This window comes from Pseudomonas germanica, assembly GCF_019614655.1.
Classification (GTDB): domain Bacteria; phylum Pseudomonadota; class Gammaproteobacteria; order Pseudomonadales; family Pseudomonadaceae; genus Aquipseudomonas; species Aquipseudomonas neuropathica.
Genome location: NZ_CP071586.1, coordinates 2502489 through 2557056, shown reverse-complemented (window position 1 = coordinate 2557056; position 54568 = coordinate 2502489). Strand labels below are relative to the sequence as shown.

The 54568-nt window shown below is 58.4% G+C and carries 63 protein-coding genes and 5 tRNA genes (2 of these 68 only partly in view); 26 read left to right on the top strand and 42 right to left on the bottom strand.

The window, feature by feature from the left end:
* From J0G10_RS11300 to J0G10_RS11255, 11 genes are all read left to right on the top strand, one after another.
* On the top strand, window positions 1–119 hold the 3' portion of the coding sequence (locus J0G10_RS11300; protein ID WP_220558443.1) for a hypothetical protein. Its footprint begins 307 nt before the window's first position; the window shows 119 of its 426 coding nt (coding positions 308–426); its start codon lies beyond the left edge, outside the window; it ends in the stop codon at window positions 117–119.
* Window positions 116–331, top strand: a complete 216-nt coding sequence (locus J0G10_RS11295; protein ID WP_220558442.1) for a hypothetical protein — start codon at window positions 116–118, stop codon at window positions 329–331. The genes J0G10_RS11300 and J0G10_RS11295 overlap by 4 nt, the downstream gene beginning before the upstream one ends.
* A complete protein-coding gene (locus J0G10_RS11290; RefSeq protein ID WP_220558441.1) occupies window positions 328–522 on the top strand; it encodes a hypothetical protein in 195 nt (64 codons plus the stop codon). Before J0G10_RS11295 ends, J0G10_RS11290 begins: the two co-directional genes overlap by 4 nt.
* Entirely contained in the window at window positions 519–644 is a 126-nt protein-coding gene (locus J0G10_RS30135) for a hypothetical protein (RefSeq protein WP_281062954.1), read from the top strand. The genes J0G10_RS11290 and J0G10_RS30135 overlap by 4 nt, the downstream gene beginning before the upstream one ends.
* A gap of 168 nt (window positions 645–812) precedes the next feature.
* Complete coding sequence (gene bet / locus J0G10_RS11285) at window positions 813–1616, top strand: phage recombination protein Bet (RefSeq protein WP_220558846.1); 804 nt, start codon at window positions 813–815, stop codon at window positions 1614–1616.
* Window positions 1613–3235 (top strand): YqaJ viral recombinase family protein, encoded by a 1623-nt coding sequence (locus J0G10_RS11280; protein WP_220558440.1) that lies wholly within the window; start codon window positions 1613–1615, stop codon window positions 3233–3235. Before bet ends, J0G10_RS11280 begins: the two co-directional genes overlap by 4 nt.
* Window positions 3232–3474 (top strand): hypothetical protein, encoded by a 243-nt coding sequence (locus tag J0G10_RS11275; protein WP_158829450.1) that lies wholly within the window; start codon window positions 3232–3234, stop codon window positions 3472–3474. Before J0G10_RS11280 ends, J0G10_RS11275 begins: the two co-directional genes overlap by 4 nt.
* Window positions 3471–3935, top strand: coding sequence for a hypothetical protein (locus J0G10_RS11270; protein ID WP_220558439.1), 465 nt, complete (start codon window positions 3471–3473; stop codon window positions 3933–3935). The genes J0G10_RS11275 and J0G10_RS11270 overlap by 4 nt, the downstream gene beginning before the upstream one ends.
* Before the next feature lie 75 nt (window positions 3936–4010).
* On the top strand, window positions 4011–4373 hold the full coding sequence (locus tag J0G10_RS11265) for a hypothetical protein (RefSeq protein ID WP_220558438.1): 363 nt from the start codon (window positions 4011–4013) through the stop codon (window positions 4371–4373).
* 57 nt (window positions 4374–4430) lie between these two features.
* The gene (locus J0G10_RS11260) at window positions 4431–5039 is read left to right on the top strand and encodes a hypothetical protein (RefSeq protein WP_220558437.1); all 609 of its coding nucleotides are present in this window, start codon (window positions 4431–4433) and stop codon (window positions 5037–5039) included.
* Between the two features lie 70 nt (window positions 5040–5109).
* Entirely contained in the window at window positions 5110–6060 is a 951-nt protein-coding gene (locus J0G10_RS11255; RefSeq protein WP_220558436.1) for a phosphoadenosine phosphosulfate reductase domain-containing protein, read from the top strand.
* 1 nt (window position 6061) lies between these two features.
* On the opposite strand, the gene J0G10_RS11250 is transcribed toward J0G10_RS11255, so the two are convergent.
* Window positions 6062–6718: a hypothetical protein gene (locus tag J0G10_RS11250; protein ID WP_220558435.1), complete on the bottom strand. Its 657-nt coding sequence runs from the start codon at window positions 6716–6718 to the stop codon at window positions 6062–6064.
* 46 nt (window positions 6719–6764) lie between these two features.
* Between J0G10_RS11250 and J0G10_RS11245 the strand changes: the two genes are divergently transcribed.
* Window positions 6765–8822, top strand: a complete 2058-nt coding sequence (locus J0G10_RS11245; RefSeq protein WP_220558434.1) for a DNA cytosine methyltransferase — start codon at window positions 6765–6767, stop codon at window positions 8820–8822.
* A gap of 6 nt (window positions 8823–8828) precedes the next feature.
* Here J0G10_RS11245 and J0G10_RS11240 read toward each other — a convergent pair whose 3' ends face one another.
* Entirely contained in the window at window positions 8829–9494 is a 666-nt protein-coding gene (locus tag J0G10_RS11240) for a hypothetical protein (protein ID WP_220558433.1), read from the bottom strand.
* Between the two features lie 141 nt (window positions 9495–9635).
* Here J0G10_RS11240 and J0G10_RS11235 point away from each other — a divergent pair, with 141 nt between their 5' ends.
* From J0G10_RS11235 to J0G10_RS11215, 5 genes are all read left to right on the top strand, one after another.
* A complete protein-coding gene (locus J0G10_RS11235) occupies window positions 9636–10130 on the top strand; it encodes a hypothetical protein (protein ID WP_220558432.1) in 495 nt (164 codons plus the stop codon).
* 49 nt (window positions 10131–10179) lie between these two features.
* Entirely contained in the window at window positions 10180–10425 is a 246-nt protein-coding gene (locus J0G10_RS11230) for a hypothetical protein (protein ID WP_220558431.1), read from the top strand.
* The gene (locus tag J0G10_RS11225) at window positions 10422–11147 is read left to right on the top strand and encodes a hypothetical protein (protein WP_220558430.1); all 726 of its coding nucleotides are present in this window, start codon (window positions 10422–10424) and stop codon (window positions 11145–11147) included. Before J0G10_RS11230 ends, J0G10_RS11225 begins: the two co-directional genes overlap by 4 nt.
* 413 nt (window positions 11148–11560) lie before the next feature.
* Window positions 11561–11773, top strand: a complete 213-nt coding sequence (locus tag J0G10_RS11220; protein WP_072392567.1) for a hypothetical protein — start codon at window positions 11561–11563, stop codon at window positions 11771–11773.
* On the top strand, window positions 11773–12885 hold the full coding sequence (locus J0G10_RS11215; protein WP_095047631.1) for a tyrosine-type recombinase/integrase: 1113 nt from the start codon (window positions 11773–11775) through the stop codon (window positions 12883–12885). Before J0G10_RS11220 ends, J0G10_RS11215 begins: the two co-directional genes overlap by 1 nt.
* A gap of 89 nt (window positions 12886–12974) precedes the next feature.
* Here the strand turns inward: J0G10_RS11215 and J0G10_RS11210 are convergent.
* The 9 genes from J0G10_RS11210 to thrS all read right to left on the bottom strand — a co-directional run bounded on the left by J0G10_RS11210 (window position 12975) and on the right by thrS (window position 20427).
* A tRNA-Pro gene (locus J0G10_RS11210) sits at window positions 12975–13051 on the bottom strand.
* An 88-nt stretch (window positions 13052–13139) separates the two neighbouring features.
* Complete coding sequence (locus J0G10_RS11205) at window positions 13140–13496, bottom strand: MerR family transcriptional regulator (RefSeq protein ID WP_003179985.1); 357 nt, start codon at window positions 13494–13496, stop codon at window positions 13140–13142.
* Window positions 13477–13779, bottom strand: coding sequence for an integration host factor subunit alpha (ihfA, locus tag J0G10_RS11200; RefSeq protein ID WP_002553164.1), 303 nt, complete (start codon window positions 13777–13779; stop codon window positions 13477–13479). The genes J0G10_RS11205 and ihfA overlap by 20 nt, the downstream gene beginning before the upstream one ends.
* 3 nt (window positions 13780–13782) lie before the next feature.
* A complete protein-coding gene (pheT, locus tag J0G10_RS11195; protein ID WP_220558429.1) occupies window positions 13783–16161 on the bottom strand; it encodes a phenylalanine--tRNA ligase subunit beta in 2379 nt (792 codons plus the stop codon).
* A gap of 26 nt (window positions 16162–16187) precedes the next feature.
* Window positions 16188–17204 carry a phenylalanine--tRNA ligase subunit alpha gene (pheS, locus tag J0G10_RS11190; protein WP_003226365.1) on the bottom strand — a complete coding sequence of 339 codons (1017 nt, stop codon included), beginning with the start codon at window positions 17202–17204 and terminating at the stop codon, window positions 16188–16190.
* 109 nt (window positions 17205–17313) lie between these two features.
* Window positions 17314–17670: a 50S ribosomal protein L20 gene (rplT, locus tag J0G10_RS11185; RefSeq protein WP_007913489.1), complete on the bottom strand. Its 357-nt coding sequence runs from the start codon at window positions 17668–17670 to the stop codon at window positions 17314–17316.
* A gap of 28 nt (window positions 17671–17698) precedes the next feature.
* Window positions 17699–17893, bottom strand: a complete 195-nt coding sequence (rpmI, locus tag J0G10_RS11180; protein ID WP_002553160.1) for a 50S ribosomal protein L35 — start codon at window positions 17891–17893, stop codon at window positions 17699–17701.
* Between the two features lie 60 nt (window positions 17894–17953).
* Window positions 17954–18505, bottom strand: a complete 552-nt coding sequence (gene infC / locus J0G10_RS11175; protein WP_170947229.1) for a translation initiation factor IF-3 — start codon at window positions 18503–18505, stop codon at window positions 17954–17956.
* Entirely contained in the window at window positions 18505–20427 is a 1923-nt protein-coding gene (thrS, locus tag J0G10_RS11170; RefSeq protein ID WP_007913488.1) for a threonine--tRNA ligase, read from the bottom strand. Before thrS ends, infC begins: the two co-directional genes overlap by 1 nt.
* 372 nt (window positions 20428–20799) lie before the next feature.
* Between thrS and J0G10_RS11165 the strand changes: the two genes are divergently transcribed.
* The gene (locus J0G10_RS11165) at window positions 20800–21102 is read left to right on the top strand and encodes a hypothetical protein (protein WP_095047633.1); all 303 of its coding nucleotides are present in this window, start codon (window positions 20800–20802) and stop codon (window positions 21100–21102) included.
* Between the two features lie 288 nt (window positions 21103–21390).
* Window positions 21391–21603, top strand: a complete 213-nt coding sequence (locus J0G10_RS11160; protein ID WP_003179963.1) for a cold-shock protein — start codon at window positions 21391–21393, stop codon at window positions 21601–21603.
* A 72-nt stretch (window positions 21604–21675) separates the two neighbouring features.
* Here the strand turns inward: J0G10_RS11160 and J0G10_RS11155 are convergent, their stop codons facing one another.
* Window positions 21676–21993: an I78 family peptidase inhibitor gene (locus J0G10_RS11155; protein WP_034152742.1), complete on the bottom strand. Its 318-nt coding sequence runs from the start codon at window positions 21991–21993 to the stop codon at window positions 21676–21678.
* Window positions 21994–22162: 169 nt separating this feature from the next.
* Entirely contained in the window at window positions 22163–22468 is a 306-nt protein-coding gene (locus J0G10_RS11150; protein WP_095047634.1) for a hypothetical protein, read from the bottom strand.
* A 130-nt stretch (window positions 22469–22598) separates the two neighbouring features.
* On the opposite strand from J0G10_RS11150, the gene J0G10_RS11145 reads away from it, so the two are divergent.
* Window positions 22599–22805, top strand: a complete 207-nt coding sequence (locus J0G10_RS11145) for a hypothetical protein (RefSeq protein ID WP_077571950.1) — start codon at window positions 22599–22601, stop codon at window positions 22803–22805.
* Between the two features lie 33 nt (window positions 22806–22838).
* Here J0G10_RS11145 and J0G10_RS11140 read toward each other — a convergent pair whose 3' ends face one another.
* From J0G10_RS11140 to J0G10_RS11105, 8 genes are all read right to left on the bottom strand, one after another.
* Entirely contained in the window at window positions 22839–23867 is a 1029-nt protein-coding gene (locus tag J0G10_RS11140) for a nucleoside hydrolase (RefSeq protein WP_099758547.1), read from the bottom strand.
* A 31-nt stretch (window positions 23868–23898) separates the two neighbouring features.
* Window positions 23899–24303 carry a D-ribose pyranase gene (gene rbsD, locus J0G10_RS11135; protein WP_095047636.1) on the bottom strand — a complete coding sequence of 135 codons (405 nt, stop codon included), beginning with the start codon at window positions 24301–24303 and terminating at the stop codon, window positions 23899–23901.
* The gene (gene rbsK / locus J0G10_RS11130; protein ID WP_095047637.1) at window positions 24300–25217 is read right to left on the bottom strand and encodes a ribokinase; all 918 of its coding nucleotides are present in this window, start codon (window positions 25215–25217) and stop codon (window positions 24300–24302) included. Before rbsK ends, rbsD begins: the two co-directional genes overlap by 4 nt.
* A 24-nt stretch (window positions 25218–25241) precedes the next feature.
* The gene (locus J0G10_RS11125; protein ID WP_095047638.1) at window positions 25242–26261 is read right to left on the bottom strand and encodes a LacI family DNA-binding transcriptional regulator; all 1020 of its coding nucleotides are present in this window, start codon (window positions 26259–26261) and stop codon (window positions 25242–25244) included.
* Between the two features lie 3 nt (window positions 26262–26264).
* The gene (locus J0G10_RS11120; protein WP_007913478.1) at window positions 26265–27242 is read right to left on the bottom strand and encodes an ABC transporter permease; all 978 of its coding nucleotides are present in this window, start codon (window positions 27240–27242) and stop codon (window positions 26265–26267) included.
* On the bottom strand, window positions 27239–28792 hold the full coding sequence (locus tag J0G10_RS11115) for a sugar ABC transporter ATP-binding protein (protein WP_186624929.1): 1554 nt from the start codon (window positions 28790–28792) through the stop codon (window positions 27239–27241). Before J0G10_RS11115 ends, J0G10_RS11120 begins: the two co-directional genes overlap by 4 nt.
* Window positions 28793–28848: 56 nt before the next feature.
* Window positions 28849–29805 carry a sugar ABC transporter substrate-binding protein gene (locus J0G10_RS11110; protein WP_016984936.1) on the bottom strand — a complete coding sequence of 319 codons (957 nt, stop codon included), beginning with the start codon at window positions 29803–29805 and terminating at the stop codon, window positions 28849–28851.
* A gap of 200 nt (window positions 29806–30005) precedes the next feature.
* Window positions 30006–30461, bottom strand: coding sequence for a hypothetical protein (locus J0G10_RS11105; RefSeq protein WP_095047639.1), 456 nt, complete (start codon window positions 30459–30461; stop codon window positions 30006–30008).
* Window positions 30462–30810: 349 nt separating this feature from the next.
* On the opposite strand from J0G10_RS11105, the gene J0G10_RS11100 reads away from it, so the two are divergent.
* From J0G10_RS11100 to J0G10_RS11090, 3 genes are all read left to right on the top strand, one after another.
* Window positions 30811–31899, top strand: a complete 1089-nt coding sequence (locus J0G10_RS11100; protein ID WP_095047640.1) for an asparaginase — start codon at window positions 30811–30813, stop codon at window positions 31897–31899.
* A gap of 196 nt (window positions 31900–32095) precedes the next feature.
* Window positions 32096–32365, top strand: coding sequence for a DUF1654 domain-containing protein (locus tag J0G10_RS11095; RefSeq protein ID WP_371748305.1), 270 nt, complete (start codon window positions 32096–32098; stop codon window positions 32363–32365).
* Between the two features lie 4 nt (window positions 32366–32369).
* Window positions 32370–33059 carry an endonuclease gene (locus J0G10_RS11090; RefSeq protein ID WP_034152754.1) on the top strand — a complete coding sequence of 230 codons (690 nt, stop codon included), beginning with the start codon at window positions 32370–32372 and terminating at the stop codon, window positions 33057–33059.
* Window positions 33060–33165: 106 nt separating this feature from the next.
* Here J0G10_RS11090 and J0G10_RS11085 read toward each other — a convergent pair whose 3' ends face one another.
* The gene (locus tag J0G10_RS11085) at window positions 33166–33357 is read right to left on the bottom strand and encodes a hypothetical protein (protein ID WP_371857726.1); all 192 of its coding nucleotides are present in this window, start codon (window positions 33355–33357) and stop codon (window positions 33166–33168) included.
* Between the two features lie 11 nt (window positions 33358–33368).
* A complete protein-coding gene (locus J0G10_RS11080; RefSeq protein ID WP_095047641.1) occupies window positions 33369–33737 on the bottom strand; it encodes an SPOR domain-containing protein in 369 nt (122 codons plus the stop codon).
* A gap of 249 nt (window positions 33738–33986) precedes the next feature.
* Here J0G10_RS11080 and csrA point away from each other — a divergent pair, with 249 nt between their 5' ends.
* Complete coding sequence (gene csrA, locus J0G10_RS11075) at window positions 33987–34181, top strand: carbon storage regulator CsrA (RefSeq protein ID WP_003179932.1); 195 nt, start codon at window positions 33987–33989, stop codon at window positions 34179–34181.
* A gap of 225 nt (window positions 34182–34406) precedes the next feature.
* On the opposite strand, the gene J0G10_RS11070 is transcribed toward csrA, so the two are convergent.
* A complete protein-coding gene (locus J0G10_RS11070) occupies window positions 34407–34862 on the bottom strand; it encodes a DUF2214 family protein (protein ID WP_095047642.1) in 456 nt (151 codons plus the stop codon).
* Here J0G10_RS11070 and J0G10_RS11065 point away from each other — a divergent pair.
* The gene (locus tag J0G10_RS11065; RefSeq protein WP_220558428.1) at window positions 34851–35066 is read left to right on the top strand and encodes a hypothetical protein; all 216 of its coding nucleotides are present in this window, start codon (window positions 34851–34853) and stop codon (window positions 35064–35066) included. The genes J0G10_RS11070 and J0G10_RS11065 overlap by 12 nt on opposite strands.
* A gap of 404 nt (window positions 35067–35470) precedes the next feature.
* On the opposite strand, the gene J0G10_RS11060 is transcribed toward J0G10_RS11065, so the two are convergent.
* Window positions 35471–35547: transfer RNA gene (locus tag J0G10_RS11060), tRNA-Val, on the bottom strand.
* A 183-nt stretch (window positions 35548–35730) separates the two neighbouring features.
* Here J0G10_RS11060 and J0G10_RS11055 point away from each other — a divergent pair.
* Window positions 35731–37014, top strand: coding sequence for an NAD(P)/FAD-dependent oxidoreductase (locus J0G10_RS11055; protein ID WP_220558427.1), 1284 nt, complete (start codon window positions 35731–35733; stop codon window positions 37012–37014).
* 42 nt (window positions 37015–37056) lie between these two features.
* On the opposite strand, the gene J0G10_RS11050 is transcribed toward J0G10_RS11055, so the two are convergent.
* From J0G10_RS11050 to J0G10_RS10970, 17 genes are all read right to left on the bottom strand, one after another.
* Complete coding sequence (locus tag J0G10_RS11050) at window positions 37057–38028, bottom strand: XdhC family protein (protein ID WP_220558426.1); 972 nt, start codon at window positions 38026–38028, stop codon at window positions 37057–37059.
* Between the two features lies 1 nt (window position 38029).
* Window positions 38030–39265: a c-type cytochrome gene (locus J0G10_RS11045; protein ID WP_095124813.1), complete on the bottom strand. Its 1236-nt coding sequence runs from the start codon at window positions 39263–39265 to the stop codon at window positions 38030–38032.
* Window positions 39266–39267: 2 nt separating this feature from the next.
* Window positions 39268–39807, bottom strand: coding sequence for a (2Fe-2S)-binding protein (locus tag J0G10_RS11040; RefSeq protein WP_220558425.1), 540 nt, complete (start codon window positions 39805–39807; stop codon window positions 39268–39270).
* Window positions 39800–42631, bottom strand: coding sequence for a xanthine dehydrogenase family protein molybdopterin-binding subunit (locus J0G10_RS11035; protein ID WP_220558424.1), 2832 nt, complete (start codon window positions 42629–42631; stop codon window positions 39800–39802). Before J0G10_RS11035 ends, J0G10_RS11040 begins: the two co-directional genes overlap by 8 nt.
* A gap of 497 nt (window positions 42632–43128) precedes the next feature.
* A tRNA-Asp gene (locus J0G10_RS11030) sits at window positions 43129–43205 on the bottom strand.
* A 93-nt stretch (window positions 43206–43298) separates the two neighbouring features.
* Window positions 43299–43375: transfer RNA gene (locus tag J0G10_RS11025), tRNA-Asp, on the bottom strand.
* Between the two features lie 56 nt (window positions 43376–43431).
* Window positions 43432–43507, bottom strand: a tRNA-Val gene (locus J0G10_RS11020).
* A gap of 216 nt (window positions 43508–43723) precedes the next feature.
* A complete protein-coding gene (locus J0G10_RS11015; protein WP_220558423.1) occupies window positions 43724–44500 on the bottom strand; it encodes an SDR family oxidoreductase in 777 nt (258 codons plus the stop codon).
* Window positions 44497–45708 (bottom strand): O-succinylhomoserine sulfhydrylase, encoded by a 1212-nt coding sequence (locus tag J0G10_RS11010; RefSeq protein ID WP_095124814.1) that lies wholly within the window; start codon window positions 45706–45708, stop codon window positions 44497–44499. The genes J0G10_RS11015 and J0G10_RS11010 overlap by 4 nt, the downstream gene beginning before the upstream one ends.
* Before the next feature lie 73 nt (window positions 45709–45781).
* Window positions 45782–47287, bottom strand: a complete 1506-nt coding sequence (gene purF / locus J0G10_RS11005) for an amidophosphoribosyltransferase (RefSeq protein ID WP_016984539.1) — start codon at window positions 47285–47287, stop codon at window positions 45782–45784.
* Window positions 47288–47328: 41 nt separating this feature from the next.
* Window positions 47329–47889: a CvpA family protein gene (locus J0G10_RS11000; RefSeq protein ID WP_007913461.1), complete on the bottom strand. Its 561-nt coding sequence runs from the start codon at window positions 47887–47889 to the stop codon at window positions 47329–47331.
* Between the two features lie 98 nt (window positions 47890–47987).
* Window positions 47988–48638, bottom strand: coding sequence for an SPOR domain-containing protein (locus J0G10_RS10995; protein ID WP_220558422.1), 651 nt, complete (start codon window positions 48636–48638; stop codon window positions 47988–47990).
* The gene (gene folC, locus J0G10_RS10990; protein ID WP_220558421.1) at window positions 48622–49929 is read right to left on the bottom strand and encodes a bifunctional tetrahydrofolate synthase/dihydrofolate synthase; all 1308 of its coding nucleotides are present in this window, start codon (window positions 49927–49929) and stop codon (window positions 48622–48624) included. Before folC ends, J0G10_RS10995 begins: the two co-directional genes overlap by 17 nt.
* Complete coding sequence (accD, locus tag J0G10_RS10985; protein ID WP_007913458.1) at window positions 49926–50846, bottom strand: acetyl-CoA carboxylase, carboxyltransferase subunit beta; 921 nt, start codon at window positions 50844–50846, stop codon at window positions 49926–49928. Before accD ends, folC begins: the two co-directional genes overlap by 4 nt.
* A gap of 204 nt (window positions 50847–51050) precedes the next feature.
* Window positions 51051–51677 (bottom strand): phosphoribosylanthranilate isomerase, encoded by a 627-nt coding sequence (locus J0G10_RS10980; RefSeq protein ID WP_095047650.1) that lies wholly within the window; start codon window positions 51675–51677, stop codon window positions 51051–51053.
* Between the two features lie 65 nt (window positions 51678–51742).
* On the bottom strand, window positions 51743–52567 hold the full coding sequence (truA, locus tag J0G10_RS10975; protein WP_034152768.1) for a tRNA pseudouridine(38-40) synthase TruA: 825 nt from the start codon (window positions 52565–52567) through the stop codon (window positions 51743–51745).
* A 269-nt stretch (window positions 52568–52836) separates the two neighbouring features.
* Window positions 52837–54568, bottom strand: partial view of a FimV/HubP family polar landmark protein gene (locus J0G10_RS10970; protein WP_220558420.1) — the 3' portion only. It continues 917 nt past the right edge of the window; 1732 of the gene's 2649 nt are visible here — the last part of the coding sequence; its start codon lies beyond the right edge, outside the window — the gene reads right to left on this strand; its stop codon occupies window positions 52837–52839.

The following is a 54568-nucleotide window of genomic DNA, read 5'->3' as shown; positions in this document are numbered from 1 at the left end:
CCGAACTTCTGGGGCGAAGTGACCACCCACTGGGCAAGCTCGGCGAAATCGCGGAGGGCCTACTTCGCCCCCTTGTCGAGGATGCGCTGATCGCCCAGGCCGAGGACAACGAGCTATGAGCAATCAGGTAGCACTGGCCCGGCTGGGCCTTGAGATCGCGAAGATGCGCAAGTCCTGCACCCCGGTGCCGGATCGCACCTTCGTCATGGGCATGATCGAAATGGCGGAGTTCGCCGAGATCATCGACACCCGCACTGCCAATCGTTATCGGGATGCGCTGGACGCCAAGTTCGTCGAGCGCAACGCGCATCTGAAAGGAGTTTCGGCATGACAACCCCTCCCATGAAAACGCTGGTCGATGAGCAGCTCGACGACATCGAGCGGCGCATTGCGATTCTCGGCTTCGGCCTGCCCTTCAACGAAGTCATCGGCCGTAAGCGCGAGGATCTGGTCGAAAGCCTCCCGCAGCGCCTGTCGGTAACCATGAAAGGCGGACGAATCGCTGTGAGGGCTCGGCCATGAACCTTGTCTACTGGTTTCTCGTTGTGATCCTGATCGCCGGTGCAGGCGCCTACGGCGTGGTTCGCGACGGCTCGGGCACTTGCCAGGTGCCGCGTTCCACCACCTACAACGTGTTCCGATGACCAGCCTTCAGCGTGCACGCCGCATTCTGATTCGGCGCGGATCGTTTCGAGTTCTCTCGATTTACACCTTCCTGATGCTGCTCAGCGCCCTCGCCGATCGCATCACCTCCTGACTTTCAAATTCAAGCGCTGCGCACGTCGCGGCAAGGATTTCCCATGTCCGCAGTAATGAAACAGGCTGACCATCTGCCAGCCATTTCCGAGGAAGCGCTCGTCGAAGTGCTGAGCGGAAGCCTGTATCCAGGCGCGGCGCACAATTCTGTAGTGATGGTGCTGGCCTACTGCAAGGCGGCTCAGCTCGACCCGATGCTCAAGCCGGTGCACATCGTTCCCATCTACCAAAAAGGCCGCGGGATGGTCGACACGGTCATGCCCGGTATCGGCCTTTACCGCATCCAGGCTGCGCGTACGGGGCAGTACGCGGGAATCAGCGATCCCGAATATGGTCCGCCGATTACCGCAAAGCTGGGCGGCGTAGAGGTCACGTATCCGGAGTGGTGCCGGGTGACCGTCAAACGGCAGATGTCGAACGGCCTTGTCGCCGAGTTCACCGCTAACGAGCGCTGGCTGGAGAACTACGCAACGGCCAGTAAGGACACAGTCGCGCCGAACTCGATGTGGAAGCGCCGCGCTTTCGCACAGCTCGCCAAGTGCGCCGAGGCCCAAGCGCTGCGCAAGGCCTTTCCAGAGGTTGGATCGGCTCCGACCGCTGACGAGATGGAAGGAAAAATCTTCGATGAAGCGCCGCGCGATGTAAGTCCGCAGCGGCAGCAAGAGCCTGAGCCAGAAGCCCTCCCACCCTACTCCGATGATCTTCTGAAAGAGAATATCGAAAAATGGCGGCCGCTCATCGACGCAGGCAGGACCAACCCTGAACACATCATCGCCAACGTCAGTAGCAAATACACGCTACGCGACGACCAGATCGAAACCATCCATAACCTGAAAGCCATCGACGGAGACACAGCATGAAAATTCACAACGTAGCTCAAGGCTCCGCCGAATGGCACGCACTGCGCGCTCAGCACTTCACCGCCTCCGAGGCGCCCGCAATGATGGGCGCTTCGAAATACCAGACCCGCACCGACCTACTGACCATGAAGAAAACCGGCATTGCGCCGGAGGTCACTCAGGCGCAGCAGTACATCTTCGACAGAGGCCATGCAACTGAAGCGCTTGCCCGGCCACTGGTTGAAGTGATGATCGGCGAGGAGCTTTATCCAGTCGTAGGTACCGACGGCAATCTGCTCGCCTCCATGGACGGCGCGACGATGCTGGGCGAGACCCTCTTCGAGCACAAGCTTTGGAGCGAATCATTGGTCGCCCAGGTGAAGGCCGGCGAACTGGATCCGCATTACTACTGGCAGCTTGAGCAGCAACTGCTGGTGAGCGGCGCCGAGCGCGTGATTTTCGTTTGCTCCGACGGAACTGCCGAAAACTTCGTGCACATGGAATACCGACCTGTCGCCGGCCGCGCCGCGCAGCTGGTCGAAGGCTGGAAACAGTTCGAGGCCGACTTGGCCAACTTCAAAATGGCAGAGGCTCCGTCGATTATCGTCGGCAAGGCCCCTGACGAGCTGCCAGCGCTACGCATCGAACTGACCGGCATGGTTACAGCGAGCAACCTGAAAGTGTTTGAGGAATCGGCACTGGCTGTCATTGACTCTGTGAAAACCACGCTGCAGACCGACCAAGACTTTGCTGACGCCAAGAAGGCGGTCAAGTGGTGCGGTGATGTCGAAGAAGCAGTTGCGGCTGCGAAGAAGCAGGCGCTATCTCAAACCCAAAGCATCGACGAGCTGTTCTCGTCTCTTGATCGAATCAGCGCACACGCTCGCGAGACGCGTTTGAAGGTCGACAAGCTTGTGAAGGCTCAAGAGCTGCTGGTGAAGACCAGCATCAAGCAGAAGGCTGAGCAGGCGCTGGCGGATCACGTTGCGGCCATCAATAAGACGCTGGGCCGGGTGACGCTGCCAGCGGTCGCTTCCGATTTCGCCGGCGCGATGAAGAATAAGCGCACGATCGCCAGCCTGCAGGATGCCGTTGACACCGAGCTGGCTCGAGCAAAAATCGCCGCGAGCCAGTCAGCAGATGCGATTCGCTTGAATTTGACCAGCTTGGCCGAGCTCGCGCCCGACCATGCATTCTTGTTCAACGATATTCAGCAACTCGTCCTCAAGGCCAACGATGACTTGGTCGCGCTGATCAAGGTGCGCATTTCTGAACATCAGAAGGCCGAGGAGCAGAAAGCCGAAGCCCAGCGCGAGCAGATCCGTCAGGAGGAGCTGAAGCGAATCGAAGACGAGGCGAAAGCCAAGGCGCCGGTCGAACAGGTTCCAATTGCCAGCCCGGCACCAGTGAAAGCTGCGGCGCCGGTTCAGTCAGCCTCGAAACCATCGACTTCAACCGCGGCGCCGCTGAACCTGCAGGCCGAAGTGTTCGATCTGGAGTCGCTGATCAAAGCTGTCGCATACGGCCAAGCCCCTATTTCGGTGCTGACTGTTGACTGGGAAGCGCTCGACGCGATGGTCGCCGCTCAAGGCTCCAAGTTCAGCATGGCCGGCGTGAAGTTGGTCAAGGTGGCGGCATGATCAGCAACCACCTCAACCTCGTTGAGCAGCACCGGCCAGATGCCGAATCGATCTCTGAACGAATCGCGCAATACCTGGCCGCCGGCGGGCGGATAGATCAACTGAAGAGCCCGCCGCGCAATCCGCTGCCACCGCCCCGCTCGAAAAAAATAGACCCTGAAACGGTCCTCAAGCGGCGGCCGAAGCCGATATCGGCCGCTGACCGCAAGGCTCTGCGCAAAATGGCGGACTCGATATGAAGTCGAAACGCAAACCCAACAACGGTTTCGCACGGGCAGAACGTAGTTGCCGGGCGCTGCTGCGCACCAACCACGTCGCGGTGGTGAACATCGACCCCAGCGGTAGCCAGATCATGGCGAACTGGAAGAGTTGCCGGCAGATCCGGAGTCTGGCAATCGCCAACGCGATCTTCGATTTCTCCTACCGCTGGACGATCTACATCGCCGCCATGTGTCGAGACGAGCGCGGCGCCGAGTACATCAAGTCGGTCGAGATCTCGCCAGAAGGTATGTACAAGGTCGAGCGTCTGACCGACGCCATCGAGCATTACTACCTGGAGCTGCGCAACAGCGCGAACCCGACCCATCTGGTCGCATCGGGCTGGATCGCCATTCCGGATGAAGTTTCGATGGATGAAGCCGAAGCCGCGAAACTGTTCTACGCCGCCGGCGCCTGGCATCAGGTGAAGGTCGCAGCGTGAGACGTTCCAGACCCCAACAACGCAAACGACAGACCTGGCTGGACTTGCCGGCCAGCGGAATTGAAGAGGTAGGCCATGGCCGAAGTAACGGAGCCGACGAAGGAAGCGATCAAGCAGAAGAAAAAGCGCGAGAAGGCTGCAGCAAAGGACGCTGCATTGGGCGTGGAGAAGTTTACGGTTGAGGTAGCCGGGGTGTTCAAGCCTGACCTTAAGGCAGTCATGAAGGCCCACGGCATCAACAACCAGCAGGACATTCACCAGCGGCTTCTGATCAACCTGATTGCCGCCGACTTCGAAACGCAGGCAACGATGTTACGCGGTGTCAAGACACCTATCGTCGTTACCGAAAAGGTGTCGAGACTTATTGAGGCTGCCGGAAGGAAATCACTCGCTGAAGATCCTCCAGAACCTGAAGACGAAATCGACATTCCAAAATAACCCCTACCCACGCTGCGCATCCGGTCACGGAGGGCGGCGCCTGACTGGAGATAATCCATGGACAACAAGCCGACTGATGCGCAGCTAGGCCTGCTCTGGCACACACTGGGCCTGCGTCCAGATTGCCGCGAAAGTCGCCACGTATACCGGAACCGTTTCCTTGCAGGATCTGGTCACAGTGATGTTCCAGATTTGGAAGCTCTTGTGTCTCTCGGCTTGATGAGGAGTCGCAAACCACCGGCGTTCTGCGACCAGAGCGAAATCCTCTACTTCGCGACCGAAGAGGGCGAGCGATTCGCCATCGCCGCAATGCCGCCTGCACCACCGCCACCCAAGCGTACCAAGTTCGATGCCTATCTCGACGAGTGCGAGTGCTATGACGGCTTCGCTCACTTCCTTGGCATCAACATGCCGCAATATCAGCAGCGTGGCGATTGGGGGAACTACGAATACCGGATGGTTCGGTACCCCCGAGGAAGCGCGTACCGCCAGTATCGGCGCCATTACAGCTTCTCGCGTTGGTCGCCCTATGAGGAGCTCGAAGTTGCCGGTGATTGGGCTCCGACAATGAAAGAAGCGAAGGCGAGCTACAAGACCGCGCTCAAGCAGTACCGCGTTAAACCAAAGTATCCCGCCAACGACTTCGAGCGCGCCTACACCGCCTGATCCTGCTCCATGCCGGGCCGAACACAAATACCCCACTTCTACGAATCACGCCAGCCGGCGAGGACCCCCTATGCCTAATCACAACATCGTCAGCATGAGCGGCGGTAAAGACAGCACGGCTACGCTGCTGGTCGCCCGCGAGCTGGAGGTGCCAAATCTCAGCGCTGTAGTGGCTGACACCGGGCATGAGCATCCAGAGACGTACGACTACATCCACTACCTGGCTGAAGCCACTGGTGTACCCATCCGGTGGGTGAAGGCAGACTTCTCCAGGCAGATCGCCGGCAAGCGCAAATTCATCGAAACCAAATGGCGCGAAAAGGGAGTGGCGGAATCCGTGGTGCTGCGCGCTCTGGAAGTACTGCACCCAACCAGCAACCCCTTCCTGGACTTGTGCCTGTGGAAAGGCCGATTTCCCAGCACCAAAGCCCGCTTTTGCACTGATGAGCTGAAGCGCAACCCAATCATCGAGCAGGTCTACCTGCCGCTCATGGACGGCGAGAACATGCTGCTGTCATGGCAGGGCGTACGGGCCGATGAATCGCCGGCCCGAAAGTACCTACCAGAGTGCGATGAGGTTGGAGGCGGACTCTTCAACTACCGGCCCATCTTGAAGTGGACGGTGGATTCGGTCTTTGAGGCTCACCGGGCTGCCGGCATCAAACCGAACCCGCTGTACTTACAAGGCTGCAATCGCGTTGGCTGCATGCCCTGCATCATGTGTGCGAAAGACGAGCTCCGGCAGATTGCGGCCAGGTGGCCAGAGGAAGTTGACCGGGTGCGCGAGTGGGAGCGACTGGTGAGCATTGCCAGCAAACGTGGAGCGGCCACTTTCTTCGCCACCGTGACCGACCCCACCGTGAGATCGGATGACAAGGTGAGCGCCGTAACGCACGGCATTGACCGGATCGTCGATTGGAGCAACACCGCGCGCGGCGGGCGCCAGTTCGACATGGTCGACCTGATTGCGCGCACGGACGACAGTCACAAGTGCTCATCAGCCTATGGGCTTTGCGAGTGAACTACCTGATGAGCTTGGGACGTAGATAGTCTTCGACGTTGGAGAGAGCGGCGTCCATCTCCTTCTTGAAATCATCATCTCCTTCGAGCGGTGATTCATACAAAACGTCCCTACGCTCGCTGAGAATTTTTTGATATGAACGAACCCGGCCTTCAACTTCGTCGGGGTTTATCGACACTAGGTACGTGCTTACATTGATCCAAAGTTCATGCTGCAGTTTGAAAATCGGAGTGAAAAGCGACTTCAGCTCCGCATCCCAGACAGCCTCGCTCTCAAGAATGGACGTGGCAAGTCTCGCCCGGACTTCAGCGACCATCGTAAAACGACTCTGATAAGCGCGTGCGGTATTCCTGTAGCTGATTTGCGAAAAATTCAGGTTTTTAGGTTCGTCCTCAGGAACTCCTCCCTCCCCACCTAATATCACCGGGTTTCGCACATGGCTAATGCAGTCACGCAGCTTATATAGGTCTATCAGCAATCGCCGCGAAAGGTCGTGATCTGCTGTTCCTTTGTTTTGTCGGCGCCATGTCGCCAGCCCGGAAAACCCAACCCAACCGGCCAGACCAACACCAATTGCGCTCACGACTGTACCGATCACGCTGAAAACATCCTTAGTAAGCGCCCAGTCCGCATCAGTGATCGCTAAGCAAATCGACATCATCAACCTCCGAAAATTGGCCGAACTATACCGGCGAGGATCCCCTATGTCCGCACAACAGAAGAAACACCCCTTCGATTTCAAAACTCAATACGGACTCGGCTTCAGCACTCAGGACGATGAGATCGTTGTCGACTTCTTCTGCGGTGGTGGCGGTGCCGGTACCGGGCTGGAGATGGGCCTGGGTCGCGCGGTGAATGTCGCGAAGAACCACAGCCCCCAAGCGATCAGCATGCACACGGTGAATCACCCGGGCGCCGTGCACTTCACCACTGACGTGTTCGAAGGTGATCCAGACATCGAGTGTGGCGGCAAAGCCGTCGGCTGGTTCCATATGTCTCCGGACTGCACGCACCACAGTCAAGCCGCCGGCGGTCAACCGCGCAAGCGCGAGATCCGGAACCTGTCGTGGATCGGCCTCAAGTGGGCAGGCATGAAGCGCCCCCGAGTGATCAGCCTCGAGAACGTTAAGCAGATTTTGCAGTGGGGCAGACTGATCGCCAAGCGCGACAAAGCCACTGGCCGCGTTGTGAAACTCGGCGGCGACGTTGCCGCACCTGGTGAGGTTGTGCCGGTGGGCCAGCAGTTCCTGATTCCCGACCCGAAGCAGCGCGGCAAGACATGGCGCCGCTTTGTGGCCCTACTGGAGGCCATGGGCTACGTCGTTGAATGGAAGGTGATCAAGGCCTGCGACTTCGGCGCGCCAACCAGTCGGGAACGACTGTTCATGATCGCCCGTTGCGATGGCCAGCCGATTGTGTGGCCTGAGCCAACCCACGCGAAGAACCCGGCCAAAGGGCAAAAGAAGTGGCGCACCGCCGCCGAATGCATCGACTGGACCATACCGAGCAAAAGCATTTTCGACCGGGCAAAGCCGCTGGCACCCGCCACCCTGCGCCGGATCGCCAAAGGCATGAAGAAATTCGTCATCGATGCCGCTGACCCATTCATCGTGCCGATCGCGAACTGGTCGGGCGAAAGTGTTCAGTCTGCCCATGAGCCACTGCGCACGGTGACGTCCTGGCCGCGCGGCGGATCGTTCGCCATGGCCAGCCCAATCATCGCGCCAGCAACTCACCAAGGTAGCGACCGGATCAACGATCCCCACGAACCGCTGCCGACGGTCACCTGCGCGAATCGCGGCGAGCTGACGTTGATCAGCCCTACCCTGATTCAAACAGGCTACGGAGAGCGCACCGGGCAAAAGCCGCGCGTGCCCGGCCTTGATCAACCGCTGGGCACCGTGGTCGCCGGCAGCGTGAAGCATGCACTCGCAGCTGCGCACCTAGTGAAGTTCAGGTTTGCGGACGAAGGCAAGGCACTCGACGAGCCGCTGCCAACTATCACCAGCGGCGGCAACTATCAACGTCCGGCCGGCGCCGCTCATGCAATGGGCATATCGACGGTTTTCATGGCTCAAATGAATGGCGGCTTCAACACTACGGCCGCCAAGAGCATCGAGGATCCGTTGACCACGGTGACCAACACCGGCAGCCAGCAGCAGTTGGTGACGGCGAACCTGGTGCACTTGCGCGGCAACTGCGATGCGCGGGACGCCGCCGATCCGCTGCATACCATCAGCGCCGGTGGCACACACCATGGACTGATCACCGCCTTCATGGAGCGCCAGTTCGGCGCAAGCGTTGGCCAGGGTGTGGACGAACCAGCGCCGACCATCACGGCCGGCGGTGGCGGCAAGAGCTCGCTGGTCGAGTTGCAACTGTCGCCAGAGGTTGAAGCCGGTGCGTTGCGTGTCGCCGCATTCCTGATCAGCTACTACGGCACTGAGAACATGAGCGCCGCCGACGCGCCAGCGCCAACCATCACCACCAAGGATCGTCTGGGCCTGGTAACAGTCACCATCAAGGGCACGCCGTACGTGATCGTCGACATCTGCCTGCGAATGCTGCAACCGGCCGAACTGTACAAGGCTCAGGGCTTCCCCGCCGACTACATCATCAGCCACGGCGCCGACGGCAAACCGTTCACCAAGACCCAGCAAGTGCACATGTGCGGCAACAGCGTCAGCCCGCCACCGATGGCTGCGCTAGCCCGGGCGAATGACCCTTGGAAATTAAACGAACGGCGGAGGGAGGCTGCGTAACGGCCGCTAAGTAGTCACCGGGGATTCCTCAAGTAGAACATTCCCTTTTATTGGCCCAAGGATAGGGCTAACAGAAGACTTTTTGATTAACTGGTGATTCCATCTATCTGACTTTGGGGCATAGCCAGAAAAGTGAAAATCTACAGGAAAGAGAGAGCCCAATAATTTTAGTCTGGAAATGATATCGGCGTGCCTCATGCTTTGCGAGTTGGCTGAAAAGAGCGACACATAAAACGCGCTCCATATAGCTGCAGCATGATCAAATTGGATCTCTTCGGCTGGCGCGACGATAGAGTGCATACCTCTATTAGTTCCAGACAGGCAATAAGTAAATATCTCATTACCAAGTTCACAAGCGGAGAAAAAAGCTCGGCGCTCCTTTAGGTATCCCTTGCACATCTGTGCAAACTCAGGATAGGTAAGAAAATCTTTATTTGTATATATGTTCTCTATGCAAGCGTGGGAAGACATATGAAAAAAACGATACTTGGATTCCTTGAATATTTTAAGAAGGTGCGGCAGTTCACTCTTCTCCTCATAATAAAAATATTTCGGCTTCTTACCAGCCATTCTTAATATGTCAGCGAGCCTCCTTCCTTCATACCTATGATCCCGCTCGTCAGCCATTCTTAAACTTTCAACGATAAAAACATCCGCAACCGTTTTACCCACAACCCGACTCCTTCCGTGCACATCAAAATGCCATTATCCGTTCAAGGCGCCGTAATGTCATGCAAGTCATCGAAGAGCACATTTGTACTCAAATACACCCTCTCCCTTCAAAGTCAGCCGCTATAGCGGCAAGGAACCCCTATGCTCGATACAAACATTCACCACTCACTGAACACGCTCACTGCAAGCCAGATGGCCAAGCTGCTGGTGATGCATCACGGAATCGATGCTTTCGGCTACAAGTACGACAGCCTGCGCGATGCACCAAATAGCCCCGTTACGCTTGAAGATTTGGCGTCCATGTCCGGCGAGGATCTGGATCAGCTTTACGATGAGAGCTCGCACGATGACGCGGTGAACGAGGTGCGTTACACCGCAGTGGACGCCCCCGGAGTTCCGTCTTGGTGCCACTACAGTTGGGAGCGAAACTACGAGGTCGATGTGAAAGCCTTCATCCTGCCCGATGGTCGCGCTCTCGCCTTTTGTGAGATGAGCGGCGGCGGCAAGCACGGCGAGCCCGACGCCTACCCTTGGGTTGAAGAGGCCAAATTCATCAAGATCACTGACGTCGAAGAGCGGGTCGTCAAGACTTACAAGTTCGAGGAAATTCCAGAAGTCTCAGAGGTGACGCCATGATCTTCGCCCCGCTCTACATGGCCTACCTCATCTACAAGGGGCCGTGGCGATGAACATCTACCGACACACTTTCGCAGCCGTCTGCCCCGCCGACGGCGAGACGATCATCTACCGGCTTGAGTTGCGATCAACCTCGATGATTCACGTCGAACACATCAAGACCGCCACCGCGCTGATCAGGCAGGGTTGGCATGAGCAAATCGCCGACAGCCTTTCCGAAACGCTCGGCGGCGATCAGACCATCATCGCCACGCACCAGGGCGTGGAAATCGAAACGGTGAGGCTCAGCGGATGATTCATTACCACGGCACGCCTGTCGGCGGTAAGCGCGAGGATGCCGCTAAGTTCCTGGCCGGGCGGCACGCGCTGGTGCCGTTCCCACGCAAGGACGATCTCGGCATCGTCGCCGATGTTTGCAAATCGTTTGTTTTCGATAACGGCGCATTCACTGTGTGGAAGAAAGGCGGCCAGGTAGACGTCGACGGATACACGCGCTGGGTCGAAGATTGGCACCGGCACCCTGGTTTCACTTGGGCGCTTATTCCGGACGTCATTGATGGCGACGAAGACGCCAACGACGACCTTGTACGGCAGTGGCCAGAGGAACTGCGCGGCGTGCCTGTCTGGCACTTGCACGAATCGATTGAGCGGTTGCAGCGGCTGGCGAGGTGCTGGCGAACTGTCGCCCTCGGCAGTTCTGGGCAATGGGCTGCACCGGGCACAGGATCATGGTGGAAGAGGATAGCTACCGCAATGGACGCTATCTGTGACGACCAGGGTCGACCGGCGTGCCGGCTACACGGTCTGCGCATGCTTGACCCTGCGATCTTCCAGCACCTGCCCTTCGCTTCAGCCGATTCCACGAACGCCGCAGTGAACGGCGGAAGCATCAGCCGTTTCGGGATGTACGCACCGCCCACTGCTGGCCAGCGAGCCAACGTCATCGCTGATCGAATCGAAGCACACAACAGTTCTCCAATCTGGCTGCGCGAAGCCCAGGTCGAACTCGCTTTATAACCCCTCCCCCAACTCAACAGCCTGCCGGTGTACGGCGGGCGAGGAATTCTGCATGCCAAAAGTAATGCGATCGGTCGCAGACCCAGGAGCGGAACACGGCTTTCGAGTAGTGCCTGCAACATATGAGCAGGCCGAAGCGGTAACAGGGTTCCGGCTTGATCGTCGGCGCAAGTACTGGATCACCGAGGACGGCGAGGTCGAGGAAGAAGGCGTTGTGACGTTGGCGTGTAGCGGGTGCAGTTGCGGATGTGAGGGTGGCTGCAGTTGCGGCCCATCGTTCGGATGCAGCGAGTGCGGCTATACAGGCAAGCGGCGCTTTCACTTCGGTTACCCCGCCCAATCCCCCGAGCAAAGAAAAGAGTTTCGAAACCTTTAACCATCTTCTGCCGCCACGCGCGGCATGGAGCATCACAATGAGAAAAGAGCTGATCAAGATCAGTGAGTTCCAGCGCCGGCGCTGGGGCGAGAACGGCACGCCTCCGTGCCCCCAGGCAATCCGCAACTACATCCGCAATGGCCAGGTACCCGGCGAGCAGATCGGGAAACTCTGGTACGTTGATTGGACGGCGTTCAGCAGGTCAGACGGCAATGACCTGGTCGCGATGGTATTGAAAGGAGCTGCATGATGGTCCCACGGCCGCGCAACAAGGCGAACAAGAGCCTTCCGCAGAACCTGTACTTCGATTCGCGGCGCTCGACCTATCGCTACCGCCGGCCTACCGACGGTAAGTGGTTCCAGTTCGGCTCGGACCGAATCAAAGCGATCGATGCGGCGAAGCAGTTGAATCTGGAGTTCATGCGCGGCGCCGACCTGATTGGCGCAGTGATGGGCAGCACTTCCGAGTCATTCGCCGGCTTCCTGGACGCATACGAACGCGACGTGCTGCCGCCGCGCGAACTGGCGAAAGGAACCTTGGGCCTATATGCCGTTCACTTCCGACGTTTCCGGAAGCAGTTCGAAGGTAAAGCGGTCGACCAGATCACGATTCGTATGATTGCGGAGATGCTGGATGCCCTCACGCCGCGCACTGCCAACCAGTGCCGCGCCCTGCTGATCGACATCTTCAACCACGCAGCGGCTAAGGGCCTGTGCCCGGACAACCCAGCGGGCAGCACCATCAACCGGATCGAGAAGAAGCAGCGCAAGCGGCATACCGTTGAAGGCCTGAAATCCATCCGAGAGAAGTCTCCGCCGTGGCTGCAGAACGCAATCGACCTGGCGCTGATCACTGCGCAGCGTCGAACCGATATCCTCAACATGCGATTCGATGGTGTTCGGGAAGGCTGTTTGTATGTGGTACAGCAAAAGACGGCCAAGGCCAGTGATGCGGCGTGGATCCGGTTCAAAGTGACCGATGAGCTCCAGGCGGTCATCAGCCGGTGCCGGGATGACATCGTCTCGCCTTACCTGATCCACCGCAGACCTGACCGCAAAAAGCAGAAACAGGCACTGACGAAGGAACACTGGACAAAGGTCGAAGAACGATATTTGACCGGAGCCTTTAAAAAGGCTCGGGAGGCGGCGGGTTGCTATAAGGGATGGAAAGAAGAGGAAATGCCGGGCTTCCATGAAGTGCGGGCGCTGTCGTTGCACCTGTATCAGAAAGCCGGAAAGGACGGGCAGAAAATCGCCGGACATGCCAGTGAGAGCATGACCAAAAACTACCAGAAGGATCACGCCGAAATCGTCTGGTCTGAAGCAATTCCAGACCTCAATATCAGCGAATTCACCGGGTAGTTTTGCGCAAGTTTTGCGCGGGTTTTGCGCAGCCACAAAAAAGCCGATCCATCTGATCGGCTTAAGTGTCTGATTTTAATCAGGAATTATGGTCGGGACGGAGTGATTCGAACACTCGACCCCTAGCACCCCATGCTAGTGCGCTACCGGACTGCGCTACGCCCCGACTGGTTCTGCAACTGTTCTTCACCTCGAAGAACGCTCAAGAATATAGCGCAAGCGTTTGAAAACTGGAAGTATTCAAACGCTGCTTTTTATTTCTTGAGAACCACCAATACATCTTCCAATTCGGCAATCATCTGCCGAATCATCTGCTTGTATTGGGTCGTGTCGTCTTTGGCTTCATCGCCGGACAGACGCAGGCGTGCGCCGCCGATGGTGAAACCCTGATCGTAAAGGAGCGCGCGGATCTGCCGGATCATCAGCACGTCCTGGCGCTGATAATACCGGCGGTTTCCGCGGCGTTTGACGGGGTTGAGTTGAGGAAACTCCTGCTCCCAGTAGCGCAGCACGTGTGGCTTTACGGCACACAGCTCGCTGACTTCACCGATGGTGAAGTAGCGTTTGCCCGGGATGACGGGTAGTTCGTCGTTATGACTTGGTTCCAGCATAAGCCTCAACTCGGGCCTTCAACTTCTGCCCTGGACGAAAGGTGACCACACGGCGAGCCGTGATCGGGATTTCTTCCCCCGTTTTCGGGTTGCGGCCAGGCCGCTGGCGTTTGTCCCGAAGGTCGAAATTGCCGAAACCGGACAATTTGACCTGCTCGTTGTCTTCAAGAGCGTGCCTGATCTCCTCGAAAAACAGTTCGACCAATTCCTTGGCTTCCCGCTTGTTCAGGCCCAGCTCTTCATACAGACGTTCCGCCATCTCAGCTTTCGTCAAAGCCCCCATACGTCACTTCCTTAACGTGGCGTTCAACCTTTGTTCGAGCGAGGTGAGGATATTTTGCGTCGTCGAATTCACCTCATCGTCATTAAGAGTGCGCGATGGATGCTGCCAGGTCAAGCCAACTGCAAGGCTTTTTCTATCAGGATCAATGCCTTTACCCTGATACACGTCAAACAGCCTGAGATCCGTGAGCCATTCGCCTGCATTTTCACGGATTACGTCCAGTACGGCCGCGGACGCGACGTCTTTGTGCGCAATCAGTGCAAGGTCACGACGCACTTCAGGAAAGCGCGACAACTCGTGGAATTTCGGCATTTTACCGAGTGCCACTTCAGCCAGAACCAGCTCGAAAACGAAGACTGGACGATCCAGACCCAGTGCTTTCGACAATTCCGGGTGAATGGCGCCGATGAAACCGACTTCACGCCCTTCGCGCTCAATGCGCGCGGTTTGACCAGGGTGCAACGCAGGGTGTTTGCCCGGTGCGAAGGTGAACGAATCCAGTGCGCCGGCGAAGCCCAGCACCGCTTCCACGTCAGCCTTGACGTCGAAGAAATCAACCGTGTCGCGACCTTGCGCCCAACCTTCCGGCAGGCGGCTACCGCAAACCACGCCGGACAGCATCGGCTCTTGCTTCAGGCCTTCGAGCTGACCGACGAAGCGCAGACCGCTTTCGAACAGACGCACGCGATCTTGCTGACGGTTGAGGTTGTGCTGCAGCGCTTTGACCAGACCTGGCCACAACGAAGAGCGCATTGCCGCCATGTCATTGGAGATCGGATTGGCCAGCAACAACGGCTCGACGCCCGGGTTGAACAGTTCGAACTGACGCGGATCGATGAAGCTGTAAGTGATCGCTTCCTGATAACCACGCGCCACCAGCAGACGGCGCAGCTCCGGCAGATCGCTGCGCGCTTCAGCCTTGGCTTGCGGTGCCAGGCGTGCTTGCGGGTAACGAACCGGCAGACGGTTGTAGCCGTACAGGCGGGCCAGCTCTTCGATCAGATCGACTTCTAGGCTGATGTCGAAGCGATGGCTTGGCACTTCTACGCGCCACTGACCTTCACCGTCGGCAGTAATGCCAAGACCCAGACCGCCGAGCAAACGCTCGACCTGCGCGGAATCCATTTCCATACCGAGCATCTGGGTGATGCGCTGGGAACGCAGAGTGATCGGCGCGATCGACGGCAGATGCTGCTCGCTGACGGTCTCGATGATCGGGCCGGCTTCGCCGCCAGTAATGTCCAGCAGCAGGCCAGTGGCGCGCTCCATGGCTTCACGGGCCAGTTGCCAGTCAACGCCACGCTCGTAGCGGTGCGACGCATCGGTGTGCAGGCCGTAGGAACGAGCCTTGCCCGCCACAGCGATCTGGTCGAAGAACGCACTTTCCAGGAATACATCGCGAGTGGTCGCGGAGACACCACTGTGCTCACCACCCATCACACCGGCAATCGCCAGCGCGCGGGTGTGGTCGGCAATCACCAGCGTATCGCTACGCAGGCTGACTTCCTGACCGTCGAGCAGTACCAGCTTCTCGCCCTCCTCCGCCATGCGCACACGGATGCCGCCATTGATTTCGGCGAGATCGAAAGCGTGCAGTGGCTGACCCAGTTCGAGCATCACGTAGTTGGTGATGTCGACGGCAGCGTCGATGCTGCGCACGTCAGCGCGACGCAGACGCTCCACCATCCACAGCGGCGTCGGCTTGGACAGGTCAACGTTACGGATAACGCGGCCCAGGTAACGTGGGCACGCGGCAGGCGCCAGCACTTCTACCGAACGCACTTCATCGTGCACGGCAGGAATGGTCATGACCACTGGACGGGTCACTGGTGCGTCGTACAGCGCGCCAACTTCACGGGCCAGACCGGCTAGGGACAGGCAGTCGCCGCGGTTCGGGGTCAGGTCGACCTCGATGCTGGCGTCTTCCAGATCCAGGTACACACGGAAATCTTCACCCACCGGCGCATCGGCCGGCAGTTCCATCAGACCGTCATTGCCTTCACCGACCTGCAGCTCGGATTGCGAGCAGAGCATGCCGTTGGACTCAACGCCGCGCAGTTTGGCTTTCTTGATTTTGAAATCGCCCGGCAGTTCAGCACCGATCATGGCGAACGGAATCTTCAGGCCCGGACGCACGTTTGGCGCTCCGCACACGACCTGAAAGGTTTCCGCGCCATTGCTGACCTGGCACACACGCAGCTTGTCGGCATCAGGGTGTTGCTCGGTGCTCAGCACCTCGCCCACCACCACGCCGCTGAATACACCGGCGGCCGGGGTCACGCTATCGACCTCAAGACCAGCCATCGACAGACGAGCAACCAGCTCGTCGCGATTTACCTGCGGGCTAACCCAGCCACGCAGCCATTGTTCACTGAATTTCATCCTGCTCTCCTAAGAATTCGTTACGACTAGCGAAATTGCGCGAGGAACCGCAAGTCGTTGTCGAAGAACAGACGCAAGTCGTTCACGCCGTAACGGAGCATGGCCAGACGCTCGACACCCATGCCGAAAGCAAAACCGGAGAACTCTTCCGGATCAATGCCGGACATGCGCAACACGTTCGGGTGAACCATGCCGCAGCCCATCACTTCCAGCCAGCCGGTCTGCTTGCAGACACGGCAGCCTTTACCGCTGCACATCACGCATTCCATGTCGACTTCAGCGGATGGCTCGGTGAACGGGAAGTACGAAGGACGGAAACGTACGGCCAGCTCTTTTTCGAAGAACACCCGCAGGAATTCTTCGATGGTGCCTTTGAGATCGGCAAAATTGATGTCGCGATCAACCAGCAGGCCTTCGACCTGGTGGAACATCGGCGAGTGGGTGATATCGGAGTCGCTGCGATACACGCGGCCTGGGCAGACGATGCGGATCGGCGGCTGCTTCGATTCCATGGTGCGGACCTGTACCGGCGAGGTATGGGTGCGCAGCAGCATGTTGGCGTTGAAATAGAAGGTGTCATGCATCGACCGGGCCGGGTGATGGCCTGGGATGTTGAGCGCTTCAAAGTTGTGATAGTCGTCTTCGACCTCAGGGCCTTCGGCAATGCCGTAGCCGATGCGGGTGAAGAACTGCTCGACACGTTCCAGAGTCCGGGTCACCGGATGCAGACCACCGGAGGTCTGACCACGGCCCGGCAATGTCACGTCAATGGATTCGGCAGACAGTTTGGCAGCCAGTTCGGCTTCTTCAAACAGAGCCATGCGCGCATTGAGAACGCCTGTAACACGTTCCTTGGCAACGTTGATCAGGGCGCCGACTTGCGGACGCTCTTCTGCCGGCAAATTCCCCAGGGTCTTCATCACCTGAGTCAATTCGCCCTTTTTGCCAAGGTATTGAACCCGGATTTGCTCCAGGGCATTGATATCTTCAGCGCTTTGCACAGCCTCTAGTGCTTGAGAGACCAGCGCATCCAGGTTTTCCATGTACAGACTCCAGATACAAAATAGGGGAAGAGCTTGAAGGCTCTTCCCCTATTTAAGACGTTTACCACCTGACCCCACGGAAGTGAGGCCGGGTGATTGTCGGGGGTACTTAAGCCAAGGTGGCTTTAGCTTTCTCGACAATCGCAGCAAACACCGCTTTTTCGTTCACTGCCAGATCAGCCAGAACCTTACGGTCGATCTCGATGGACGCCTTTTTCAGGCCAGCGATGAAACGGCTGTAGGACAGACCGTTAACACGAGCACCAGCGTTGATACGAGCGATCCACAGAGCGCGGAACTGACGTTTTTTCTGACGACGGTCACGGTAGGCGTATTGGCCTGCCTTGATTACCGCTTGCTTGGCAACACGGAATACGCGGGAGCGTGCGCCGTAGTAGCCTTTAGCAAGTTTCAGAATTTTTTTGTGACGCTTACGGGCAATGACGCCACGCTTTACACGAGCCATGAGTTACTTCCTCTATTCTTGACTAAAATTAACGAAGGCGCAGCATGCGCTCGACTTTTGCCACGTCAGACGGATGCAGCAAGCTGCTACCGCGCAGTTGACGCTTACGCTTGGTCGACATTTTAGTCAGGATGTGGCTCTTGAAAGCGTGCTTGTGCTTGATACCGTTAGCAGTTTTCAGAAACCGCTTAGCAGCACCACTTTTGGTTTTCATTTTTGGCATGTTCGGATACTCCGCATTCAGTTGATAAACATAATCAGAAGGCCTGCCGTGCCCTGTTGATTACTTCTTCTTTTTCGGGGCGATGACCATGATCAGCTGGCGTCCTTCCATCTTAGGATGCTGTTCGACCGAACCGTACTCGAGCAGGTCAGCTTCAACCCGCTTGAGGAGTTCCATCCCCAGCTCCTGGTGGGCCATCTCACGGCCGCGGAATCGCAAGGATACCTTGGCCCTGTCCCCATCACTCAGGAAACGTACCAGGTTGCGCAGTTTTACCTGGTAATCCCCTTCCTCCGTCCCTGGACGAAACTTGATTTCTTTAACCTGAATCTGCTTCTGGTTTTTCTTGGCTGCGGCAACCTGTTTCTTCTTCTCGAAGATCGATTTGCCGTAGTCCATCAGTTTGCAAACAGGGGGTACTGCATCGGCGGAAATTTCCACCAAATCCAGTTTGGCCTCTTCAGCCTTAAGAAGCGCGTCTTCAATTGACACAATCCCAAGCTGTTCACCTTCAGCCCCAATTAACCGAACCTCGCGTGCCGAGATATTCTCGTTGATCGGGGCTTTCGGTGCAGCTCGTTTATCTTGTCTCATTTCACGCTTAATAATAATTACTCCGAATCTGGGCGACCACGCCGGGAAACCGCTTGCGCGAGAAACTCAGCGAACTGGGCGACGGGCATCGAGCCCAGGTCAGCACCTTCACGAGTACGCACAGCGACAGTCTGCATCTCGACTTCCTTATCTCCGATTACCAAGAGATAGGGAACCTTGAGCAAAGTATGCTCGCGGATTTTAAAGCCGATCTTTTCATTTCTCAAGTCGGACTTGGCACGAAATCCGCTTTCGTTGAGAGTTTTTTCAACTTCTGCAACAAAATCTGCCTGTTTATCAGTGATATTCATGATCACCGCCTGCGTTGGCGCGAGCCAGGCAGGGAACGCACCTTCGTAGTGCTCGATCAGAATCCCGACGAAACGCTCGAAGGAACCGAGGATCGCACGGTGCAACATCACTGGGTGTTTGCGGCTGTTGTCTTCAGAGACGTATTCAGCGCCCAAACGGACAGGCAGGTTAAAATCGAGCTGCAGAGTACCACATTGCCAGACCCGACCAAGGCAGTCTTTCAGCGAGAACTCGATCTTCGGACCGTAGAACGCGCCCTCACCCGGCTGCAGATCGTACGGCAGGCCCGCAGAATCAAGGGCTGCAGCCAATGCAGCTTCAGCGCGATCCCACAACTCGTCGGAACCGACACGTTTTTCCGGACGAGTGGACAGCTTCATCTCGACATCGGTAAAGCCGAAGTCACGATAAACGTCCATGGTCAGCTTGATAAACGCGGCGGACTCAGCCTGCATCTGCTCTTCGGTGCAGAAGATGTGGGCGTCGTCCTGAGTGAACGCACGTACGCGCATGATGCCGTGCAGAGCACCCGATGGCTCGTTACGGTGGCAGGCACCGAACTCGGCCAGACGCATCGGCAGCTCGCGGTAGCTCTTCAGGCCCTGATTGAACACCTGCACGTGGCACGGGCAGTTCATCGGCTTGATCGCGTAGTCGCGGTTTTCCGACTGCGTGGTGAACATGTTGTCGGCGTAGTTGGCCCAGTGCCCGGATTTCTCCCACAGGCTGCGGTCAACGACTTGAGGGGTCTTGATCTCAAGGTAGCCGTTGTCGCGCTGGATCTTGCGCATGTACTGCTCGAGCACCTGGTACAGAGTCCAGCCGTTCGGGTGCCAGAACACCATGCCCGGGGATTCTTCCTGGGTGTGGAACAGGCCCAGACGCTTGCCGATCTTGCGGTGATCGCGCTTTTCAGCTTCTTCGATGCGCTGAATGTAAGCCGCCAGTTGCTTCTTGTCTGCCCAAGCGGTGCCGTAAACGCGCTGCAACTGCTCGTTCTTGGCGTCGCCGCGCCAGTAGGCACCGGACAGCTTGGTCAGCTTGAAGGATTTCAGGAAACGCGTGTTCGGCACGTGCGGACCGCGGCACATGTCGACGTATTCTTCGTGATAGTACAGACCCATGGCCTGTTCGTTCGGCATGTCCTCGACCAGGCGCAACTTGTAGTCTTCGCCACGAGCCTTGAACACTTCGATCACTTCGGCGCGCGGAGTGACTTTCTTGATCACGTCGTAATCTTTTTCGATCAGCTGCTGCATGCGCTGTTCGATAGCGGCCATGTCGTCCGGAGTGAAAGGACGTTCGAAAGCGATGTCGTAATAGAAGCCTTCGTCGATGACCGGCCCGATGACCATTTTCGCAGTCGGGTACAACTGTTTGACCGCATGACCCACCAGGTGCGCGCAAGAGTGGCGAATGATCTCCAGCCCCTCTTCATCCTTTGGCGTGATGATTTGCAGGGTCGCGTCGCTGCTGATGATGTCGCTGGCGTCGACCAGTTGGCCATTGACCTTGCCGGCCAGTGTGGCTTTGGCCAGACCGGCACCAATGGATGCGGCGACCTCGGCTACGGAAACCGGGTGATCGAATGAACGTTGACTGCCGTCGGGAAGAGTAATAGTTGGCATGGCGCCTCCTCTCCTAGTGGTGACCCCTACCAAAGGTCACGTGGGTTGGGATGAGCCAGTACAAGATCCGATCCAGGCCATTCAATGACGAACGCCTGCCTTACAGCGGCAGGAGCCTTGCGGCCAACCGGAAAACCGAACCAGAGTGACTGGGATTCAAATCGAAAATATTCGCACGTTGACCGCTGCCGGGACTGAAGGTCATCTGGCGCCTGAGAACGTTTGAGCTCGGCATGCTAGCACAGATGAGCGGTCACTTATGCCTCTGTTTGATCAGAAGGCAAATCGTCTGTTTTTATGCCAGAGTGCTGAACTTGATAGACCTTTCAGCCCTCAGATAACAAGACATTGACCCACAAGGAGCATCCTCGCATGCGTCTGAATACCCTGTTCGCCGTAGTCGCCCCTATCGTTATGTTGCTGCCGCTGAGCGCCCACGCCGACTGGCCGAAGGGCGAGCGCGAGAAGTACATGGCGCAATGCACCCAGGCGGCGACCCAACAAATCGGTGCTGCGGCTGCCAAATCCCATTGTGCTTGCGGCGCTGACGCCATCAAGTCTTATCCAGCGAGCGACATTCAGGCGCTGATGGACAACAAAGCCACTCCTGAATTGCAGCAGAAAGCACTGGGCCAAATCGCCAAATGCAAGGCAAATACTCCGGCGAAAAAGTGATCAAAAAAGTCTTCTGAGTTGGCTCAGCGCCGCTAAAAAGGGCTGAATTTGAGCCTTTTCAGATGATTTATGCAGGTTTTACAGGTTTTTTTATCGTCTTTACGTTCCGCCAAAAGCCTTGTAAACCGGGGCTTTCAGCCGATAAAGACAGTAAAGAAAACACGACTGATTGGCAAACAGCACGTCCGGGGGGCTACCAAAGCGAACATTTCGACTATGATACCCGGGTGTGCCCAGTTGGCCTGAGCAGCACAGTACTGAAAAATATATGTTTCTTGGAGATACACCATGTCTAATCGCCAAACCGGCACCGTTAAGTGGTTCAACGATGAAAAAGGCTTCGGCTTCATCACTCCTCAAGGTGGCGGTGACGACCTGTTCGTACACTTCAAAGCTATCGAATCCGACGGTTTCAAAAGCCTGAAAGAAGGCCAGACCGTCTCTTTCGTGGCTGAGAAAGGCCAAAAGGGTATGCAAGCTGCACAGGTTCGCCCAGAGTAATTTCTGCGTGCACTAAAAAAACCCCGTCCATGTGACGGGGTTTTTTATGCCTGCAATAAAAGCCTTCGCTAATCAGCCGCAGTTGACACGAGTGATCACCAGGTTGTTGTCGGTGTTCAGATTCAAGCGATCGGAGCGGTACTCGAGCGTGATCATGTCGTTCGGCTTGAGGAAGCGAGCATTTTGCGCCCCAGCTTTGTTGCGCGCCTGCTCCAGCAACTCTGGCGAAGCTTTCTTGCCAATGGCGAACTCCGCCGCCGATGCTTCACAGCGGCTATGACCGGCTTCGGTCGCCACAGATTCCTTTGCCGACTCGCTGGAGGTCGTGCTGCAACCGGCCAACATCACAGCGGCCATAAGTGCACCCAGTGTCGCGAACTTCAAAGGCATGAAGCCTCCTTGTTTTCAAAATGGTTAAGCTGAGATCGTGCGACCGCCATTCAAGCGATTGGTTTCACAGCCAAGGCCATCACCCTGCCCCACGACCGGAAAAGCGCCGAGTGTGCCTGAGCGGCACGTACCACTTCATCAATCAATCGTGACTGAATATTAACGGTGCTCAATAGACATCGATGTAGTCATACGGCGGATTCGGCCAGTTCTCCTTCAACGCGTTGAAAATCTGCATCACCCACACCTCATCACTGGCCGCGACGTTACCCACGTACCCTGAACCCTTGGCCCAGGTTTCCAGGCGAAACAGCAAACCGTCGATATCCTGCCCACCGGTGATACCCGAAGAAATGTAAGCGATACCGCCCTTGGTCACGCGCAGCTGCGTGTGTTCGTCATCACTGGCCGAGGCGAGCAACTGGCGCACCGCGTCGAGCGTGAGGCCGTCAGGGGTGTTCAAATCGATCTGCACAGCACAATCCTTGGAAGCCTTAAAAGACCAAGTGTCGCATAGCGCTCCGCTCATGCCTAAGTCGCAGTGCCAAATGCCCGACAAAATGGTTAACTCAAATACAAGATCTTCCGACTATTCGAGCGCTCTCATGACCACCATCAGCATCGACGCCGCCATTAATGCCAAATGGGCAGACGGACACAGCTCTTACAGCCCGGGAACCACCGAGGAGCTTGCGCTGATTGGTATCGATCTATTGGTCAAGGAGCTGGGCACGGAGGCGGCTCAGCAATTCATCAAGCAGATTTTCGAGCGCTACCCGACCGAACAGGTTGAACACACTGAGAGGGTGTAAAAACCCGCAGGCTGGCACCTGCGGGGGAGCGGCTTACTTCAGACGTTTCAGACGCTCGGTCAGCAAGTCAAAGAAGCCTTGCGCGTCGCCATTTTCCACCCAGAAGGCGTTTTTCGGCGCCTTCAGGCCGTCGTACCAATCGACGATGGTCTGACCGAAAGTCGGCCCTTCACGACTATCCACCACGACATTCACCGAGCGACCGGTGAACAGTTCCGGCTTGAGCAGGTAGGCCACAACCGTAGCGTCATGCACCGGGCCACCCGGAATACCGTAGTGCTCCATGTCGCCTTTGATGTACTCATTGAGGATGTCGCCGACAATCTTGCTCGCGTTGTTGTTCAGCGCAGCGATCTGCTTCAGTCGCGCGTCACTGGTGAGAATCTTGTGGGTCACGTCCAGTGGCAGGTAGGTCAGTTTCACGCCGCTTTTCAGGACCACTTCGGCCGCTTGCGGGTCAGCAAACAGGTTGAATTCAGCCACCGGGGTGATGTTGCCGCCGTTGAAGTGCGCACCACCCATGATCACCACTTCCTTGATGCCCTGAACAATTTCAGGCTCCTGGATCAGCGCCAATGCCAGGTTTGTCTGCGGACCAAGCATGGCGATCGTGATGCTGTGCGGCTTGGCTTTTTTCAGGGTATCGATCAGGTAGTTGACAGCATTGCCCTCAGCCAGCCCCTTTTTCGGTTCGTGCACGGTGACACCCGACAGGCCTTCCTTGCCATGGATGTTCTCGGCATAGATAGGCGTGCGCATCAGCGGCTTTGGCGCACCCGCATAAACCGGTACGTCTTCGCGCCCTGCCCACTCGCGAGCCAGGCGCGCGTTACGCGATGTCTTGTCGAGGCGCACATTGCCGGCGACGGTGGTCAGCGCGCGAATGTTCAGTTCTTCCGGCGAGGCCAGCGCGAACAACAGGGCGACCACGTCGTCGGCCCCTGGATCGGTATCGATGATCAGGTCGATTTTTTCCGCCGCCTGAGCGCCGGTCGCAGTGATTACGGACAAAAGCAGTAAACCCCGGATGAATTGATGCAGTTTCTGAGCATAGCGTTGCATGGCGCATTCCTTGTGCTTGTGAAATCAAAAGTTAAAAGGTGACTCCAGCGACCAGCACGATGTTGCAGTACGGCTGACATTCGCCTGTACGAACAATCGCCCGTGCCTGTCGGCTGAGAACCTTGAATTGCTCGTGACTGAGCAGATCACGACGGCCCAGAGCGCCCTCTTCATTCAACGCGTCCAGCGCATTCAGTGCGGTCGGTTGCTTGTCGAAGATTTCTTTGGCCAGTGCATGGCTTTCTACCTGCATCTCGCTGAGCACGACTTTTAGGGTACTGACGAAATCCGGGACACCGTGGGTCAGCGCCAGATCAATTAGCTCGACACCCGGCGGCACCGGCAGCCCGGCATCACCAATGACCACCATGTCGCCATGGCCCAGGGACGCGATTAGTCGCGACAATGCGACGTTGAGCAGAGGAGTCTTTTTCATGCGGGTTTAAAGGCCTGTACGTCGGATAGGGTTGGAATGGACGGCTGCGCGCCGGCGCGGGTTACCGATAACGCGGCGGCGATCTGCCCGAAACGAATCGCCTCGGCCTCGGACCTGCCATTGGCCAGCGCAGCGGCGAAACCACCCACGAACGTGTCGCCTGCGGCCGTGGTGTCGACGGCCTTCACTTTGGGCGCCGGGAAATGCTCAAAGCTTTGGCCATTGGCGAACAGCGAGCCTTGCGCACCAAGGGTAATAATGACTTTGCCCGCACCCATGGCGATCAACTGACTGGCTGCACTTTCTGCCGTTTCCTGCGAGTCCACCGGCAACCCGCTCAACACGGTCGCTTCGCTCTCATTGGGGATCAGGTAGTCGATCGCCGCAAACCAGTCTGCCGGCAGTGGACGACTGGCCGGCGCCGGATTGAGGATCACGATTTTACCCAGCGCGCGCGCGCGCTTGAGCGCATGCCCCACCGTGGCATCCGGAATTTCGAGCTGGCAGATGATCACGTCTGCGGCTTGCAGCACCGCATCAAACCGGTCGATCACTGCGGGCGTCATGGCGCCATTGGCGCCGGCGACGATGACAATGGCGTTCTGACTGTTGTCATCGACCACGATCAACGCCACACCACTGGAGTCATCGACAGCGCTCACTGCCTGGCAATCGATCTGTTCGGCCAACAAGGCGTTGCGTAGTTGCACGCCATAATCGTCGCTGCCAACACAGCCAACCATCGCCACCTGCGCGCCCAAACGCGCTGCGGCCACCGCCTGATTGGCGCCCTTGCCGCCGGAAACCGTGGCAAACGAATGACCGATCAACGTTTCGCCACCGACCGGCAGCCGTGGCGCCCGGGTCACCAGATCCATGTTCAGGCTGCCTATTACCACTACATTTGCTGGCATACATCATTACTCGTCAATTCGGTTTCAGCGGTATTCGGTGAACACGCCGGACAACGGTGCAGTGGATTCGCGCAAGACAATACTCGGGGTCACGATCCGTTGATCAGTGCCCAGGTTCGGCGTGGCAATCCTGCGCAGCAGTACTTCGGCCGCCATCTCGCCCAGTTGCAGGATTGATTGCCCCACCGTGGTGAGTGCCGGGTAGACGTAACGACTCATCTGGATATCGTCGAAACCAATCACCGACAGCTCGCTCGGCACGCGCACATTGCGCTCCGCCGCCGCTCGCAGCACACCAATGCCGATCATGTCGTTACCGGCAAAGATTGCGCTCGGCGGATTGCGCTCGAGCAGAATCGCCGCTGCGTTGTACCCGCCAGTACTGGTGAAATCGCTTTCCAGCATGCGCTCCTGACGGACATCAACGCCCGCCTCTTTCAGCGCTCGGCAATAGCCGGCCAGACGCATCTGCGCAACACTGGTGCTGGCCGGGCCGCCGATGGTGGCGATGTCGCGGTGCCCCAGTTCAAGCAAGTGCCGGGTCGCGAGGTAAGCGCCGTATTCGTGATCGATACGCACCAGATCGGCATCGACGCCATCCAGACTTCGGTCGACGATGACCATCGGCGTTTTCACCCCGGCCAACCCCTGCGCCAGGCCGCTGTCACCGCCAGCGGAAGCAACGATCAAACCGTCGATGCGCTTCTCCAGCAACACGCGCAAATAGCTGCGCTGCTTGTCGGGATTGTCGTCGGAGTTGCAGAGGATCACGCAATAGCCGTTACGCTCGCAATAATCCTCGATGCCCCGCGCCAACTCGGCGAAGTACGGGTTGAGACTGTTGGGCACCAGCAGGCCGATGGTTGCAGTGGTCTTGGCTTTGAGCGAGCGCGCCACCGCACTCGGCACATAGTCGAGGCTCTTGATCGCCGCCTCGACTTTCAACCGCACTTCCTGACTCACCGGACGGGTGTTGTTCACCACATGCGACACCGTCGTGTAGGAAATCCCCGCGAGGGCTGCCACATCCTTGATCGTTGCCATCTCTTAGCCCCGGCGACTGGCGCGCTGACTGCGATAAGTGTCGAGCACCACCGCGATCACGATGACGGCGCCGGTGATGATTCGTTTGGTCGGTTCAGTCGCACCGATCTGCGCCAGACCTGCCGCCAGGACCGAAATGATCAAGACCCCAAAGAATGTGCTGATCACCGAACCACGCCCGCCCATCAGGCTGGTACCGCCGATAACCACAGCTGCGATTACCTGCAACTCCAGACCGGAACCGGCATTCGGGTCAGCAGCTTCCAGACGGGAAATCTGAAACAGCGCAGCGATACCGGCCAGCAGCCCCATCAGGCTGAACACCAGAATCTTGTAGGGTTTCGGATTGATCCCCGCGAGGCGCACCGCCTCTTCGTTGGTGCCAATGCCGATCAGGTAGCGACCGAACACGGTACGGGTCAACACGGCCTGAGCGATGATAATCACCAGCAAGGCAATGATAAACGATGGCGAGATGCCGAACGCGATCGGGTTCGACAGCCAGGCAAACGAATCACCGATGTACGCGGTGCGCGATCCCGTCATCTGATAAGCCAGACCCCGAGCCATTTCCAGCACACCGAGAGAAACGATGAACGATGGAATCCGCCACGCCACCGTGATCGAACCGGTGACGGTGCCAGCCAGTGCGGCCACTGCCATGCCGAGCAACGCTGACGGCAACACACCCCAGCCCCAACCGAGAATGGCGACGCTGACCGTCGAAGCGGCAAGCGCCAATACCGAACCCACCGAAAGGTCGATGCCGCCGATGATCAACACGAAGGTCATGCCGACCGCCAGCACCATCAGATCAGGGATCTGGTTGGCCAGCGTACTGAAGGTGTTATAGGACAGAAAGTGGCTGCTCAAGACCGAGAACAGCGCAATCATCGCCAGCAAGGCGCCGGCCAGGCCCAGATAAGTGCCCAGACCGTAGAAGTTGCCACTACGTTTGCCGGCAGGAGATGCAGTTTTCATGGGAGATCCCTAGGCGCCGCTTCATTGAGCAACGCATCACGTTTTTGGTAGCCGGCGAACGCGGCGGCAAGCAAGTCATCCTGGGTCCAGCTGTCGCGCTCGAAGGTGTCGATCAACCGGCCGGCCGACAACACGCCGATGCGGTCACAGATCAGCATCAACTCACGCAGATCACTGGAGACCACCACCAGCGCTTTGCCCTGGCGCGTCAGTTCGCCGAGCAAGGCATAAATGTCGAACTTGGCGCCGACGTCGATGCCACGGGTCGGCTCATCGAACAGCAGCACCGAACAGTCGCGCTCCAGCCAGCGGCCGATCACAACCTTCTGCTGGTTGCCACCGGACAACTCTGAAACCAGTTGTGTCGGACTCGAACTACGAATGCGCATGGCGTCGATCTGACGCTGCGCCAAAGCGATCTCGTCGCCATTGTTGACGACACCGCCACTGGAGATTTCCGGCATGTTGCCCAGTGCGATGTTGGCGCTGATCGATTGACTCAGCAGCAGGCCTTCACCCTTGCGGTCTTCGGTAATCAACGCGATACCGTTGCGCACCGCATCGACCGGCGAGCGCACACTGACCACTTTGGCCGGGGAGCCGAGCGCGATGGTGCCGCTGTCGGCAACGTCCGCACCAAAAATCAGTCGCAGCAGTTCTGTGCGCCCTGCCCCGATCAATCCGGAAATCCCGAAGATCTCGCCGGCACGGACTTCGAATGAAACATCGCGCACTTTGTCAGAGCGATTCAAACCCGTGACAGTCAGCGCCGGGGCGCCGATATTGCGCGGGCCCATGTCGATGTGCTCGCCCAGTTCACGACCGACCATCAGCGTAACCAGTTGCTCGCTGTTGTAATTGGCCATCGGCTCGACACAGACCAGATTGCCGTCACGCAGCACGGCAATGCGCTGTGCGACACGGGCCAGCTCTTCGAGACGGTGGGAAATGTAAATGATTGAAACGCCGCGCGCCTGCAACCGGGTGATCTGCTCGAACAGCATTTCGACTTCACGTGCGGTCAGCATCGCGGTCGGCTCATCGAGAATCAGCACATGGCAATCGCCAATCAGGTTACGGGCGATTTCAACCATCTGCTGATGCCCGATCCCCAGCTCGCCGACCAGCGTATCCGGATCAATCGCGTCGAGACCGACTTGCGCCATGGCTTCGATCGCCGCTTTGCGCAGTTGTTTGCGGCTGATCCAGCCGCCGTTGCTTGGCAGGTTGTCGAGAAACAGGTTTTCCGCGACCGACAATGTCGGCAACAGATTGAGTTCTTGCATGACCATACGCACGCCGAGTTCTTCAGCCTGGGTGCGGCTGCCCGGACGGTAGTCCTTGCCGTGGAATTGCATCTGGCCGGTGGTCGGCGTGACCAGTCCGCCAATGATTTTCGACAGGGTACTTTTGCCGGCACCATTCTCGCCGGTCAGCGCCAGCACTTCACCGCGCATCAGCGTCAGATCGATGCCGGTGAGCACCGGTTGCGCATAGGTCTTACCGATACCGCTGACCGAGAGGACAGCGTTCGGGGCGGAAACTGACATAAAAACTCTCCATGCGCTCGCCCGGACGGACGAGCGCCGTTGTGTCGCCAGAAGACTTACTTGGTGACCAGCTCGACCGGTGTTTCGATCACGCCGTTGGCGCCGCTGTCGACTTTCTCGCCCTTGATGATTTTCAGCGCGGTTTCGATGCCGAACACTGCCTGCTTGGCAGCGAACTGGTCAGCCGTGGCCAACACGCGGCCATCCTTCAACATTGGCTTGATAGCGTTGATGTTGTCGTAACCGACCACCTGAACCTGACCGGCCTTGCCAGCGGCACGTACTGCGGAAACGGCGCCGACGGCCATGCTGTCGTTACCGGCCAGCAGTGCTTTGACGTCCGGGTATTCGCTGAGGATCGAAGCGGCAACCTTGTTGCCCTTGTCGATTTCCCAGTCACCTGATTGCAGGGAAACGATCTTGATCTGTGCGGCGTCCATCGCATCCTTGAAGCCAGCGGTACGTTGCTGAGCGTTGGTCGTGGTGGACACACCTTCAATGATGCCGACTTCGTCACCAGCCTTAAGCTGCTTGGCCAGGTATTCGCCGACCAGACGGGCGCCTTTGCGATTGTCCGGACCTACGAAGGGCACGCTGATGTTTTTGCTTTTGACGATGGCCGGATCAAGTTGGTTGTCGATGTTGATCACGGTGATACCAGCATCGACGGCTTTCTTGATCACCGGCACCATGGCCTTGGAATCAGAAGGCGCGATCACCAGTGCATTGACCTTGGCCAGGATCATTTGCTCGACGATGCGGGTCTGGCCAGCAGTGTCGGTTTCATCCTTGATGCCATTGGAGATCAGGTCGAAATCGGCGGAGTGTTCTTTCTGGTACGCCTTGGCGCCATCTTCCATGGTCAGGAAGAATTCGTTGGCCAGAGACTTCATGACCAGCGCGACTTTAGGTTTTTCGGCGGATTCGGCGAATGCCGAGGAGACAGGTAGTGCGGCGGCTGTGGCAGCCAGCATAGCGACAGCAAGAAGACGTCCAGCGAATGGCAGCTTCATGGGTTCACTCCGATCTTATGATTATTGTGAGCAACGCTTGCGCTGGCGTAAGCTACTTGGCTTTCTGCCGGGCCATAAAGCGCCGGGAGCGCCACGCAAACGTTTGCGTAGACCGAACTATGCGAATCCCGCCGTCATTTGTCAACAATCAGAAATCGGCATTGATTAAAGGACGAATCCGCTGCTTCGCCCTTCAATGCTCAGGCCGTGGTGTTGACCACGTTGCCGCTGGTGGAGCCCTGGGACATTTCCTTGAGCAACGCCGCCGCGACCTCCATGAGTGCGCCGCTGGTCTGCGCGATCTGACCCTGAATGGACATCACCGCCTGCGACTTGGCCTCAGGCGTCGGATAGCTCGCAGCCTGGGCCGCCGCCAGTTGCTGTTGCTGCTCCTGCAGTTGCTTCTGCAACTCTTTCATCCGCTTGAGCAGCATTTTCACGGTGACATTGAGACTGTCGCCGCTGTCCGCGCTATCGGCCTGGCTGGCTTCTTGCGCAGGGCCGCCAGTCCTGACTTGTTTGCTCGGTTCTTTTTCAACGCCCAGCGCCTCGTCGGAAGCGTCCGCCTCTGCCTGGTTCATCGCATTGATCGTCGCTGCGGTTTTACCGCCGATGGTGACTGTACCCGGGTTTGAAAAACCGATCGTCAGTGACATGTGAACTCCCTAAAAAAGCGTTTCCCAGAACAACCATCGGCCTCAAGGCCGATTTCTTTAGTAGAGAATCCCGAGCCGGCAACCGGTTTCATTCGAAAGAAGCCGTAGTCCCTTTCGGTGAACCGAACGCGAAAGCCTCCATTGTTCGGAAACCCGGATAAACGCTTCGCCCCACCATTTGCAAATCCATAAAATATTGATGTAAATCATCAAGTTAAACATTTCTCTAAAGCAAAGTAGGGCTGGTACAGATCCTGCTCCCTAGCCTGCACCCCGAGCATTCAGATCGGCTTGGGGCGCATCTAGATGAACCTGCATCAGCACCGTCTCACTACTAGAGAGAAAAATAATGAAATCTGCTTTCAACACTTTGGTTCCGGGCGCTTTGGCCCTTCTCCTACTCCTGCCCACCGCCCTTCAGGCGAAAGAAGTCGAAACCCAGACCAAGCTCGCTAACGTCGTAGTCCTTGCCACCGGCGGCACCATCGCCGGCGCCGGCGCGAGCGCCGCCAACAGCGCCACCTATCAAGCGGCGAAGGTTGGCGTCGAACAATTGATCGCCGGCATTCCCGAGCTGAGCAAACTGGCAAACGTGCGTGGCGAACAAGTCATGCAGATTGCTTCGGAAAGCATCACCAACGAAAACCTGCTGCAACTGGGTCGTCGCGTGGCCGAACTGGCCGATAGCAAAGACGTCGATGGCATCGTCATCACCCACGGCACCGACACCCTGGAAGAAACCGCTTACTTCCTCAACCTGGTAGAAAAAACCGACAAGCCAATCATCGTCGTCGGCTCAATGCGTCCGGGCACCGCGATGTCCGCCGATGGCATGCTCAACCTGTACAACGCCGTGGCCGTGGCCAGCAGCAAAGAAGCGCAAGGCAAAGGCGTACTGGTGACCATGAACGATGAAATCCAGTCCGGTCGTGACGTCAGCAAGATGATCAACATCAAGACCGAAGCGTTCAAAAGCGCCTGGGGCCCACTGGGCATGGTGGTTGAAGGCAAATCCTACTGGTTCCGCTTGCCAGCCAAGCGTCACACCATGGATTCGGAATTCGATATCAAAAATATCAAGAGCCTGCCTGACGTAGAAATCGCTTATTCCTACGGCAACGTCAGCGATACTGCCTACAAGGCTCTCGCACAATCCGGTGCCAAGGCGATCATCCATGCCGGTACCGGTAACGGCTCGGTCTCCTCCCGCGTTGTTCCAGCCCTGCAAGCGCTGCGCAAGGATGGCGTGCAAATCATTCGTTCGTCCCACGTCAACGCTGGCGGCTTCGTTCTGCGTAACGCTGAACAGCCAGACGACAAATACGACTGGGTTGTCGCTCACGACCTGAACCCGCAGAAAGCCCGCATCCTGGCGATGGTCGCCCTGACCAAAACCAATGACAGCAAAGAGCTGCAACGGATGTTCTGGGAATACTGATGGACTTTCGCCCGGTCAATTCTTGATTGGGCACCCTGCACCACTCGCCTGACGGGCGGGTGGTGCAACGCTCACAAAGCTCTCGCACTTTTCCTACAAAAAACTCGACACGACCTACACCAAATCCGGAAAACCGCTGTCAGAGGATTTTCTTGAATTTTAAGCAGTTGCGAAAATGCTTACAGTTAAATACTGTATGCACGTACAGCTTAATAAGGATAACCTCGTGGCCACCTCCCCTGATGCTCCTGACGCTTACGAACGCATAGGCATGCGCGTTCAGAAAATCATCAATTCCCCCACCGCACAGAAAGCCAAAGCCGCACTGATCTTTCGTCTTCCGGACGAGCCGATGGACGAGTGGGAGCGCCTGCTTGAGGAAATCGACGAGAACGACAACGTCACCCTCGCTTATCGCGACGACGGTGGCGTGCAGATTTTTTGGGTTGTGCCGAAGGAAGATTGATTCAATGAGTGTCCGCTGTTTTGCTCTGCTGTTGCTGTTCATCGCCATGGGTGCCCAGGCTGGCGCGCCCCGCACATTTACCGAAGCCAAGAAGGTCGCCTGGAAGCTGTATGCACCGCAGTCCACAGAGTTCTATTGCGGGTGCAAGTACACTGGCAACAAAGTTGATCTGAAGGCTTGCGGTTACGTACCGCGCAAGAATGCCAAGCGCGCATCACGCATCGAGTGGGAACACATTGTGCCGGCCTGGCAGTTCGGTCATCAGCGCCAATGCTGGCAGGAAGGCGGACGCAAGAACTGCACCCGTTACGACCCGAGCTATCAGAAGGCCGAAGCCGATCTGCATAACCTGGTGCCGAGCATCGGCGAGGTCAATGGCGATCGCAGCAATTTCAGCTACGGCTGGCTGCCAGTGCAATCCGGGCAATACGGTTCGTGCCTGACCCAGGTCGACTTCAAGGCGAAGAAGGTCATGCCCCGCCCGTCGATTCGCGGCATGATTGCCCGCACGTACTTCTACATGAGCAAGCAGTACGGCTTGCGCCTGTCAAAACAGGATCGACAATTGTATGAGGCATGGGACAAGACTTACCCGGTGCAGGACTGGGAGCGTCAGCGTAATCAGAGCGTGGCGTGCGTGATGGGGCGAGGCAACGAGTTTGTCGGCCCGGTGAACATGAAAGCCTGCGGCTGATTGCAGTGCAGACAAAAAAGGCCTCGAACGCGATGTTCGAGGCCTTTTCATTTACGCTTGATTAGCCGCTTTATTGTATCGCCAGCAGCCCATCAAATTGAGTGACTCACGAGGTATGCCACGCTCTTTGATCAGGTATCTGCGCAATCTTCATGACGGCTGCCGACTCCCCGGCAATCCAGCCGTAAAAACCCTCAGTGGCGGTGTCGGCGATTTCCCAGAAAGTGTCCTTTTCCATATCGACGTCAGCCAATTCAATCGCTTGCCCCACCGCTGCCATATCAACTGGCAAAGTCACCGCCCATTCGTTTACGGCGTGAGCGGATGCTCGACCAGCACCGACTCAACGTTCTGCTTCTTGGCCTTCACCAACGCCGCATCCACTTGCACCTTACGTGCTTCAGCTTCAGCCTGAGAGTTGAACGGACCAATCAGAATTCGCGTTTTTCCGCTGCCGTCCTTGATCACCGTAGGCACGAAGGCGTGCTCGATCAGCCAGCCACTCAGGTCGCTGACAGCCTGTGGCGTTTCGCCGCGCACTTCTAGATCCCATTGTGGTGCTGCAGCCGCCGCCGGCGCGGTTACTGCAGCCGATTGTGGTTTTGGCGCCTCTACATTCTTGCCTTCACCACACCCTGCCAATACCAGTGCCGCGACTACCCAAACCAATTTGCGCACAACGCTTTCCTCGAAATTCTCAAAGCCGCGATCTTATCATTCATAAATACTTCGCGAGCCCCGCAAAATGGGCACAAAACAACGAGATTGATGCTTGCAGCCTCTGTATAGTTACGCCCTGGGAATTAATGCCGCTTCTGCGCGTCAGAAAGAGGCACCCAAACCGTGAGACTTCGCACTAATCTATACGTACACCGACCTCTGCACTGTCTGAATCAGGTGCCCTACAAAGCAATCAAGGAGAAGACCATGCTGATACTCACCCGCAAAGTCGGTGAAAGCATAAACATTGGTGATGACATTACGATCACCATTCTGGGCGTAAGCGGCCAACAGGTCCGCATTGGTATCAACGCTCCGAAAAACGTTGCCGTGCACCGTGAAGAGATTTACCAGCGCATTCAGGCTGGCCTGACCGCCCCGGACAAGCCACAAACTCCCTGAGCCAGATCGCAGTCAGTAGCCAGTCCGTTTACCTTGTGGAATGACTGGCTAGAGATTCACGCGCCGTATTGCCATCCGCTCCCCACTCTGTTGGGCACGGCGCCTGACACGCAAAACCCGACTCCCCTTCCTACCTCTCCCCGCATGCTCTTGCTGCCCGATACTACCTGCCATCCCCGAGGCTGGCTGTCGGACATTTCCGATAGAGCGCAGAGAATTCGCCCTCTAACCGAATGTCACACCACGTGCCATGCCTGTGGCCGCAATCACCATCAGCACCAGCAACAACGCCTCGACATGACTGATTCGTGCGTACAGCTTCGCGCGCCCGGTATCGATTGCTGCGCCGCGTGCGGAAGCGATCCGCCACTTGACCAACGCGATCATCGGGGCGAGTTCTACAATCAGGATCAGCACGAACAGCGTCATCTTCAGATGAAACAGTGGCTGATCAAGATAATAGTCAGTGCCCTTTTCAAAGCCTCCAAAAGCCCGCATCCCGCCTGTCACCAGCAGAACCAATGCAGAGATGCCCCATAGGTTATCGGCCTGCAAAACGCGCCGGGCCTCGCCTGAACCAGCAGCAAGGCGATTAAACGCCGTGCCACGCGTCAGCACCGCCCAAAAACCCAAGGCAAATGCCAGCAGATGAACAGCTGCAAGAAACCAATGAACCAGCATCGATACCCCCTCATTGCAGAGTTGAAAATCGGCCAGTCAGTAGTAGTAGTTGAAAAAACAAGGATCTGCCTGCGGGGTGTCACCAGGCTTTCAGGAAAGATCGAAAGGAGAAATTTCAGCCAGTTGAGGCAAATCGCAGGCAAAAAAAATCCCAAGCAGCTGATGGAAGCTTGGGATTTAAAAATGCATAAACCGTGGTGGTGAACGCGGGACGAATGTTACTTAATCCCACGAACAGTAACAACATTTTTTTGATAACTGGCTGGTTAGTAACACTCGTAACCTGTTCAATATCCACACTTTTTCAAAGGGCGCTGGCGACGAACGGTGAATCGTCAACCAACTGCCTGACCCGACGACGCAGAAATTCGATCATAGGTGGGAGGCACGACGAAGACTTGCGCACGCCATTCAGCAAGGCCCGCTAAACGGTGAAGCACGACTCGCAGTGGATCAACAGGCCTCGCATGGAATTTCGAATGCCCTGAGATCGACTAAACGCGGAGTCCAGCTAGCGCCCTGAGGAGGGTTTTGAAAATCGCAGACAACAAAAAAGGGCCCACCTTTCGGTGAGCCCTTTTAGACCGCCCAGCAGAGCGGATTTTGTTTGGTAGGCGCGATTGGACTCGAACCAACGACCCCCACCATGTCAAGGTGGTGCTCTAACCAACTGAGCTACGTGCCTGCTGTGAGGCGGCATTCTACGGAATTCCGGAGGGGTGTCAACACCTTTTTTTCACCTAACCCTATGAATATGCAAAATATTTAATTTCGGCTCGCCGACGCAGATTTTCCGGTGGCTGGCGGAGGTTTTTCAACTCGGGTAGGATCGACGCACTCGTAAAATATATTAAACAGAGGCTGCAGGATGGCGAACACCCCTTACCCAGAGTCTTATTACGCTGCGTCGGCCAACGCCGTACCGCCCCGCCCTGCCTTGCAGGATGAAGTGGAGACGGACGTCTGTGTGATCGGCGCCGGGTATACCGGATTGTCCTCAGCGCTGTTCCTGTTGGAGAACGGTTTTCGCGTCACCGTGCTGGAGGCGGCCAAGGTCGGGTTCGGCGCCTCCGGACGTAATGGCGGGCAGATCGTTAACAGTTATAGCCGTGACATTGATGTGATCGAACGCAGCGTCGGGCCGAAGCAAGCGCAACTGCTCGGGCAGATGGCATTCGAAGGTGGCCGGATCATTCGCGAGCGCGTGGCCAAGTACAACATTCAATGCGACCTGAAGGACGGCGGCGTGTTCGCCGCGCTGACGGCCAAACAGATGGGCCACCTGGAATCGCAGAAGCGCCTCTGGGAGCGCTTCGGTCATACGCAACTGGAACTGCTCGATCAGCGCCGCATTCGCGAAGTGGTTGCGTGCGATCAGTACGTCGGTGGCATGCTCGACATGAGCGGTGGGCACATCCACCCGCTGAACCTTGCGCTGGGCGAAGCGGCGGCAGTCGAGTCTCTCGGCGGCACGATCCACGAACAATCACCCGCCGTGCGCATCGAGCGCGGCGCCAACCCGGTGGTGCACACGCCGCAGGGCAAGGTCAGGGCCAAATTCATCATCGTCGCGGGCAATGCCTACCTCGGTAATCTGGTGCCGGAGCTTGCGGCCAAGTCGATGCCGTGCGGCACGCAAGTCATCACCACCGAGCCACTAGGTGATGAGCTGGCGAAAGCGCTGCTGCCGCAGGACTACTGCGTCGAAGACTGCGATTACCTGCTCGACTACTACCGCCTCACGGGCGACAAACGCCTGATCTTCGGCGGCGGCGTGGTGTATGGCGCGCGCGATCCGGCGAACATCGAAGCAATCATCCGCCCGAAAATGCTCAAGGCCTTCCCGCAGCTCAAGGATGTGAAGATTGACTACGCCTGGACCGGAAACTTCCTGCTGACCCTGTCGCGCTTGCCTCAGGTTGGACGCCTGGGCGACAACATCTATTACTCGCAAGGCTGCAGCGGCCATGGCGTGACATACACGCATTTGGCAGGCAAGGTCCTCGCCGAAGCGTTGCGCGGCCAGGCCGAGCGTTTTGATGCGTTTGCCGATTTGCCGCACTATCCGTTCCCCGGCGGACAACTGTTGCGCACGCCGTTTGCCGCACTGGGTGCGTGGTATTACGGGCTACGCGATAAATTCGGGATGTAAAAAAGGGCCGCTGATCGCGGCCCTATTTATTGAACTCAGCACTCAGAGCTGATCCCGAGCAATCCCGCTACGGATCCGCAGGATATCCGCCAGCACCGCCAAGGCAATTTCCGCTGGCGTCTTGCTGCCGAGGTTAAGGCCAATCGGCGCATGAATCCGCGCCAACTCCGCCTCGCCCAAGCCGCCAATCCGACGCAAACGCTCGAAGCGCTTCTGTGACGTCTGCAGCGAGCCCATCACGCCAATGTAGAACGCTTCGGTGCGCACCGCCTCCATCATCGCCAAGTCATCGATACGCGGATCGTGAGTGAGCGCTACGACCGCCGTGTCACGATGACAGCCACCGTCAGCAATAAACACCGACGGCAACTGCCGACGAATCTCCACACCATCCAGCACCACGCCTTCAAGCACCTCGTCGCGCGGATCGCAGAGAATCACCTCAAAACCCAATCCAACGGCAAACTCGGCACACGCTTGCGCCACACTGGAATACCCGGCGAGCAACAAGCGCTGCGCCGCGCCAACGCGAATGCGCACCCGATCAATCTCACGCTCAATCCGCGCACCCTGCTCGCGATCAGCGAACAGACTGCGCGCACCGCTGGCCAGATCGACCTCGCGAATCAAACGGCGCTGACCGAGCAGCGCCGACTCCAATTCACGCAGATGCGCCTGCACCTCGCAGTCGGCGTCAAATTTCTCTACCAATACATCAAGGATGCCACCGCAGGGCAGACTGACCCGCGAGCGCGGATCGTCGCCTTCGCCGTAACGCACGACATTCACCGCATCGAGAAACGCACCTTCGGCGACGCGCTCGAGAAAATCCTCCTCGACGCAGCCGCCGGACAGCGAACCGATCCACTGTCCGCTGTCATTCACTGCCAGCAGCGAACCCGGCGCACGCGGTGCCGAGCCGTAAGTGGTCAGCACAGTGCAGAGCCAGATGCGCTGCCCCGCCACCGACCACTCCAGCGCTCGCCGCACCACTTGTAGATCGAGATGCTGCATGTCAGTGCGCCTTGTGCTCGATGGACGGTGCGTCGGCTTGCAGCTTCTGCACTTCACTCACCGCCAACTCAGCGGATTGACCACCCCAACCTTGACGCAGGTAGTTGAGCAGATCAGTCAGTTGCTCAGGACTGAGCTTGCCAGCGAAGCCCGGCATCGGTTGCATGTGCTCGAACCCGGAAAACTTCTGCTCGCCGATACCATCCTCGATCACGCGCAACAGGTTGCGTGGGTCTTCCAGACGCAACGTGGTATTACCGCGCATGGCCACCGCGATATGCGGCTTGCCTTCGCCACCGACCGCATGGCAACCGGCGCAGACGTTCAGGTATTCCTGCTGGCCGCGCTGGGCGCTGGCGCTGAGTTTCTCGACTGGCACTTCAACGAGGGCTTTGGCTGCCGGCGGTTTGTCGCCGAGCAGGAACGTCGCCATCGCCGCCAGATCGGCATCGCTCAGGCCTTGAGTGCTGTTGTGGAACACCGGGAACATCTCGTTGAACATCGTCCCTTGCGCACTCATGCCGTGCTTGAGGAACGTGCCGAGGTCCTGCTCGTTCCAGCCGCGAGCGGCCAGATCGGTGGCCAACAGGCTCGGCGCCAGATAACCATTGAGGATGCCGCCAGTCAGACGCTTGTCCAGCTGCATTGCGCCCGGGAGGCCACGCGGCGTGTGGCATTCGCCGCAATGACCGAGCACTTCGACCATGTACTGGCCGCGCTTCCAGGCTTCGCTTTTGCCTTCGGCCGGCTCCAGTTTCAGGGCTTTGCCGTACATCATGTTCCAGCCGATCAGGCCCGGACGCACGTTAAACGGGAAGCTCAGGCTGGTGACCGGGGCTGCACGCTCGATCGGCTCGATGGTTTTCAGATACGTATGGATCGCATCCGAGTCTTCACGCGGCATCAGGTGATACGAGGTATACGGCATCGCCGGATACAAATTCGCGCCATCGCGACGCTTGCCTTCAGTCAGCGCCGCGAAGAACTCATCATCGTTGTACAAACCGATGCCGTGCTCTTTGCTCGGGGTAATGTTGGTGCCGTAGATTGTGCCGAACGGCGAGACGATCGGCAGGCCGCCGGCAAACGGCGCGCCGCCCGGTGCAGTGTGGCAAGCCATGCAGTCAGCGGCGCGGGCGAGGTATTCGCCGCGCTTGACCTGGTCATCGGCGTGGGCAAACAACAGCGGCGCAGCAAGGCCGACCGCCAGGGTCAGGCGGGTCAGTAAAAGCTTCATGCTTAACCCTCCTTGACCAGGCCGAGATCGGTCAGCACGTTGCGGGTGGCGTTGTAGTAACGCACGTACCCGGTGCAACGGCAGACGTGATGGCCGAGGCTGTCCTCGATGACTTGTTCGAGCTTGCTTTGCACGGTCGGCTGGCGCTGCAGCTTCTCGACCAGCACGGTCGCGGCGTTGACGAAGCCTGGTGCGCAGTAGCTGCACTGGAAGGCGAACTCGTCGACGAAGCGTTGCTGGATCGGATTCAGCTCGGTGACCTGACCGCTCTCGTCACGCTTGGCGTGAGATTCGATGGTGCGGACTTTCTTGCCTTCGAAGTAGTGCGCACCAGTGATGCAGGTGCGTACTTCTTCACTGGTCCCGTCCGGGTTATCGACGATCACCACGCAGGCGTGGCAGAAGCCCTGGCCGCAGCCCAGGCGCGAACCGGTGAGGTTCTTGTATTCGTGCAGGTAGTCGATCATCGGCAGGTCATCAGGGATGTCCACCGGGCCGACGGATTGACCATTGAGGGTCAGTTGAAGCGGACGGTTAGCCATTGAGGGCCTCCTTGATGCGCGCAGCAGTGATTGGCAGATCGCGAACACGTTTACCGATGGCGTGCGCCACGGCGTTACCGATGGCACCGACAATCGGGATCATCACCACTTCGGCGATGCCTTTGGACGGATCACTTGGCGACAGCGCCGGCAGAATCTCCGACGTCTGTTTCCATACGGCAACGTGACGCGCCATCGGCAAACGGTAACGGTTGAAGTTCCAATCACCCTCCCCCGGTCCACCTTCATACAGCGGCATTTCTTCCATCAAGGCGTGGCCGATGCCCATGGCGATACCACCTTCGAGCTGGCCCTTGACCAGTTCCTCGACCAGCACCCGACCGCACTCGACCCACGAATGGTGGTTGAGCACTTCGACTTCCGCCGAGCCTTTGTTGACCTTCAGTTCGACCAGTGTCGCGACCGGGCTGTAGTAAGTCACGGCAGCGTTGTTCAACTGGACAACCGGGTAATTGATGTTCTGGCGATCCAACAGGTGGAAACCAGCGGTGTTCATCAGCGCCTTCTTCGCCTTCGGCGCGCCATCGCCATATTTCACCGCCAGACCGTCGAGCGGCAGACGCTCGCGCACGCCGTCGATGCTGTATTCGGCCTCGGCCCAGCTCCAGCGGTTGAATGCGTGAACGGTGGCGCCGGTCACCAGACCACGCTCATGAGCGTGTTTGGCCAGTTCTTCGAAGCTCAACGGTTGCATGCCGTTGGCTGTGAGTTTGCCGTCGACCCAATGCGCATCTTCGCGACGCACGACGTAAGGGTTGGCTTGGCCGCCATAGGGGCCCTGACGCCAGATTTCCATGGCCGCCGGCCACAGACCGTTATTGAACAGCACGCGTGCCGCTTCACGGGTGGCGTGACTGAAGTAGTACGCCGAGTTGGTCGCCGACGAGGCCGAAGCCAGTTTGCCGACCCAGCGCGGGTTGCGCAGCAGGCTGTCCTGCTCGGCCTGACTCATGATGTAAGGGTTGCCGCTGGTGATCAGCTGCATTTCCTTCCATTCGGTTTCGCCGGTCTTCACTTCGTGCGCCGGGCTACCGAGGAAATCGGCCACCACCAGCGCCTGCGAGGTAGACATGCCAGTGCCGATCTCAATGCCGATATGACGCAGAGTGATGCGACCGTCAGCAGTGAATTCGATGCTGGCCATCGGCGCTTCGGAACCGGTGCCGAAGTCTTTCTGGCAAATGGCAAAACCAACGCCGTACCAGTTGTCCGGGTCGGCCGCTTCGCGCTGTTTCTTGATCGCGTCGCGGTTTTTCCAGACTTCGTGCACCGCGGCCTTGTCGAGAATTTCATGCAGGCGCAAGGCACCGGCCGGGATCGCGCCTTGCGTGTTTTTCATACCGGAACGCAGGGCGTTCTTGCGACGCAGGTCGATCGCATCGACACCGAGACGGTTGGCGATTTCATCGACCATCATCTCGGTTGCCGCCATGCTTTGCAGGGTGCCGTAACCGCGCATCGAACCGGCCTCAACGCCACGCGAGTGGTAGGCGGTGACTTGCAGATCGTTCTGCGGCATGTAGTAGATCGACTGCGCGGCCGTGGCGCCAACCGCGGCTACCGATGGGCTGTAGTTGATCCGGCCGCCACCGTCGACGCTCATTTCCGCGCGGAAAATCTTGAAGCTGTAGTCGTTCTTGTCCACGGCCAATTGATAGCGGATGTCGAACGGGTGGCGCTTGATGCCACTCTGGAATTGTTCGTAGCGGTCGTTGGCCAGACGCACTGGCACACCCGCGCCATACAGCGCCGCCAGGGCTGCGTAGTAGACGAAGATGTTGTGGTCTTTGGATCCGTAACCGACGGTGTAACCCGGGTGCATGTTCAGGTTGTCGAGGCCAAAACGCGACGGCGCGATCATCTTCGCGGTTTCGGTCGCTGCCTCCAGCGGGCACTGGGTGGCCACGACGAAATGCAGGGTTTTGGTTTTCGGGTCGTACCAGCCGTTGCCGTTGTCCGGCTCCATGGCGGCCGGCTCAATCGACGGGGTCTTGTAGCGCTCGTCGAACACCAGCCAGTTGTCCGACGGCGTGTCGATCTCTTGCTTCATGCGGTCGGCGTAGAACAAGCCGCGCTCGGTCAGATTGCCGTGCAGGTTCGGCTGGGAATTCCACACCGGACGACGGTTCTTCAGCATCGGGAACAGGATCGAGTCTTTGAGGCTGGCGAATTCGTCTTCGTCGGCCGAGGTCGCGCCGCCGACGCGCACGTAGCGGAAGCTGCCGTAGGGGTCGCCTTCGTAGAACGGCACTTTGGCACCGTAACGAATCGCTTTGTCATTGAATTTGAGTTTGTTCTTCGCCTGACGGAAACGCTCGAAGTCGTTCCAGATCAGGATTGCCACCGGGTGACCGATGAACATCGGCACTTTGCCTTCTGGCAGCAGTGGATCCGGCGCGTGCTCTTCGGGGAAGACGATACCGTCCTTGTCCAGATCAGCGGCGGTGACAATGCGGTCAGGCTGCAAGTCAGCGCCAAGCCACGACAGGTCGTAGCCGTCGTAGATGCGGTCAGCCTTGATGGTTTTCAGCAGCATGGCGTGGCCTTGCTGCTCGGGCCAGCCCGGCATGTCCTTGGAACGGATGTCGCGGGCAAAGACTTTGCTGCCGCAGACCTTGGACAGTGCGTCGTTACGCTGACGCGCCTTGCCGTTGCTGCCGAGCCACTTCTCGGACGGCACGGTGACAGTGTTTTCCATCAAGGCAGCCAGCGCCTGACTGCTGAGCGGCGTGAGCGTGACGCTCACACCCGCCACCAGCCCGCCCTGGAGAAACGAGCGCCGGGATATTTCACGGTTGGACATGGATCATCCTCTGGGCGGTTATGTGTCCGCCCTTCTGGTTATCTACTGGGGAATCTCGAGTCTTGCAGAAGCCTTTTGGCTAAACGAAAGGCGTGATGACAGTGCAAAGCTGACCGAAAGGTTAACTTTAAAGGTTTCTGCGCTCGCAGCAAACAACCAGTTACAAAAATTTGACTAAAGGATCAGAAAATCAATGCGACGTGAGACCGCAGCAGATTACCAAACCAATAGATATCCCCCCTGTGGGAGCGAGCCTGCTCGCGAAGGCGTAGTGTCAGCCAGCACATTATTAGCTGACACACCGCTTTCACGAGCAGGCTCACTCCTACAGGGATTTGTATTGGATTCAGGATTTAGGCAGGAGAAAAAGAGGTGGATAGCCAAATTTCAGACACAAAAAACCCCGGTCTTTCGACCAGGGTCTTTGCTATCGATTCCGAATCAGCCAACGGCTGTTTTCGGTGCTTCAAGGCGTTCAGTGGTCCTTGGAGCAGATATGGCGCAGCGGACGGGACTCGAACCCGCGACCCCCGGCGTGACAGGCCGGTATTCTAACCGACTGAACTACCGCTGCGTATCGCTTTGAGCTTTCGCTCAAGTAACTCGTGTTGACTGCAAGCTTCGGTGCTTTGCAATCGCGAACCAGACAAGTCTGATTCGTAAAATATGGCGCAGCGGACGGGACTCGAACCCGCGACCCCCGGCGTGACAGGCCGGTATTCTAACCGACTGAACTACCGCTGCGCGTCGGTGCAGGCACTTTCAGCCTACGCTCTTGCTTACGCAAGTTTCTCGGGGAGTGGTGGGTGATGACGGGATCGAACCGCCGACATTCTGCTTGTAAGGCAGACGCTCTCCCAGCTGAGCTAATCACCCGTTTGCATCTCCGAGGCCGCGAAATTTACGCAGGTAGCGAACCTAAGTCAATAGCAGGATTGAAGTTTTTCTGAAAAAGACGAAATTGTTTCGATCCTGCAAGACCGCCCTCTCGAGCAAGCTCGCTCCCACAGGGGATTGCATTCCAAATGCGGGAGCGAGCTTGCTCGCGAAGGCGTCAGTTCATTCAACGCAAATTCAGGCGAAAAAAGCGACCTACTCGCTGTAGATCATCTTTTTCGTCATGCCGCCGTCGACGACAAATTCCTGCCCGGTAACAAACCCGGCATTCCTCGACAGCAACCAGGCAACCATCGCAGCTACATCCTCGACCGTCCCTACCCTGCCCGCAGGATGCTGAGCATGGTAGGCATCGGCCAATGGCTCAGCGCGACGCGCAGAAGGATCACGCGCATCAATCCAGCCCGGACTGACGGCGTTAACACGAATCTCCGGCCCCAGACTGATCGCCAACGCATGCGTGAGCGCCAGCAAACCGCCCTTGCTCGCCGCATAAGCCTCGGTATCAGGCTCTGATTGCCCGGCACGGGTCGACGCCAGGTTGACGATCGAACCGTTGTGCGCACGCAGATACGGCGCACAGTGCTTGGCCAACAGCATCGGCCCACTGAGATTCACCGCCAGCACCCGATTCCAGTAAGCCAGATCTAGGCTTTCCAGTGTGATGTTGTGCGGATCAGCGACCGCCGCGTTGCACACCAGTGCATCGAGACGACCAAACTGACCCAGCACTTCAGCCACGCCGAGCGCCACCTGACTTTCCTCGGCAACGTCCATGGCAATAAACCAGGCGTTTTCACCCAGCACTTTCGCCACTTTTGAACCGCGCGCCCGATCCAGGTCGGTCAACACGACTTGCCAGCCCTCGCTGATCAGCCAGGCAGCGATGCCCAGACCGATACCGCGCGCAGCACCCGTGACCAGCGCAACGCGGCCATGGGTACCTGCTGTCGGCGTAGACAACTCGATCACAACGCGGCCAGACCGCGCGCCAGGTCGGCTTGCAGGTCAGCGACGTCTTCCAGACCGACCGCGATGCGAATCAGGCTGTCACGGATGCCCGCCGCTTCACGCTCTTGCGGCGCCAGACGGCCGTGAGAGGTGGTGCTTGGGTGCGTGATCGTGGTCTTGCTGTCGCCGAGGTTGGCGGTAATCGAAATCAGCCGCGTCGCATCGATGAAGCGCCAAGCGCCCTCTTTGCCACCTTTGACTTCAAAGCTCACTACCGCACCGAAGCCCTTCTGCTGACGCTGGGCCAATTCGTGCTGCGGATGGCTCTTGAGACCGGCGTAATGCACCTTCTCAATGCCGTCCTGCTGCTCCAGCCACTCGGCAAGCGCCTGAGCATTCGCGCAGTGCGCCTTCATCCGCAGGTTCAGGGTTTCCAGACCTTTGAGGAAGATCCACGCGTTGAACGGACTCAAGGTCGGCCCGGCAGTGCGCAGGAAGCCGACGACTTCTTTCATCTGCTCACTGCGACCGGCCACCACACCGCCCATGCAACGGCCCTGGCCATCGATGAACTTGGTCGCCGAGTGCACGACAATGTCTGCGCCCATTTTCAGCGGCTGCTGCAACGCTGGCGTGCAGAAGCAGTTATCGACGACCAGCATCGCGCCTTTGGCGTGAGCGATTTCAGCCAGTGCGGGGATGTCGACCAACTCGGCCAACGGATTCGACGGTGACTCGACAAAGAGCAGTTTGGTGTTGGATTTGATTGCCGCATCCCAACCCGACAGGTTGGCCAAAGGCACGTAATCGACTTCCACACCGAAACGCTTGAAGTACTTCTCGAACAGGCTGATGGTCGAACCGAACACGCTGCGCGAAACCAGCACGTGATCGCCGGCGCTGCACAAGCTCATCACCACCGCCATGATGGCGGCCATGCCGGTTGCGGTCGCAACGGCTTGCTCGGCGCCTTCCAGCGCAGCAATGCGCTCCTCGAACGCGCGCACGGTCGGGTTGGTATAACGCGAGTAAACGTTACCCGGCACTTCCCCGGCGAACCGTGCGGCCGCGTCGGCAGCGGTGCGGAACACATAGCTGGAGGTGAAGAACATCGGATCACCGTGCTCGCCTTCCGGCGTACGGTGCTGACCGGCACGTACGGCCAGGGTATCGAACGCTACGCCTTCGAGGTCGCTGTCCAGCCGACCGGCATCCCATTCCTGACTCATGCTGTCACTCCTTGCCCTGTTCTCGAAAATTGAAAGTCAGATACAAAACCGGCCCCTCAGGGCCGGTGATAACTCAGTTGTTGTACAGATCGATGATCGCACTGACCGCTTGGGTCTTGACCTTCGAGGCATCGTTGCGTGCCTGCTCGATCTTGTCCAGGTAAGCCTCGTCGACGTCACCGGTAACATACTTGCCGTCGAACACCGCGCAATCGAAATTCTCGATCTTGATCTTGCCGCCGCCAACCGCTTCGATCAAGTCAGGCAGGTCCTGATAGATCAGCCAGTCAGCGCCGATCAAATCCGCCACGTCCTGAGTCGAACGGTTGTGTGCGATCAGTTCGTGCGCGCTTGGCATGTCGATACCATAAACGTTCGGGAAGCGTACCGCTGGCGCTGCCGAGCAGAAGTAGACGTTTTTCGCGCCGGCTTCGCGGGCCATCTGGATGATCTGCTTGCAAGTGGTGCCGCGCACGATCGAGTCGTCGACCAGCATCACGTTCTTGCCGCGGAATTCCAGCTCGATGGCGTTAAGCTTCTGGCGAACCGACTTCTTGCGCGCCGCCTGGCCCGGCATGATGAAGGTACGACCGATGTAACGGTTCTTGACGAAACCTTCGCGGAATTTCACGCCCAAGTGGTTGGCCAGTTCCAGTGCCGCGGTACGGCTGGTGTCCGGAATTGGGATAACCACGTCGATGTCGTGCTCTGGACGCTCGCGCAGAATCTTCTCGGCGAGTTTCTCACCCATGCGCAGACGGGCCTTGTAGACCGACACGCCGTCGATGATCGAGTCCGGACGCGCCAGGTAGACGTGTTCGAAAATGCACGGGGTCAGGGACGGATTGGTCGCGCACTGACGGGTGTGCAGCTTGCCGTCCTCAGTGATGTAGACCGCTTCGCCCGGCGCCAGGTCGCGAATCAGGGTGAAACCGAGCACGTCCAGCGAAACGCTTTCGGAGGCGATCATATATTCAACGCCTTCGTCAGTGTGACGCTGACCGAACACGATCGGGCGAATGCCGTGCGGGTCACGGAAACCGACGATGCCGTAACCGGTCACCATGGCGACTACCGCGTAACCGCCGACGCAACGGTTGTGCACGTCGGTCACGGCGGCAAACACGTCTTCTTCGGTCGGTTGCAGCTTGCCGCGCTGGGCCAGCTCATGGGCGAACACGTTGAGCAGCACTTCCGAGTCGGAACTGGTGTTGACGTGACGCAGATCGGATTCGTAAATCTCTTTGGCCAACTGCTCAACGTTGGTCAGGTTACCGTTGTGCGCCAAAGTGATGCCGTAAGGCGAGTTGACGTAAAACGGTTGGGCTTCGGCCGAAGTCGAGCTACCCGCAGTCGGGTAACGGACGTGGCCGATCCCCATGTGACCGACCAGACGCTGCATGTGACGCTGTTGAAACACGTCACGCACCAGGCCATTGTCCTTGCGCAGGAACAACCGGCCATCATGGCTGGTCACGATACCGGCAGCGTCCTGGCCGCGGTGCTGGAGCACGGTTAGCGCGTCATACAGCGCCTGATTGACGTTCGACTTACCGACGATACCGACGATGCCACACATGCGACGCAACCCCTACTTAATGGATCTGAACTGAACAACACTCACTGAGGCGTTTTCGCCGACGGCAAGAGTTGCTCCTTGAACGGAATATCAGCGGGTACGCTGATTCCGCTGGCAAGCCACTGACTGCTCCACCCGAGAATCAGGTTTTTGGACCAATCAGCGACCAATAGAAATTTTGGTACGAGCTGTGATTCTTTCCACCACCCGTCCTGCTGTACCGGCCCCAGGCTCAACAGCCCGACCGCCACGACCACCAGCAACACGCCACGCGCAGCGCCGAAGGCCATGCCGAGGAATCGATCGGTCCCGGACAACCCGGTGACGCGAACCAACTCGCCGATAAGATAATTGATCATTGCGCCCACGATCAGTGTGGCGACAAACATGATGGCACAGCCCGCGATCACGCGAGCCGATGGGGTTTCGATGTATCCGGCGAGGTACTCGGACAATGAGCCACCGAACATCCAGGCGACGACTCCTGCGATGATCCAGGTCACCAGCGATAATGCTTCCTTGACGAAGCCGCGGCTCAAACTGATCAAAGCGGAGATGGCGATGATTGCAACGATCGCCCAGTCAACCCAGGTAAATGGCACAGTGCAGCCTACAGACGGATAAGGCGGCGCATTTTAGCAGAGCGCATGCCTCTCGGTAAGCTGCGATTGTCAGTGCATTTCAATCGAGGCGATAGTTTTTAGCCGCGCTCAGGCTGGAAGCGCACGACAAAACCCTTGAGGTTCTGCTGACGCCCCAATAGATCACGCAGACGATCAGCCTCGGCACGCTCGATCAGCGGGCCGACAAACACCCGATTCTTGCCATCGGCGGAGCGGATGTAAGCGTTATAGCCCTGGCTGCGCAGGGTTTTCTGCAAGCTCTCGGCGCTGGCGCGGCTCGACAGACTGGCCAGCTGCACCGACCAGCTCACCGACAGGCCATTGGCATCGACGCGGCTTTGCGTGGTGTCCGGCTTGGTCGAGGCCGCAGTGATCGGCTGAGCAGGCGCAGGAATCGGCTTGGCCACCGCCGGCGGCGCAACAGGCTTGGTGATCATGATGGGAGCCGTCGGCGTCGCTGCGACGGGCGCAGCAGGCGCCGTGTCTTCGGCGACCTCTTCATCCGTTGGCACTGGCTCCTGCGGCAAGGCTTGCGGCTCGGGAACAGCCACCGTTTCCATCTGCACTTGCGGCACGACAGGCGCTTGCGGCGCGGCGGGTGCTTCGACGGTCACCTGACGTTGCTCGTCCTGACGGGAAAACAGCATCGGCAGGAAAATCACTGCCAGCGCGACCAGCACCAAAGCGCCAACCATGCGCTGCTTGTACGCTTTATCCAGCAAAGCCATTTGCCGCTTCCTCCGTGGAGCGCCGGGCCAGCCATTCAAGGGCCTCGGCGACACAATAAAATGATCCGAACAACAGAATCTCGTCGTCACTGGTGGCTACTGCGCACTGCCCTTCCAGCGCAGCGGCGACACTGTCGTAAGACGTGACCGACGCACCAAGGTTCTGCAATGCAGCGTTTAATTCAGCCACCGGACGGGCACGCGGAGAATCCAGCGGCGCCACCGCCCAATGCTCGACACTAGCATTCAATTCGCTGACAACACCATCCAGATCCTTGTCGGCCAACAGACCAAACACCGCCAGGCGCTTGCCGACCGGTGGTCGCGAGGCCAGACGGCGGGCCAGATACTCGGCGGCATGCGGGTTATGCCCCACATCGAGCAACAGATTCAGGCGTTTGCCGTTCCACTCGAATGAGCGGCGATCCAGTCGCCCGACCACGCGAGTGTCCTGCAACGCAGCGACAATCTGCGACGCATCCCACGGCAAACCGAGCAGCAGATACGCCTGCAACGCCAGTGCGGCGTTTTCCATCGGCAGATCGAGCAGCGGCAAGTCACGCAGCTCAACAGCCTGACCGCGCGCATCGGTGCCGCGCCATTGCCAGTGCTGATCAGTGATGCCGAGATCGAAGTCGCGCCCGCGCAGGAAGAACGGACAAGCCAGTTCACGCGCCTTGTCGAGCAATGGTTGCGGAGGATTCAGATCGCCGCACAAGGCAGGTTTGCCCTGACGGAAAATTCCGGCTTTCTCGAAAGCCACGGATTCGCGGGTGTCGCCCAGATAATCGGCGTGATCGACGCCAATGCTGGTGACCAGTGCGATATCGGCATCGACCACGTTGACCGTGTCCAGACGCCCGCCCAGCCCGACTTCCAGCACCACCGCATCAAGCCCGGTCTGCTGAAACAGCCAGAACGCCGCGAGGGTGCCCATTTCGAAGTAAGTCAGGGAAGTGTCGCCGCGCCCGGCCTCGACTGCTGCAAAGGCTTCGCACAGCTGCGCGTCAGTGGCTTCGACGCCATTGAGCTGCACCCGCTCGTTGTAACGCAGCAGGTGCGGAGAATTGTAGACACCAACGCTCAGGCCCTGCGCCCGCAGCAATGAAGCCACGAAAGCGCAGGTCGAACCCTTGCCGTTGGTGCCGGTGACCGTGATCACCCGAGGCGCCGGCTGGCCCAGCCCCATGCGGGACGCTACCTGTTGCGAACGCTCCAGGCCCATGTCGATGGCCGACGGATGCAACTGCTCAAGGTAGGCGAGCCATTCGCCAAGGGTGCGCTCGGTCATAGGCCAGCAGGTACCGGTGGAACCACAATCGGCTCGATTGGCGCGGCGACGAATTTCGGCGTCGGCTTGCCAGTCATTTGTGCCAGCAGGTTACCCAGACGTGGGCGCAGTTCCTGACGGTGGATGATCATGTCGATCGCGCCGTGTTCCAGCAGGAACTCGCTGCGCTGGAAGCCTTCCGGCAGCTTCTCACGCACGGTTTGTTCGATAACGCGCGGACCAGCGAAGCCGATCAGAGCTTTCGGCTCACCAACGATCACGTCGCCAAGCATCGCCAGACTCGCGGAAACACCGCCGTAGACCGGGTCGGTCAGTACGGAGATGAACGGAATGCCTTCTTCACGCAGACGCGCCAGCACAGCCGAAGTCTTGGCCATCTGCATCAGCGAGATCAGCGCTTCCTGCATGCGCGCACCACCGGAGGCAGCGAAGCAGATCATCGGGCAGCGGTTTTCCAGCGCGTAGTTGGCCGCGCGTACGAAGCGCTCACCGACGATGGCGCCCATGGAACCGCCCATGAAGGCGAATTCAAAGGCCGAAACCACCACCGGCATGCCCAGCAAAGTACCGCTGACCGAGATCAGCGCATCTTTTTCGCCGGTCTGCTTCTGTGCAGCGGTCAGGCGATCCTTGTACTTCTTGCCGTCGCGGAATTTCAGACGGTCAACCGGCTCCAGATCGGCGCCCAGTTCGTTGCGACCTTCGGCATCGAGGAAAATGTCGATGCGCGCACGTGCGCCGATGCGCATGTGATGGTTGCATTTAGGGCAAACGTCCAGGGTCTTTTCCAGCTCTGGACGATACAACACCGCCTCGCAAGACGGGCATTTGTGCCACAGACCTTCAGGGACCGAGCTCTTCTTGACCTCGGAACGCATGATCGAAGGGATCAGTTTGTCTACTAACCAGTTGCTCATGCTTTCTTTCTCCAGTACCGGCGGCCCGAACGCTCTGGTTCGCAGCCCCGCGTATGCCCTTCAGCTAAATTCATGTGTGTGGCGATGGTTGCCGGACTGCCACGATCAGCGCGAAACATGACCTGCGTGCCATCCAGAAACCCTCAGCCGCGCCTGCTTTGTGCAAGTGCATTGATGGACGGCGGCAGACTGCCAGCCGTCACATCAATATGGCGCTTTGCGTACCGCGTTGATGAACGCGTGAATCTTTGCGTGATCCTTGATGCCCTTGCTCGCCTCTACCCCACCGCTGACGTCTACCGCGTACGGTTTCACCCGAGCCACGGCGTCTGCAACGTTCTCCGGGGTCAAACCACCCGCGAGAATCAACGGCTTGCTCAAACCTTGCGGAATCAATGACCAGTCAAAGGCCTCACCGGTTCCGCCGGGCACGCCCTCGACGTAGGTGTCGAGCAGCACGCCACTGGCGCTCGGATAGGCATCAACCGCCGCCGCAATGTCATCGCCGGCCTTGACCCGCAACGCCTTGATGTACGGACGATGCCAGCCTTCGCAGTCTTCAGCGACCTCGTCACCATGGAACTGCAACAGATCCAGCGGTACGGCATCGAGGATTTCCCCCAACTCGCAGCGGCTGGCGTTGACGAACAAGCCCACGGTGGTCACGAACGGCGGCAATGCCTGAATAATCGCCCTCGCCTGCTGCACGGTTACCGCACGTGGACTCTTGGCGTAGAACACGAACCCGATCGCATCCGCCCCGGCCTCAACGGCGGCCAGCGCATCTTCTATGCGGGTAATCCCGCAGATCTTGCTGCGAACGGCTGGCATATCGAGAAAAACTCCGAGGTAAAATCCGGGAAAGTCCCGGATGGTAACAAAAGCGTTCGAGGGCGTCAGCCGTCAAGTTCGGAGAAACCCGTAAGGAAATGTGGCCCGATAAAACGCTCGGGCAACGGGAATTCGTCGTGGTACTCGACCTGCACCAGATACAAGCCGTACGGATGCGCCGTAACGCCACCGGAACGGCGCTCGCGGCTTTCCAGCACTTCCTTCATCCACTCCACCGGCCGCTCTCCGGCTCCAATGGTCATCAGCACACCGGCGATGTTGCGCACCATGTGATGCAGGAACGCGTTGGCGCGTATATCGAGCACGATCATCTTGCCGTGACGGGTCACGCGCAGGTGATGCATTTTTTTGATCGGCGACTTGGCCTGGCACTGGCCGGCACGGAAGGCACTGAAATCGTGGGTGCCAATCAGGTACTGCGCGGCTTCGGCCATGCGCTCGACGTCGAGCGGGCGATGGTTCCAGGTGATTTCTTCGTTGAGATGCGCCGGGCGGATCTGGTCGTTATAGATCACATAGCGGTAGCGCCGGGCGATGGCTTTGAAGCGCGCGTGAAAATGCGCCGGCATCACCCGCGCCCAACTGACACTGATGTCGTGAGGCAGATTGATATTGGCGCCCATGACCCAAGCTTTCAGCGAACGATCGACGGTCGTATCAAAGTGCACCACTTGCCCGCAGGCATGCACGCCGGCATCGGTGCGCCCGGCACACTGTAGCGAAACCGGTGAATTGGCGACTTTCGACAGCGCTTTTTCGAGTTCTTCCTGCACCGTCGCCACACCCGTCAACTGACGCTGCCAGCCGCTGTAGCGCGAGCCTTTGTACTCAACGCCCAGTGCGACGCGGTAAAAGCCGTCGGGGGCCATTTCGGCGACCGGGTTATCTATGTTTGCCAAGGTGGGACAGCCTGCTGTTTGTGCAAAGGCGGGCATTATAAGGCTGTGGTTCAGGGATGCCAGAGTTCTCTATCAGCAGTGCCGGCCTCTTCGCGAGCAGGCTCGCTCCCACAGGGGAATGCATTTCAAAGGTGGGAGCGAGCCTGCTCGCGAAGACGGCAAATCAGACAACCCATAATCCAACCGAAACAAAAACGGCAGCCTCACCGGGCTGCCGTTTTTGATTTACCGCTGTGAACTTAAGCCAGGTTCGAGAGCATTTCCTTGGCCTCGCCACGTTGCTTCTCGTCACCCTCGGTCAACACTTCGTTGAGGATGTCGCGCGCACCATCGCTGTCGCCCATGTCGATGTAGGCCTGAGCCAGATCGAGCTTGGTCGCCGCTTCGTCGGTGCCGGCGAGGAAGTCGAAATCATCTTCGCCCAGATCATCACCCTTCATTGCATCGGCTTCGGTGAAGGTCGGTTCAGCGATGCTTTGCGACAGGCGATCCAGTTCAGCGTTGACGTCATCCAGCTCAGCAGCGAACGCATCCGGTTCGGCCGCTGGATTGCTGTCCATTTCGTCGGCCAGCGACAGATCGAAATCGGCCGGCAGCTCCAGATCATCTTGTGGCACGTCAGCCACCACTGGCGCCTCGACCGGCGGCAGATCCTTCACGCCTTCGTCCAGGTCCAGCAGGAAGTCATCGTCCGCCAGATCAACCGCTGGAGCTGCCGGCTCGGCACCGAGGTCCAGATCGAGGTCGAAGTCCGACAGATCATCCAGATTCTCTTTGATGTCGGTCTGCTGTTGCAGCACCGATTCGAAGCTCAGGTCGTCGTCCGCCGGGAATTCGTCCAGCTCGACCGGCGCTTCAGGCTCAACCACCGGCGCAGGCTCTACCGGCGTGATGTTGTCGAGATCGTCCAGGCTCAGATCAAACGCGCTGTCGAGGTCGTCTTCCACTGGCGCTGGCGCCGGTGCTTCAGGCTCATCGAGCAGCAGATCCTTGACGTATTGCGCGTCCAACTCGGCAGCCACGGCGGCAGCGGCCAGACCACTCGCAGCGACGACGGCCATGGCCGGGAAGCGGCTTTTCAGTTCTTCGACCTTGGCGAAGTTGTCGCCGTTGGCCACCAGTTGACGCTCCTGACCGACGAACGCGTCGCGGTCGCCCTGCTGACCGTAGACTTCCATCAGCTTCAGACGCAGATCACTGCGCTGCGGCTCCAGGCTGACGCCCTCTTCGAGCAGCGCGGCAGCCTGATTCAGGCGACCGGCGTTGATATGCGACTGCGCCTTGTCGAGCACGTCATCGGATCGCTCGGCGGCGGGAGCTACCAGCGGCGCGGCAATCGGCTCAGCCATCACGATCGGGGCAACTACCGGAGCCACGACTGGAGCAGGAGCAGGCGCCGGGGTGTTGAGCTTGACGCTCGCCGCAGGAGTTTCCAGACCTTCGAAGCTGCTTTCCGGCAGATCCTGCTCGGCGGAGAAATCTTGCTCTTCCGACAGCGCGCGGGCCATGCGCATGTGTTTCTCGGCCTCTTGCTGTGCTTTGCGGCGACGCGCCAGCAGCAACAACAGGAGCAGCAGAACCACAGCACCGCCACCCACCAGACCCAGCAGGATCGGATTGGTCAGCAGTTCGTTGAAGGTTTTCTCGTCTTCGGCAACCGGTTTCGGCGCGACCACTGGCTCGACGACTGGCGTTTCAGCCGGTGGTGCAATGGCGGACTCTGGCGTCGGCGCTGCGTCTGCCGGAGTAGCTGGCGGGGTGGCGGCCAGCTCAGCCGTGATTGCAGGCACCGCCGGTGTGGCAGGATTGGTGGCCGGCGCAGCGCCCGCGCCTTCAGCTTGCAGTTTTGCCAACTGATTGTTCTTCAGCTCGATCAGCTTTTGCAGCTTGTCCAGCTGACTCTGCAGATCAGACATGCGGCTTTTCAGTTCCTCGTTGTCACGACGGGTCGTGTCGAGGCTTTCCTGAGTC

Coding starts and splice junctions, on each gene's coding strand:
- pheT (WP_220558429.1), bottom strand. CDS start 16,161: ATGAAATTCAGTGAACAATGGCTGCGTGGCTGGGTTAGCCCGCAGGTA.
- J0G10_RS11295 (WP_220558442.1), top strand. CDS start 116: ATGAGCAATCAGGTAGCACTGGCCCGGCTGGGCCTTGAGATCGCGAAG.
- J0G10_RS11250 (WP_220558435.1), bottom strand. CDS start 6,718: ATGTCGATTTGCTTAGCGATCACTGATGCGGACTGGGCGCTTACTAAG.
- J0G10_RS11095 (WP_371748305.1), top strand. CDS start 32,096: ATGCACGTACAGCTTAATAAGGATAACCTCGTGGCCACCTCCCCTGAT.
- J0G10_RS11065 (WP_220558428.1), top strand. CDS start 34,851: ATGAACCAGCATCGATACCCCCTCATTGCAGAGTTGAAAATCGGCCAG.
- J0G10_RS11290 (WP_220558441.1), top strand. CDS start 328: ATGACAACCCCTCCCATGAAAACGCTGGTCGATGAGCAGCTCGACGAC.
- J0G10_RS11165 (WP_095047633.1), top strand. CDS start 20,800: ATGCGTCTGAATACCCTGTTCGCCGTAGTCGCCCCTATCGTTATGTTG.
- bet (WP_220558846.1), top strand. CDS start 813: ATGAAACAGGCTGACCATCTGCCAGCCATTTCCGAGGAAGCGCTCGTC.
- J0G10_RS11245 (WP_220558434.1), top strand. CDS start 6,765: ATGTCCGCACAACAGAAGAAACACCCCTTCGATTTCAAAACTCAATAC.
- J0G10_RS10995 (WP_220558422.1), bottom strand. CDS start 48,638: ATGGCTTTGCTGGATAAAGCGTACAAGCAGCGCATGGTTGGCGCTTTG.
- J0G10_RS11110 (WP_016984936.1), bottom strand. CDS start 29,805: ATGAAGCTGCCATTCGCTGGACGTCTTCTTGCTGTCGCTATGCTGGCT.
- J0G10_RS11115 (WP_186624929.1), bottom strand. CDS start 28,792: ATGTCAGTTTCCGCCCCGAACGCTGTCCTCTCGGTCAGCGGTATCGGT.
- J0G10_RS11100 (WP_095047640.1), top strand. CDS start 30,811: ATGAAATCTGCTTTCAACACTTTGGTTCCGGGCGCTTTGGCCCTTCTC.
- J0G10_RS11270 (WP_220558439.1), top strand. CDS start 3,471: ATGAAGTCGAAACGCAAACCCAACAACGGTTTCGCACGGGCAGAACGT.
- J0G10_RS11125 (WP_095047638.1), bottom strand. CDS start 26,261: ATGGCAACGATCAAGGATGTGGCAGCCCTCGCGGGGATTTCCTACACG.
- J0G10_RS11225 (WP_220558430.1), top strand. CDS start 10,422: ATGATTCATTACCACGGCACGCCTGTCGGCGGTAAGCGCGAGGATGCC.
- J0G10_RS11230 (WP_220558431.1), top strand. CDS start 10,180: ATGAACATCTACCGACACACTTTCGCAGCCGTCTGCCCCGCCGACGGC.
- J0G10_RS11105 (WP_095047639.1), bottom strand. CDS start 30,461: ATGTCACTGACGATCGGTTTTTCAAACCCGGGTACAGTCACCATCGGC.
- J0G10_RS11220 (WP_072392567.1), top strand. CDS start 11,561: ATGAGAAAAGAGCTGATCAAGATCAGTGAGTTCCAGCGCCGGCGCTGG.
- J0G10_RS11215 (WP_095047631.1), top strand. CDS start 11,773: ATGGTCCCACGGCCGCGCAACAAGGCGAACAAGAGCCTTCCGCAGAAC.
- J0G10_RS11070 (WP_095047642.1), bottom strand. CDS start 34,862: ATGCTGGTTCATTGGTTTCTTGCAGCTGTTCATCTGCTGGCATTTGCC.
- J0G10_RS11140 (WP_099758547.1), bottom strand. CDS start 23,867: ATGCAACGCTATGCTCAGAAACTGCATCAATTCATCCGGGGTTTACTG.
- J0G10_RS11010 (WP_095124814.1), bottom strand. CDS start 45,708: ATGAGTCAGGAATGGGATGCCGGTCGGCTGGACAGCGACCTCGAAGGC.
- accD (WP_007913458.1), bottom strand. CDS start 50,846: ATGAGCAACTGGTTAGTAGACAAACTGATCCCTTCGATCATGCGTTCC.
- J0G10_RS11205 (WP_003179985.1), bottom strand. CDS start 13,496: ATGCTGGAACCAAGTCATAACGACGAACTACCCGTCATCCCGGGCAAA.
- thrS (WP_007913488.1), bottom strand. CDS start 20,427: ATGCCAACTATTACTCTTCCCGACGGCAGTCAACGTTCATTCGATCAC.
- J0G10_RS11155 (WP_034152742.1), bottom strand. CDS start 21,993: ATGCCTTTGAAGTTCGCGACACTGGGTGCACTTATGGCCGCTGTGATG.
- ihfA (WP_002553164.1), bottom strand. CDS start 13,779: ATGGGGGCTTTGACGAAAGCTGAGATGGCGGAACGTCTGTATGAAGAG.
- J0G10_RS11145 (WP_077571950.1), top strand. CDS start 22,599: ATGACCACCATCAGCATCGACGCCGCCATTAATGCCAAATGGGCAGAC.
- rbsK (WP_095047637.1), bottom strand. CDS start 25,217: ATGCCAGCAAATGTAGTGGTAATAGGCAGCCTGAACATGGATCTGGTG.
- J0G10_RS11265 (WP_220558438.1), top strand. CDS start 4,011: ATGGCCGAAGTAACGGAGCCGACGAAGGAAGCGATCAAGCAGAAGAAA.
- J0G10_RS11280 (WP_220558440.1), top strand. CDS start 1,613: ATGAAAATTCACAACGTAGCTCAAGGCTCCGCCGAATGGCACGCACTG.
- purF (WP_016984539.1), bottom strand. CDS start 47,287: ATGTGTGGCATCGTCGGTATCGTCGGTAAGTCGAACGTCAATCAGGCG.
- J0G10_RS11035 (WP_220558424.1), bottom strand. CDS start 42,631: ATGTCCAACCGTGAAATATCCCGGCGCTCGTTTCTCCAGGGCGGGCTG.
- J0G10_RS11275 (WP_158829450.1), top strand. CDS start 3,232: ATGATCAGCAACCACCTCAACCTCGTTGAGCAGCACCGGCCAGATGCC.
- J0G10_RS11235 (WP_220558432.1), top strand. CDS start 9,636: ATGCTCGATACAAACATTCACCACTCACTGAACACGCTCACTGCAAGC.
- J0G10_RS11055 (WP_220558427.1), top strand. CDS start 35,731: ATGGCGAACACCCCTTACCCAGAGTCTTATTACGCTGCGTCGGCCAAC.
- J0G10_RS30135 (WP_281062954.1), top strand. CDS start 519: ATGAACCTTGTCTACTGGTTTCTCGTTGTGATCCTGATCGCCGGTGCA.
- J0G10_RS11255 (WP_220558436.1), top strand. CDS start 5,110: ATGCCTAATCACAACATCGTCAGCATGAGCGGCGGTAAAGACAGCACG.
- rplT (WP_007913489.1), bottom strand. CDS start 17,670: ATGGCTCGTGTAAAGCGTGGCGTCATTGCCCGTAAGCGTCACAAAAAA.
- truA (WP_034152768.1), bottom strand. CDS start 52,567: ATGGCCCCCGACGGCTTTTACCGCGTCGCACTGGGCGTTGAGTACAAA.
- J0G10_RS11120 (WP_007913478.1), bottom strand. CDS start 27,242: ATGAAAACTGCATCTCCTGCCGGCAAACGTAGTGGCAACTTCTACGGT.
- folC (WP_220558421.1), bottom strand. CDS start 49,929: ATGACCGAGCGCACCCTTGGCGAATGGCTCGCCTACCTTGAGCAGTTG.
- J0G10_RS11040 (WP_220558425.1), bottom strand. CDS start 39,807: ATGGCTAACCGTCCGCTTCAACTGACCCTCAATGGTCAATCCGTCGGC.
- J0G10_RS11045 (WP_095124813.1), bottom strand. CDS start 39,265: ATGAAGCTTTTACTGACCCGCCTGACCCTGGCGGTCGGCCTTGCTGCG.
- J0G10_RS11160 (WP_003179963.1), top strand. CDS start 21,391: ATGTCTAATCGCCAAACCGGCACCGTTAAGTGGTTCAACGATGAAAAA.
- J0G10_RS10980 (WP_095047650.1), bottom strand. CDS start 51,677: ATGCCAGCCGTTCGCAGCAAGATCTGCGGGATTACCCGCATAGAAGAT.
- rbsD (WP_095047636.1), bottom strand. CDS start 24,303: ATGAAAAAGACTCCTCTGCTCAACGTCGCATTGTCGCGACTAATCGCG.
- J0G10_RS11090 (WP_034152754.1), top strand. CDS start 32,370: ATGAGTGTCCGCTGTTTTGCTCTGCTGTTGCTGTTCATCGCCATGGGT.
- pheS (WP_003226365.1), bottom strand. CDS start 17,204: ATGGAAAACCTGGATGCGCTGGTCTCTCAAGCACTAGAGGCTGTGCAA.
- rpmI (WP_002553160.1), bottom strand. CDS start 17,893: ATGCCAAAAATGAAAACCAAAAGTGGTGCTGCTAAGCGGTTTCTGAAA.
- csrA (WP_003179932.1), top strand. CDS start 33,987: ATGCTGATACTCACCCGCAAAGTCGGTGAAAGCATAAACATTGGTGAT.
- J0G10_RS11050 (WP_220558426.1), bottom strand. CDS start 38,028: ATGCAGCATCTCGATCTACAAGTGGTGCGGCGAGCGCTGGAGTGGTCG.
- J0G10_RS11260 (WP_220558437.1), top strand. CDS start 4,431: ATGGACAACAAGCCGACTGATGCGCAGCTAGGCCTGCTCTGGCACACA.